The organism is Streptomyces sp. NPDC048295 (assembly GCF_040652135.1).
Classification (GTDB): domain Bacteria; phylum Actinomycetota; class Actinomycetes; order Streptomycetales; family Streptomycetaceae; genus Streptomyces.
The window spans coordinates 1-55,261 of the sequence record NZ_JBEZLL010000016.1 but is presented as its reverse complement, the minus strand read 5'-3'; the positions used below and the strand labels follow the sequence as shown (position 1 = coordinate 55,261).

General features: G+C 71.1%; 51 protein-coding genes, 4 pseudogenes and 1 riboswitch. Of the genes and pseudogenes, 30 read left to right on the top strand and 25 right to left on the bottom strand.

Annotated elements, in window-relative coordinates:
• Positions 1-16: 16 nt before the first annotated feature.
• Positions 17-97: riboswitch (adenosylcobalamin (AdoCbl) riboswitch) on the bottom strand.
• 100 nt (positions 98-197) lie between these two features.
• The 3 genes from cobG to AB0D53_RS23425 all read left to right on the top strand — a co-directional run bounded on the left by cobG (position 198) and on the right by AB0D53_RS23425 (position 3,714).
• Complete coding sequence (gene cobG / locus AB0D53_RS23435) at positions 198-1,517, top strand: precorrin-3B synthase (RefSeq protein WP_362449623.1); 1,320 nt, start codon at positions 198-200, stop codon at positions 1,515-1,517.
• Between the two features lie 62 nt (positions 1,518-1,579).
• Positions 1,580-2,206, top strand: a complete 627-nt coding sequence (locus AB0D53_RS23430) for a precorrin-8X methylmutase (RefSeq protein ID WP_329818902.1) — start codon at positions 1,580-1,582, stop codon at positions 2,204-2,206.
• A 2-nt stretch (positions 2,207-2,208) separates the two neighbouring features.
• A complete protein-coding gene (locus tag AB0D53_RS23425) occupies positions 2,209-3,714 on the top strand; it encodes a precorrin-2 C(20)-methyltransferase (RefSeq protein ID WP_362449620.1) in 1,506 nt (501 codons plus the stop codon).
• A 16-nt stretch (positions 3,715-3,730) separates the two neighbouring features.
• On the opposite strand, the gene AB0D53_RS23420 is transcribed toward AB0D53_RS23425, so the two are convergent.
• Positions 3,731-4,486, bottom strand: a complete 756-nt coding sequence (locus AB0D53_RS23420; protein ID WP_362449618.1) for a cobalt-precorrin-6A reductase — start codon at positions 4,484-4,486, stop codon at positions 3,731-3,733.
• Between the two features lie 11 nt (positions 4,487-4,497).
• Here AB0D53_RS23420 and AB0D53_RS23415 point away from each other — a divergent pair, with 11 nt between their 5' ends.
• Positions 4,498-5,613, top strand: a complete 1,116-nt coding sequence (locus AB0D53_RS23415) for a cobalt-precorrin-5B (C(1))-methyltransferase (protein ID WP_362449616.1) — start codon at positions 4,498-4,500, stop codon at positions 5,611-5,613.
• Between the two features lie 29 nt (positions 5,614-5,642).
• On the opposite strand, the gene cobM is transcribed toward AB0D53_RS23415, so the two are convergent.
• Together cobM and cbiE are read right to left on the bottom strand one after the other, a co-directional pair.
• Entirely contained in the window at positions 5,643-6,392 is a 750-nt protein-coding gene (cobM, locus tag AB0D53_RS23410; protein WP_329818906.1) for a precorrin-4 C(11)-methyltransferase, read from the bottom strand.
• Positions 6,389-7,690, bottom strand: coding sequence for a precorrin-6y C5,15-methyltransferase (decarboxylating) subunit CbiE (cbiE, locus tag AB0D53_RS23405; protein ID WP_362449613.1), 1,302 nt, complete (start codon positions 7,688-7,690; stop codon positions 6,389-6,391). Before cbiE ends, cobM begins: the two co-directional genes overlap by 4 nt.
• A gap of 145 nt (positions 7,691-7,835) precedes the next feature.
• Between cbiE and AB0D53_RS23400 the strand changes: the two are divergent.
• Positions 7,836-7,925: pseudogene (locus AB0D53_RS23400) on the top strand (hypothetical protein); the annotation flags it as partial.
• Between the two features lie 130 nt (positions 7,926-8,055).
• Here the strand turns inward: AB0D53_RS23400 and AB0D53_RS23395 are convergent.
• A complete protein-coding gene (locus tag AB0D53_RS23395) occupies positions 8,056-8,703 on the bottom strand; it encodes a GntR family transcriptional regulator (protein WP_362449611.1) in 648 nt (215 codons plus the stop codon).
• A 61-nt stretch (positions 8,704-8,764) separates the two neighbouring features.
• Positions 8,765-9,673, bottom strand: a complete 909-nt coding sequence (gene cynR, locus AB0D53_RS23390; RefSeq protein WP_362449609.1) for a transcriptional regulator CynR — start codon at positions 9,671-9,673, stop codon at positions 8,765-8,767.
• Positions 9,674-9,808: 135 nt separating this feature from the next.
• Between cynR and AB0D53_RS23385 the strand changes: the two genes are divergently transcribed.
• From AB0D53_RS23385 to AB0D53_RS23375, 3 genes are all read left to right on the top strand, one after another.
• Positions 9,809-10,408, top strand: a complete 600-nt coding sequence (locus AB0D53_RS23385; RefSeq protein ID WP_329818909.1) for a carbonic anhydrase — start codon at positions 9,809-9,811, stop codon at positions 10,406-10,408.
• A 70-nt stretch (positions 10,409-10,478) separates the two neighbouring features.
• Complete coding sequence (gene cynS, locus AB0D53_RS23380) at positions 10,479-10,949, top strand: cyanase (protein ID WP_362449607.1); 471 nt, start codon at positions 10,479-10,481, stop codon at positions 10,947-10,949.
• Between the two features lie 108 nt (positions 10,950-11,057).
• On the top strand, positions 11,058-11,558 hold the full coding sequence (locus tag AB0D53_RS23375; protein WP_362449605.1) for a nucleoside deaminase: 501 nt from the start codon (positions 11,058-11,060) through the stop codon (positions 11,556-11,558).
• Here the strand turns inward: AB0D53_RS23375 and AB0D53_RS23370 are convergent.
• On the bottom strand, positions 11,492-11,770 hold the full coding sequence (locus tag AB0D53_RS23370; RefSeq protein ID WP_362449603.1) for a hypothetical protein: 279 nt from the start codon (positions 11,768-11,770) through the stop codon (positions 11,492-11,494). The two genes, AB0D53_RS23375 and AB0D53_RS23370, sit on opposite strands and share 67 nt — an antisense overlap.
• A gap of 179 nt (positions 11,771-11,949) precedes the next feature.
• Here AB0D53_RS23370 and AB0D53_RS23365 point away from each other — a divergent pair, with 179 nt between their 5' ends.
• Entirely contained in the window at positions 11,950-12,927 is a 978-nt protein-coding gene (locus AB0D53_RS23365) for a CehA/McbA family metallohydrolase (protein ID WP_362449601.1), read from the top strand.
• 40 nt (positions 12,928-12,967) lie between these two features.
• Here AB0D53_RS23365 and AB0D53_RS23360 read toward each other — a convergent pair whose 3' ends face one another.
• Both AB0D53_RS23360 and AB0D53_RS23355 read right to left on the bottom strand, forming a co-directional pair.
• The gene (locus tag AB0D53_RS23360; protein WP_362449599.1) at positions 12,968-15,010 is read right to left on the bottom strand and encodes a prolyl oligopeptidase family serine peptidase; all 2,043 of its coding nucleotides are present in this window, start codon (positions 15,008-15,010) and stop codon (positions 12,968-12,970) included.
• A gap of 61 nt (positions 15,011-15,071) precedes the next feature.
• Positions 15,072-16,034, bottom strand: coding sequence for a helix-turn-helix domain-containing protein (locus AB0D53_RS23355; RefSeq protein WP_362449597.1), 963 nt, complete (start codon positions 16,032-16,034; stop codon positions 15,072-15,074).
• A gap of 91 nt (positions 16,035-16,125) precedes the next feature.
• Between AB0D53_RS23355 and AB0D53_RS23350 the strand changes: the two genes are divergently transcribed.
• On the top strand, positions 16,126-20,355 hold the full coding sequence (locus tag AB0D53_RS23350; RefSeq protein ID WP_362449595.1) for a S8 family serine peptidase: 4,230 nt from the start codon (positions 16,126-16,128) through the stop codon (positions 20,353-20,355).
• A gap of 138 nt (positions 20,356-20,493) precedes the next feature.
• Positions 20,494-21,246, top strand: coding sequence for a DUF4118 domain-containing protein (locus AB0D53_RS23345; protein ID WP_362449593.1), 753 nt, complete (start codon positions 20,494-20,496; stop codon positions 21,244-21,246).
• Between the two features lie 268 nt (positions 21,247-21,514).
• On the opposite strand, the gene lysA is transcribed toward AB0D53_RS23345, so the two are convergent.
• Together lysA and AB0D53_RS23335 are read right to left on the bottom strand one after the other, a co-directional pair.
• On the bottom strand, positions 21,515-22,894 hold the full coding sequence (lysA, locus tag AB0D53_RS23340; protein ID WP_362449592.1) for a diaminopimelate decarboxylase: 1,380 nt from the start codon (positions 22,892-22,894) through the stop codon (positions 21,515-21,517).
• 18 nt (positions 22,895-22,912) lie between these two features.
• The gene (locus AB0D53_RS23335; RefSeq protein ID WP_362449590.1) at positions 22,913-23,257 is read right to left on the bottom strand and encodes an SAV_915 family protein; all 345 of its coding nucleotides are present in this window, start codon (positions 23,255-23,257) and stop codon (positions 22,913-22,915) included.
• A 226-nt stretch (positions 23,258-23,483) separates the two neighbouring features.
• On the opposite strand from AB0D53_RS23335, the gene AB0D53_RS23330 reads away from it, so the two are divergent.
• From AB0D53_RS23330 to AB0D53_RS23320, 3 genes are all read left to right on the top strand, one after another.
• A complete protein-coding gene (locus AB0D53_RS23330) occupies positions 23,484-23,906 on the top strand; it encodes a hypothetical protein (protein WP_362449588.1) in 423 nt (140 codons plus the stop codon).
• A gap of 142 nt (positions 23,907-24,048) precedes the next feature.
• Complete coding sequence (locus AB0D53_RS23325; protein ID WP_362449586.1) at positions 24,049-25,152, top strand: PLP-dependent cysteine synthase family protein; 1,104 nt, start codon at positions 24,049-24,051, stop codon at positions 25,150-25,152.
• Positions 25,149-26,426 (top strand): MFS transporter, encoded by a 1,278-nt coding sequence (locus tag AB0D53_RS23320; RefSeq protein ID WP_362449584.1) that lies wholly within the window; start codon positions 25,149-25,151, stop codon positions 26,424-26,426. The genes AB0D53_RS23325 and AB0D53_RS23320 overlap by 4 nt, the downstream gene beginning before the upstream one ends.
• A 22-nt stretch (positions 26,427-26,448) precedes the next feature.
• Here the strand turns inward: AB0D53_RS23320 and AB0D53_RS23315 are convergent, their stop codons facing one another.
• From AB0D53_RS23315 to AB0D53_RS23295, 5 genes and pseudogenes are all read right to left on the bottom strand, one after another.
• Positions 26,449-26,961 carry an NUDIX domain-containing protein gene (locus tag AB0D53_RS23315; protein WP_362449582.1) on the bottom strand — a complete coding sequence of 171 codons (513 nt, stop codon included), beginning with the start codon at positions 26,959-26,961 and terminating at the stop codon, positions 26,449-26,451.
• 78 nt (positions 26,962-27,039) lie between these two features.
• Positions 27,040-29,181: a protein kinase gene (locus AB0D53_RS23310; protein ID WP_362449580.1), complete on the bottom strand. Its 2,142-nt coding sequence runs from the start codon at positions 29,179-29,181 to the stop codon at positions 27,040-27,042.
• A 376-nt stretch (positions 29,182-29,557) separates the two neighbouring features.
• A pseudogene (locus AB0D53_RS23305) lies at positions 29,558-29,750 on the bottom strand (ISAzo13 family transposase); the annotation flags it as partial.
• Between the two features lie 172 nt (positions 29,751-29,922).
• Positions 29,923-30,783, bottom strand: coding sequence for an alpha/beta hydrolase (locus tag AB0D53_RS23300; protein WP_362449578.1), 861 nt, complete (start codon positions 30,781-30,783; stop codon positions 29,923-29,925).
• A gap of 139 nt (positions 30,784-30,922) precedes the next feature.
• Positions 30,923-31,438 (bottom strand): cupin domain-containing protein, encoded by a 516-nt coding sequence (locus AB0D53_RS23295; protein WP_362449576.1) that lies wholly within the window; start codon positions 31,436-31,438, stop codon positions 30,923-30,925.
• A 196-nt stretch (positions 31,439-31,634) separates the two neighbouring features.
• Here AB0D53_RS23295 and AB0D53_RS23290 point away from each other — a divergent pair, with 196 nt between their 5' ends.
• From AB0D53_RS23290 to AB0D53_RS23265, 6 genes and pseudogenes are all read left to right on the top strand, one after another.
• Positions 31,635-32,195 (top strand): TetR/AcrR family transcriptional regulator, encoded by a 561-nt coding sequence (locus AB0D53_RS23290; RefSeq protein ID WP_362449574.1) that lies wholly within the window; start codon positions 31,635-31,637, stop codon positions 32,193-32,195.
• 345 nt (positions 32,196-32,540) lie between these two features.
• Positions 32,541-33,599: a zinc-dependent alcohol dehydrogenase family protein gene (locus tag AB0D53_RS23285; RefSeq protein ID WP_362449572.1), complete on the top strand. Its 1,059-nt coding sequence runs from the start codon at positions 32,541-32,543 to the stop codon at positions 33,597-33,599.
• Positions 33,600-34,219: 620 nt separating this feature from the next.
• Positions 34,220-34,342: pseudogene (locus tag AB0D53_RS23280) on the top strand (FAD-binding protein); the annotation flags it as partial.
• 102 nt (positions 34,343-34,444) lie between these two features.
• Positions 34,445-34,672, top strand: coding sequence for a ferredoxin (locus AB0D53_RS23275; protein ID WP_362449570.1), 228 nt, complete (start codon positions 34,445-34,447; stop codon positions 34,670-34,672).
• Entirely contained in the window at positions 34,662-36,056 is a 1,395-nt protein-coding gene (locus AB0D53_RS23270) for an FAD-dependent oxidoreductase (protein ID WP_362449568.1), read from the top strand. Before AB0D53_RS23275 ends, AB0D53_RS23270 begins: the two co-directional genes overlap by 11 nt.
• 40 nt (positions 36,057-36,096) lie before the next feature.
• Complete coding sequence (locus AB0D53_RS23265) at positions 36,097-37,305, top strand: cytochrome P450 (RefSeq protein WP_362449566.1); 1,209 nt, start codon at positions 36,097-36,099, stop codon at positions 37,303-37,305.
• A 313-nt stretch (positions 37,306-37,618) separates the two neighbouring features.
• Here the strand turns inward: AB0D53_RS23265 and AB0D53_RS23260 are convergent.
• Positions 37,619-37,717 (bottom strand): annotated as a pseudogene (locus AB0D53_RS23260) (transposase); the annotation flags it as partial.
• A gap of 635 nt (positions 37,718-38,352) precedes the next feature.
• Here AB0D53_RS23260 and AB0D53_RS23255 point away from each other — a divergent pair.
• From AB0D53_RS23255 to AB0D53_RS23235, 5 genes are all read left to right on the top strand, one after another.
• Positions 38,353-39,048: a type 1 glutamine amidotransferase domain-containing protein gene (locus AB0D53_RS23255; protein WP_362449564.1), complete on the top strand. Its 696-nt coding sequence runs from the start codon at positions 38,353-38,355 to the stop codon at positions 39,046-39,048.
• Positions 39,049-39,291: 243 nt separating this feature from the next.
• Positions 39,292-41,694: an FUSC family protein gene (locus AB0D53_RS23250; protein WP_362449562.1), complete on the top strand. Its 2,403-nt coding sequence runs from the start codon at positions 39,292-39,294 to the stop codon at positions 41,692-41,694.
• 269 nt (positions 41,695-41,963) lie between these two features.
• Positions 41,964-42,410 (top strand): SDR family oxidoreductase, encoded by a 447-nt coding sequence (locus AB0D53_RS23245; protein WP_362449560.1) that lies wholly within the window; start codon positions 41,964-41,966, stop codon positions 42,408-42,410.
• A 10-nt stretch (positions 42,411-42,420) separates the two neighbouring features.
• Positions 42,421-42,513: an SDR family oxidoreductase gene (locus AB0D53_RS23240; protein WP_362449558.1), complete on the top strand. Its 93-nt coding sequence runs from the start codon at positions 42,421-42,423 to the stop codon at positions 42,511-42,513.
• A 216-nt stretch (positions 42,514-42,729) separates the two neighbouring features.
• Positions 42,730-43,215 (top strand): DUF5707 domain-containing protein, encoded by a 486-nt coding sequence (locus tag AB0D53_RS23235; protein ID WP_362449556.1) that lies wholly within the window; start codon positions 42,730-42,732, stop codon positions 43,213-43,215.
• A gap of 51 nt (positions 43,216-43,266) precedes the next feature.
• On the opposite strand, the gene AB0D53_RS23230 is transcribed toward AB0D53_RS23235, so the two are convergent.
• From AB0D53_RS23230 to AB0D53_RS23210, 5 genes are all read right to left on the bottom strand, one after another.
• Positions 43,267-43,767 carry a MarR family transcriptional regulator gene (locus AB0D53_RS23230; RefSeq protein ID WP_362449554.1) on the bottom strand — a complete coding sequence of 167 codons (501 nt, stop codon included), beginning with the start codon at positions 43,765-43,767 and terminating at the stop codon, positions 43,267-43,269.
• Positions 43,768-43,870: 103 nt separating this feature from the next.
• Positions 43,871-44,062 carry a hypothetical protein gene (locus tag AB0D53_RS23225; RefSeq protein ID WP_362449552.1) on the bottom strand — a complete coding sequence of 64 codons (192 nt, stop codon included), beginning with the start codon at positions 44,060-44,062 and terminating at the stop codon, positions 43,871-43,873.
• Positions 44,063-44,198: 136 nt separating this feature from the next.
• Positions 44,199-44,672 (bottom strand): ester cyclase, encoded by a 474-nt coding sequence (locus AB0D53_RS23220; RefSeq protein ID WP_362449550.1) that lies wholly within the window; start codon positions 44,670-44,672, stop codon positions 44,199-44,201.
• 121 nt (positions 44,673-44,793) lie between these two features.
• On the bottom strand, positions 44,794-45,849 hold the full coding sequence (locus AB0D53_RS23215) for an LLM class flavin-dependent oxidoreductase (protein ID WP_362449548.1): 1,056 nt from the start codon (positions 45,847-45,849) through the stop codon (positions 44,794-44,796).
• A gap of 33 nt (positions 45,850-45,882) precedes the next feature.
• Positions 45,883-46,533: an NAD(P)-binding domain-containing protein gene (locus tag AB0D53_RS23210; protein ID WP_362449546.1), complete on the bottom strand. Its 651-nt coding sequence runs from the start codon at positions 46,531-46,533 to the stop codon at positions 45,883-45,885.
• 84 nt (positions 46,534-46,617) lie between these two features.
• On the opposite strand from AB0D53_RS23210, the gene AB0D53_RS23205 reads away from it, so the two are divergent.
• Positions 46,618-47,571, top strand: a complete 954-nt coding sequence (locus AB0D53_RS23205; protein WP_362449544.1) for an LLM class flavin-dependent oxidoreductase — start codon at positions 46,618-46,620, stop codon at positions 47,569-47,571.
• 171 nt (positions 47,572-47,742) lie between these two features.
• Here AB0D53_RS23205 and AB0D53_RS23200 read toward each other — a convergent pair whose 3' ends face one another.
• Positions 47,743-48,099: a UBP-type zinc finger domain-containing protein gene (locus AB0D53_RS23200; protein WP_362449542.1), complete on the bottom strand. Its 357-nt coding sequence runs from the start codon at positions 48,097-48,099 to the stop codon at positions 47,743-47,745.
• Positions 48,100-48,722: 623 nt separating this feature from the next.
• Between AB0D53_RS23200 and AB0D53_RS23195 the strand changes: the two genes are divergently transcribed.
• Complete coding sequence (locus tag AB0D53_RS23195; RefSeq protein ID WP_362449540.1) at positions 48,723-50,399, top strand: FAD-dependent oxidoreductase; 1,677 nt, start codon at positions 48,723-48,725, stop codon at positions 50,397-50,399.
• A gap of 555 nt (positions 50,400-50,954) precedes the next feature.
• Here AB0D53_RS23195 and AB0D53_RS23190 read toward each other — a convergent pair.
• Entirely contained in the window at positions 50,955-51,920 is a 966-nt protein-coding gene (locus AB0D53_RS23190) for a pirin family protein (protein ID WP_362449538.1), read from the bottom strand.
• Positions 51,921-52,098: 178 nt separating this feature from the next.
• Between AB0D53_RS23190 and AB0D53_RS23185 the strand changes: the two genes are divergently transcribed.
• A complete protein-coding gene (locus tag AB0D53_RS23185; protein ID WP_362449536.1) occupies positions 52,099-52,500 on the top strand; it encodes a tetratricopeptide repeat protein in 402 nt (133 codons plus the stop codon).
• 105 nt (positions 52,501-52,605) lie between these two features.
• Positions 52,606-53,112: a GNAT family N-acetyltransferase gene (locus AB0D53_RS23180; protein ID WP_362449534.1), complete on the top strand. Its 507-nt coding sequence runs from the start codon at positions 52,606-52,608 to the stop codon at positions 53,110-53,112.
• A gap of 78 nt (positions 53,113-53,190) precedes the next feature.
• Here AB0D53_RS23180 and AB0D53_RS23175 read toward each other — a convergent pair whose 3' ends face one another.
• Positions 53,191-53,964, bottom strand: a complete 774-nt coding sequence (locus tag AB0D53_RS23175) for a CbtA family protein (protein ID WP_362449532.1) — start codon at positions 53,962-53,964, stop codon at positions 53,191-53,193.
• A 27-nt stretch (positions 53,965-53,991) separates the two neighbouring features.
• The gene (locus tag AB0D53_RS23170) at positions 53,992-54,210 is read right to left on the bottom strand and encodes a CbtB-domain containing protein (protein WP_362449530.1); all 219 of its coding nucleotides are present in this window, start codon (positions 54,208-54,210) and stop codon (positions 53,992-53,994) included.
• A 259-nt stretch (positions 54,211-54,469) separates the two neighbouring features.
• Between AB0D53_RS23170 and AB0D53_RS23165 the strand changes: the two genes are divergently transcribed.
• Positions 54,470-55,072, top strand: a complete 603-nt coding sequence (locus AB0D53_RS23165; protein WP_362449528.1) for a histidine phosphatase family protein — start codon at positions 54,470-54,472, stop codon at positions 55,070-55,072.
• Positions 55,073-55,261: the final 189 nt, after the last annotated feature.

Sequence of the window (55,261 nt, the reverse complement as noted above, 5' to 3'; positions counted from 1 at the left end):
GTTCGAGTGTTCGGGGAAGGGAGTTCCTGACTTGCCAGGCCGTGGCCGGGCTCACAGTGGCGGGACCGTGCCGGAATCGCACCGGACTTCCTCCCCTGTCGCCGTCTGTGGCGACGACGTGCCGGATGGCTCGTCAGTAGGCATAGTAAGGGCCGGTCAACCGATGGAGGACATACGGATCCGGTCGGATGGTCGGTATGCTCGCCGCCATGCCCCGACCTGCCACTTCGCCTTCACCGCCGGGAGACGCGTCTGCCCGGGACCGCGGTGACGCCTGCCCCGGCACGCTTCGGCTGCACCGGGCGGACGACGGCTCGCTGGCCCGTGTCCGGGTTCCCGGCGGTCTGCTGACGGCGGTGCAGGCAAAGGCCCTGGGGGCGCTGTCGGAGAGTCTGGGCGATGGTGAGTTGCATCTCACTTCGCGCGGCAATGTCCAGTTGCGCGGGCTGGGTCCGGACTGCGGAGCCGAACTGGCCGACCGGCTGGGCGAGGCCGGGCTGTTGCCCTCCGCTCGCCACGAGCGGATACGCAACATCGTGGCGTCACCGCTCTCGGGGCTCGACGGCCTGGGCGCGCGGGACGTCGGCCCCTGGCTGTCCGAGCTGGACGTGCTGCTGTGCGCGGGCGGGAGGACGGCGGGGCTGTCGGGCAGGTTCTTGTTCGTGCTAGACGACGGCCGTGGCGATGTGGACGCGCTGGGCGGCGATGTGACGCTGCTGGCGCAGGACGACGGAACGGCGCTGCTGCGGATCGGCACGGCCCCGGCCACCGCACGGATACCCGGCGCACGGGCGCCGCGGGCCGCCCTCCTGGCGGCCGAGACCTTCCTGGAGCAGGCGTCGGGCACCGGCGCCTGGCGTGTACCGGATCTGCCCGGCGGCGCCCGGTCCCTCCTCGAAGAGGTCGTACGACGGTTGCGGGAGGCGGGGCCCGGCACCGTCTCCACCGAGGACCGTGCCTGTCCGCCGGACTCGGACGGCCCCGCCCCCGGAGTCGTGACGGGCCCGCAGGACTCGGCCGCGCTGTCGGTCGGCATCCCCCTGGGGCGCATCGCCCCGGCGCAGTGGCGGTCGCTGACGGAGACGGCCCACCACCGGGGCGTCGGTGAGTTGCGGCTGACGCCGTGGCGCGGGGTCGTCGTACCCGGGGTGGAGCGGCGGCAGGCCGCCCGGTCGCTGGACGAGCTGGGGGCCACCGGTCTCGTCGTCGGCCCCGGCTCCCCCTGGACCGGGGTGGGTGCCTGTATCGGCCGGCCCGGCTGTGCGAAGTCGCTGGCCGATGTGCGGGCCCAGGCGACGGCCTCGGTGGGGGGCGCGGGGCTGCTGCCGGTGTACTGGTCCGGCTGCGAACGCCGCTGCGGGCATCCCCGCGGCGAGTGGGTCGACGTCGTGGCCACCCCGGACGGACACCGGATCTCCCTCGTGCGGGGCGAGGAGCGGGGCGCGCCCGTGAGCGTCCCCGACAGCCCCGGCACTCTCGCCGCGGCGGTGGCCGCTGCCCGCCGCGCGCGCGGCTGACCCCCGTACTCCCACTCCCCTGTACCCGACGTCGCACGCCCGAGGAAGAGAGCGAAAGCACTGTGCACCAGTACGAGAAGGACGGACCGGCGATCTATCGCCAGTCCTTCGCCACGATCCGCGCGGAGGCGGATCTCGCAGGCCTGCCCGCCGATGTGAGCCAGGTCGCGGTCCGCATGATCCACGCCTGCGGGATGGTCGACCTCGTCCGTGATCTCGCTTTCACCCCGGACGCGGTCGCCCGCGCCCGCGCCGCGCTGCGGGCCGGCGCACCCATCCTGTGCGATGTGGCCATGGTCGCCAGCGGTGTCACCCGCAAGCGGCTGCCCGCGGACAACGAGGTGGTGTGCACCCTGTCCGACCCGGCGGTGCCCGGGCTCGCGAAGGAGTTGGGCACCACTCGCAGCGCAGCCGCCCTGGAGCTGTGGCGCGACCGGTTGGAAGGCGCGGTCGTCGCCGTCGGGAACGCACCGACCGCGCTGTTCCGGCTGCTGGAGATGATCGAGGAGGGCGCGCCGCGCCCCGCCGCGGTCATCGGTGTGCCGGTCGGCTTCATCGGTGCAGCCGAGTCCAAGGACGCCCTGGCCGCGCACCCCTCCGGGCTGGAGCATCTGATCGTCCGAGGCCGTCGCGGCGGCAGCGCCATCGCGGCCGCCGCCCTCAACGCGATCGCCAGCGAGGAAGAGTAGACGTGAGCGAGCAGAAGACGGGCCGGCTGTACGGGGTCGGGCTCGGCCCCGGCGATCCGGCTCTGATGACCGTACGCGCGGTGGAGATCATCGCCGAGGCCGATGTCGTGGCGTACCACAGCGCCCGGCACGGACGGTCCATCGCCCGGTCCATCGCGGCGAAGCACATCCGTGCCGACCATGTCGAGGAGCAGCTGGTCTACCCCGTCACGACGGAGACCACGGACCACCCCGGCGGGTACCGGGGGGCGATGGAGGAGTTCTACGCCGAGGCGGCGGCCCGTCTGGCGGTACATCTGGACGCCGGTCGCACGGTCGCGGTGTTGGCCGAGGGCGACCCGCTCTTCTACGGCTCGTACATGCACATGCACAAGCGGCTCGCCGACCGCTATCCGACCGAAGTGATCCCGGGCGTCACCTCGGTGAGCGCGGCGGCCGCGCGGCTCGGGACCCCGCTCGTCGAGGGCGAGGAGGTGCTGACCATCCTGCCCGGCACCCTGCCCGAGGAGGAGCTGACCGCCCGTCTCGCCGCCACCGACGCCGCCGTGGTCATGAAGCTGGGACGTACGTTTCCCGCCGTGCGCCGCGCCTTCGAGGCGTCCGGGCTGCTGCCCGAGGCGCGTTACGTGGAGCGCGCCACGATGGCCGGGGAGCGCGTGGGCGAGCTGACCGGGGTGGACGCCGATTCGGTGCCGTACTTCGCGGTCGCGGTCCTGCCCAGCAGGGTGGGGGCGGCGCGTCCCGAACGCGCCCCGGAGGGCGGCGAGGTGGCCGTGGTCGGCACCGGACCGGCCGGGCCGCTGTGGCTGACCCCCGAGACGCGTGGGGCGCTGGCCGCCGCCGACGACCTGGTCGGCTACACCACCTATCTGGACCGGGTGCCGGTCCGGCCGGGGCAGGTGCGCCACGGCTCGGACAACAAGGTGGAGTCGGAGCGTGCCGAGTTCGCCCTCGACCTGGCCCGGCGCGGGCGGCGGGTGGCCGTGGTGTCCGGCGGCGACCCCGGGGTCTTCGCCATGGCGACGGCCGTCCTGGAGGTGGCCTCGCAGGACGAGTACGCGCAGGTGCCGGTGCGGGTGCTGCCGGGGGTGACGGCGGCCAACGCCGCCGCGGCCCGGGCGGGTGCGCCGCTGGGCCACGACTACGCGACGATATCGCTCTCGGACCGGCTCAAGCCGTGGGAGGTGATCGCGGAGCGGCTGCGCGCGGCGGCGACGGCGGATCTGGTGCTCGCGCTGTACAACCCCGGGTCGCGCAGCCGGACCTGGCAGGTCGGCAAGGCCCGTGACCTGCTGCTCGAACACCGCTCGCCGGACACACCCGTGGTCCTCGGCCGGGATGTCGGCGGGCCCGCCGAGAGCGTGCGGACCGTGCGGCTGGGCGATCTCGACCCCGCCGAGGTCGACATGCGCACGATCCTGCTCGTCGGGTCCTCGCAGACCCGCTGGGTCGAGCGCGGCGACGGGCGGCAGATCGTGTGGACGCCGCGCCGCTATCCGGAGGCCTGAGCCAGGGCGGCCGGCGCTACCCGTGGTGGAGGATGTGCGCGCGGAGCCACTCCACGACGGGTTCCGGGCCTTCGACGACCTCGACGCCCTCGGGCACGGGCGGCCGCCGCACCACCACCACCGGAATCCGCGCCTCGCGCGCGGCGGTGAGCTTGGGTGCTGTGGCGGCGCCTCCGCTGTCCTTCGTGACGACGACGTCGATGCGATGACGGCGGATCAGCTCGCGCTCTCCGTCCAGGGTGAACGGGCCCCGGTCGAGCAGGACTTCCATCCTGGCGGGGCACGGCGGTTCGGGGGCGTCCACCGAACGCATCAGGAACCACAGCTCGTCCAGGCCGGCGAAGGCGGCCAGCCCCATGCGCCCCGTCGTGAGGAACACACGCCGCCCCAGCGCGGGCAGGGCCGCCGCGGCCTCGGCGAGGGAACCGGCCGCATGCCAGTCGTCGCCCCTGCCGGGCACCCACCCGGGCCGGCGCACGGCGAGCAGGGGAACATGGGCGGCAGCGGCGGCCGCGGCCGCGTTGAAACTGATCGTCCCGGCGAAAGGATGGGTGGCGTCGATGAGCGCGTCCACCTGGTGCGTGCGCAGCCATGCGGCGAGCCCGTCGGCTCCCCCGAAGCCACCGATGCGGACCTCGCCCGGCGGGAGCCTCGGGCCGGAGACACGTCCGGCGAGCGAACTCGTCAGCCCGGCTCCGGCCGGGAGCACTTCCACCAGCAACTCGGCGAGGCGACGGGCCTCCGTCGTGCCGCCGAGTACGAGTACATGCATCGGATCCATCCATGGGTGAGACTGAGGGCGGGCGCAGCGCCCAGCTGAAGCACACCGGACTGCGGTCCGGCTGGACCACCGGCGCGTGTGCGACCGCGGCGGCGACCGCCGCGTACACGGCCCTGCTGACGGGCGACTTCCCCGACCCGGTGACGATCACCCTACCCAAGGGGCAGACGCCCGCTTTCGCGCTGGCGGTGGAGGAGCTGGCCGAGGGGCGGGCGACGGCCGGGGTGGTCAAGGACGCGGGCGACGACCCCGATGTGACGCACGGCGCCCTGGTCCGGGTGACCGTACGGCCGCTGCCGCCGGGCTCGGGCGTGGTGTTCCGGGCCGGGCCCGGCGTCGGCACCGTCACCCTTCCCGGGCTGCCGCTCGACGTCGGGGAACCCGCGATCAATCCCGTGCCGCGGCAGATGCTCCGCGACCACATCGCGCGGGTCGCCGCGGAGCACCGGGGTGCGGGGGACGTCGAGGTGACCGTGTCGGTGGACGACGGCGAGGAGATCGCCCGCTCCACCTGGAACCCGCGCCTCGGCATCCTGGGCGGTCTGTCGATCCTCGGCACGACCGGCGTCGTGGTGCCGTACTCCTGCTCGGCGTGGATCGACTCGATCCGGCGGGGTGTGGACGTGGCCCGTGCCGCCGGGCACACCCACGTGGCGGGGTGCACGGGTTCCACCTCGGAGAGGACCGTGGTGGCCGAGTACGGGCTGCCGGAGCTCGCGCTGCTCGACATGGGGGACTTCGCGGGCGCGGTGCTGAAGTACGTACGCCGTCACCCGGTGGACCGGCTGACGGTCTGCGGCGGGTTCGCGAAACTGTCGAAGCTCGCGGTCGGACACCTCGATCTGCACTCCGCGCGGTCCCAGGTCGACAAGCCCTTCCTGGCCGAACTGGCCCGGCGGGGCGGTGCGGACGAGGCCCTGGCGGCCGAGGTCGCGGTCGCGAACACGGGTCTCGCGGCGCTCCGGCTGTGTCTCGCGCGGGGTGTTCCGCTCGGGGACCTGGTGGCCGTGGCGGCGCGGGACCAGGCGCTGTCGGTGCTGCGGGGTGCGCCGGTCGCCGTCGACGTCGTCTGCATCGACCGGGCGGGCGTGGTCGTCGGGCGCAGCGGCGTGCGCTGACCGGCCGCCCGGCCGTTGCGGTGGCTCCGTCAGCAGACGTGGCGTTCGCGTCCGGGCGAGTAGAGGTGGCTGTCGCGGAACTGCTCGGCTCCCAGGGTGCGGCCGACCATGATGACGGCGGTACGGATCACACCCGCCGCCTCCACCTGCCCGGCGATGGTGCCGAGGGTTCCGCGCAGGACGATTTCGTCCGGGCGTGAGGCCATCGCCACGACGGCGGCCGGGCAGTCGGCCCCGTAGTGCGGCACGAGTTCCTCGACGACGCGGTCCGCGTACCGGGCGGCGAGGTGCAGCACGATCAGGGCGCCGCTACGGCCCAGTGTGGCCAGGTCCTCGCCCTTCGGCATCGCGGTCGCGCGGTGGGCGATCCGGGTCAGGATGACGGTCTGGCCGACGGTCGGCACGGTCAGCTCCCGCTTGAGCGCCGCCGCGGCGGCCGCGAACGCGGGCACGCCGGGGACCACTTCGTAGGGCACCTGGGCCTCGTCGAGCCGGCGCATCTGCTCGTTGACCGCGCTGAACACCGAGGGGTCGCCCGAGTGCAGCCGGGCCACGTCGTGGCCGGCCCGGTGCGCCGCCGTCAGCTCGGCGGTGATCTGGTCGATGTCGAGCTGCGCGGTGTCCACCAGACGGGCGTTCGGGGGGCATTCGGCGAGCAGTTCCCGGGGCACCAGGCTGCCCGCGTACAGGCACACCTGGCAGGAGGCGAGCGTGCGGGCGCCGCGCACGGTGATCAGGTCGGCGGCCCCCGGGCCCGCGCCGATGAAGTACACGGTCATCTGTTGTCTCCTGGGTGTTGCGCGGGCTCTTCTGCTGAGCTTTCCGCATCGGTGCTGATCGAGGGTTTGCGTACGGACCACTGGGTGACCGGCATGGCCTGCCGCCAGCCGGTGAAGCCGCCGACCGGTACGGCGTGCGCCACGGCGAGCCGGACCAGTTCGCCGCCGTACCCGCGGTGTGCTCCGGCGAGCAGCGCCTCGGACTCCAGCGTGACCGTGTTGGCGACCAGCCGTCCGCCGGGCGGCAGGGCGTCCCAGCAGGTGTCGAGGAGTCCGGGCGCGGTCAGTCCGCCGCCGATGAACACGGCGTCGGGCGCGGGCAGTCCGGCCAGGCCGCCGGGGGCCCGGCCGGTGACCACACGCAGTGCCGGTACGCCGAGGCGGCCCGCGTTGCGCTCGATGCGTCCGGCCCGCTCCGGGTCGCGTTCCACGGTGATCGCGCGGCAGGACGGGTGGCTGCGCATCCATTCGATCGCGATGGATCCCGAGCCTCCGCCGATGTCCCAGAGGAGTTCGCCGGGGGCGGGGGCGAGCACCCCGAGGGTCGCGGCACGGATGTGCCGCTTGGTGAGCTGGCCGTCGTGTTCGTACGCCTCGTCGGGGAGGCCCGGGACGGCGCCGAGGCGCAGTGCTCCGGGCGTGCGCCGGCAGTCGATCGCGATGACGTTCAGCGGGTCGCCGGGTGGGTGCGGCCAGTGGTCCGCGGTGCCCTCCGCGCATGCCTCGTCCGCTCCGCCGAGCTGTTCGAGCACGCGCAGCCGGCTCGGGCCGAAGCCCTGTTCGCGCAGCAGTCCGGCCACCGCGGCCGGGGTGCCGGCGTCGGCGCTGAGGACCAGTACCCGCCGGCCGTCGTGCAGCGCGGCGGCCAGCCGGGCGGCGGGGCGGCCGACCAGGGTGACGACCTCGGTGTCCTCCAGGGGCCAGCCGATCCGGGCACAGGCGTAGGACACGGACGACGGGTGGGGCAGGATCCTCGGCACACCGGCGCCCAGTACCTCGGTGAGGGCCCGGCCGATGCCGTAGAACATCGGGTCGCCGCTGGCGAGTACGGCGATCCTGCTGCCGGCGTGTGCGGCGAGCAGGCCGGGGACGGCGGGCCGCAACGGCGAGGGCCATGGCACCCGTTGGCCCCGGCAGGACGGCGGGAGCAGGGCCAGCTGCCGCGCACCGCCGATGAGGACCTGCGCTCCGACGAGCTCCGCGCGCGCCGCGTCGGTCAGTCCCGCCCATCCGTCGGCGCCGATTCCCACGACGGTCACCGCAGGTGGGACGGGTTGTTCGGGTGGAGCGAGAGTCACGGCCGGTACCTCGGTGTTCGGGGGATGACGCAGCCGAACTCTACTGTCCGGCCACGATCGGGCATCGGCCAGGTGACCACCCGCGCACTCCGTCCCCGGTCGTGTCCCGGGCCCTGGCCGGGGCGGGGGCGGGGCAAGACGGCGCCTGCGGGACATCGACGCGGTCGCCGTCACCACGGGCCCCGGTCTGCCGGGGGCGCTCCAGGCCGGCCCGGCCGGCGCGAAGGGGCTCGCTGCCGCGTGCGGCACACAGCCCGACGGCGAACCCGCCGCCCGGATGTCCCGGACGGGATCGTCTGGCCCGAGTGCCGGCGGGGGCGGCCCGCCCCCGCCGGTGCGTGTGGGGCCGGCGGGGGCAGGACCGTTCAGCCCTGGTGCCTGCGTCGCGCCGCCGCCGCGTTGCGGCCTGTCACCAGGTGTTCGCCGGCCAGCTTCTCGACCCGCGCGACATCACGCTCCGCGATCGCCCTGTACAGGCCCTCGTGCTCCTGCGCGACGCCCGACAGGTCGTCGTGCTGCCCCAGCAGCCAGCGCATCCTGCTGCGGAGGGCGGCCTGGAGTTCGTTCAGGAGTTCGTTGTCGGCCAGCGCGGTGACCGTCTCGTGGAAGTCGGCTGCGGCCCGGTGGGCCCGTACGGCATCGCCCTTCTCCGCCGCCTTCAGCTCGGCGTCGAGATCCGCGCGGAGCTTCTCCAGGCCCGCGCGGGTGCGCCGTTGGGCGGCGAGCCGGAAGGTCAGCGCCTCCAGGGCCGCGCGGACCTCGTCGAGGTCCTCGACGTCCGCCGGTGTGAACTCCCGTACGACGGCCCAGGTCCGCGGCCTCGGTGTGACCAGCCCCTCGGCGACCAGCGCCTTCAGAGCCTCCCGGACGGGCAGCCTGCTCACACCGAGCTCCGCGGCGAGCTCGCGCTCGACGAGCTTGCTGCCCGGCTCACGCACACCGTCGATGATGTCGTCACGCAGCCGGCGCGTGACCCGTTCCGACTCGGGCTCGAAGTCCCCAGACCCTGTCATGTCCTCAATTCTCTCATCACTCGGCGTCCGTACTCGGTGTGCCGTCGGCGGCACGGGGTTCTCAGGCCGGTGCGTAGCCGCGCGCGCGGACCAGGTCGTGGGCGAGCCTGGAGAAGGCGCGCGCGGCCGCGCTCTCGTAGGCGCTCTCCCGGTGCAGCAGGCTCGCGACGCGGGCGGGCAGCGGAGGGTCGAGGGGAACGGGCGCGAGATGGACATGATCGTCCGCGATCGCGTCGGGCAGCACGGTGGCCAGCAGGCCGGTGCGCCGGACGATTTCGGTGAGGGCCTGGATGGTGTTGGCCTCCACGGCGATCGGCGGGCTGACACGGTGCCGGGCGAAATAGTCGTCGATGTGGTTCCGCGTGGCGAAGTCCGCACTGAGCAGCGCGAGTTGCTGGCCGGCCAGATCACCCACCGGCAGCGGCCGGTCACCCCGGCTCTCGGCACGGTCCGTGGTGACGACGAGGCTGAGGGTCTCGGTGAACAGTGCGGTGGCGTCGATCCCGGGCAGATGGGATCCCGCGAAGGCGATCCCGAGGTCGAGTTCGTCGGCCAGCAGACCGGCCTCGATGCGGTCCTGGGTCATCTCCCGCAGGTCCAACGTGATGCCGGGATGGTGGGTGTGCAGCGCCTCCACGAGCGGGCCGACGAGGTACGCGGTGAAGGTCGGCGTCACCGCCAGCCGCAGGTGCCCCCGGGAGAGGTCCGCGACATCGAGGACGGCCCGGTCGGCGGCCGCCAGTTCCCGCAGCGCGCGCTGCGCGTAGTGCACATAGGCCTCGCCCGCGTCGGTGGGACGGACACCGCGACCGCTTCGGTCCAGCAACTGGACACCGACGGCCCGCTCCAGTTGCCTGATCTGCTGCGACAGTGTCGGCTGCGAGATGCGCAGCTCCTCGGCGGCGCGCGTGAAATTGCCGTGCTCGGCCACCGCGATCAGATAGCGGAGGTGACGTAGTTCCGGACCCATACACGCAGCATAACCCAGACTATTGATGTGATCTATAAGGATCATGGATAGCAAGTCTTGGACTCTATACATGGAGGTCATGCATGGTGGATTCCGTCAGCCCCTCGGGGCGGCATTCACCGAAAGGAGTGAGCGATGCATGACCTCACGGACGGCCTCGCACGTTTTCGCCGCGACGTCTTCCCAGCCAAGGCGGGGCTCTTCGCCGGCCTGGCCACGACCCACCGGCCGAAGACGCTGTTCATCGGCTGCTCGGACGCCCGCGTGGTCCCCGAACTGATCACGCAGAGCGACCCGGGCGAGCTGTTCGTCATCCGTACGGCGGGCAACCTCGTCCCGGCGTACGCGTCCGGCCCGGACGGCATCGCGGCAAGCATCGAGTACGCCCTCGCCGTGCTGCATGTGACCGATGTCGTCATCTGCGGCCACTCCTCCTGCGGCGCGATGACCGCCCTGGCGGAGGAGCACGACCTCAGCGCCGCACCGGTCGTCGCCGGCTGGCTGCGGCACGCGGACGCCGCGCGGGCCCGGGCCGCCGCGGCGCCGGCCGCCTCCGGACCGGCCAAGGTGGCCACGCTGGTGCGCGCGAACGTGGCCGCACAGTTGCAGAACCTGGCCACCCACCCCTCCGTGGCCCGCGCCCTGGCCGACCGGACACTCACGCTGCACGGCTGGGTGTTCGACATCCCCACCGGGACCGTCGAGCCGGTCGACACCGCCCCGGCCGCGGCCTGACCACCTCCCCCGCCCCCCAATGACCACCGGCCGTACCTCAGGGCCGGTCCCCCGAAAGGAAGACCCCGTCATGGCACATGCCCAGTTCGACCCCACCGCCCGCGAGACCCTCGCCCGCGCCGCCGTCGAGGCCAAGACCCGCAAGGACCTCACCTGGGAGGAGATCGCCGACGCCGCCGGACTGTCGGTCGCCTTCGTCACCGCCGCCGTGCTCGGCCAGCACGCCCTGCCGGAGAACTCCGCCAACGCCGTCGCCGAGCTCCTCGGCCTCGACGAGGACGCCGCGATGCTGCTCCAGACCATCCCGACCCGCGGCTCGATCCCCGGCGGCATTCCCACCGACCCGACCATCTACCGCTTCTACGAGATGCTCCAGGTCTACGGCACCACCCTCAAGGCCCTGGTCCACGAGCAGTTCGGCGACGGCATCATCTCCGCGATCAACTTCAAGCTCGACGTGAAGAAGGTCGCCGACCCCGAGGGCGGCGAGCGCGCCGTCATCACCCTGGACGGCAAGTACCTCCCCACCAAGCCGTTCTGACCCGCACGGAACGCAACACGGCGGACCGGGGCGAGGCCTTACGGCCGAGTCCGGCCCGCCCCGGGCCCCCGCCCGTCCAGCACCGACCGACTCGCCCCGGAGGACCTCATGGACTTCGCCCAGCACACCATCGACATCGCCCGCAAGAACGTCGAGGAGGGGGGACGCCCCTTCGCCACCGTCATCGTCAGGGACGGCGAGATCCTCGCCGAGAGTCCCAACCGGGTGGCCCAGACCAACGACCCCACCGCCCACGCCGAGATCCTCGCCATCCGGGACGCCTGCCGGAAGCTCGGCACGGAGCACCTGGTCGGCGCGACCATCTACGTACTCGCCCATCCCTGCCCGATGTGTCTGGGTTCGCTGTACTACTGCTCCCCCGACGAGGTCGTCTTCCTCACCACCCGCGACGCCTACGAACCGCACTACGTGGACGACCGCAAGTACTTCGAACTCGAAACTTTCTACGGCGAGTTCGCCAAGGACTACACCGAGCGGCGCCTGCCCATGCGCCACGAGCCGCGCGACGCCGCCGTCGACGTCTACCGGCTGTGGCAGGAACACAACGGCGGCAGCCGCCGTGTCCCCGGCGCACCGACCGCCGCGTAGCCGCACCGAGCGTCAAGGGCATCCCCGGCCGCGACGGTGTCGAAGGCGGCGGATCCGATGGAACCACCGTCCCGCTGGGCGGAGTTGACGGAGGCCGAGGCGATTCCGGCGTCCTGCGCGGGTACGTCGGAGGTCGCCCCGGTCATCACGGCCAGGACGGTCTGCAGGCAGTAGGTGAGGAGCAGGGAGACGGAGAGCCGCCCCGTCGTCACGGCCCCCACACATCCCCGCGCCACTCCCCCGCCATGAACGGTCAAACCCTCCGCGCCATCAGATATGAGATACCAACAGCCCTGGTGGCCCGCCTGCTGCCGGAACCGGGCGGCGTGGCAGGCTGGAAGAGGCGGGCGAGTACGCGTCGAACCCACAGGGGGAACGGATGTCAGGGTCGGTGTTTCCGCCTGCGCGCGTGGCGGGCCGGGGGCGCGGTTGGTACCGGGGCGACTGCCATGTGCACTCGGTGCACTCGGACGGCAGGCTGACACCGGAGCAGCTCGCGGCCGGTGCCCGTGCGGCGGGGCTGGACTTCCTGGCCACCACCGAACACAACACCTCCCGGGCGCACGGCGTCTGGAACCCGCACGCCGGCGACGATCTGCTGGTGATCCTCGGCGAAGAGGTCACCACCCGAACCGGGCACTGGCTGGCGTTGGGCATCCGTCCCGGACAGGTGGTCGACTGGCGCTACGGCCTGCGGGACGATCGGGTCGGCCGGTGCCTGGAAGAGGTCCATCGGGCCGGCGGGCTGTGCGTGGCGGCACATCCGCACGCGCCGTACCCCTCGGGCACGTTCATGTACCCGTACCGGGGGTTCGACGCGGTCGAGGTGTGGAACGGGCTGTGGAGTTCGGACGCGCCGTGGAATGCCGACAACGAGGCGGCTCTGGCCGAATGGGGGCGCGGCCTGGCGGCCGGCGTCCACCGGGGTCGGTGGCGGCCGGCCATGGGCAACAGCGACACCCATCTGGAGGGCCAGATCGGCATCCCGCACACCGTCGTGCTGGCCGAGGAGCTGAGCGTCGGTGCGATCCTCGACGGAATCCGGGCCGGCCGGAGCTGGATCGCCGAATCGGCGGCCGTCGAGCTGTCGTTCACGGTCTCGGCCGGTGGCCGGAGCGCCGGGATCGGTGAGCGGCTGGGAGCGGGGGACGCACCGGTCGAGGTGAGGGCGGACGTACGCGGTGTGCCCTCGGGGACGGTCGGCTTCCACACCGAGCGGGGGAGGGCGCACCACGCGTCGCTGCCCGCATCGGGTTCCGGCACCGTGGAGTGGTGCACCGACGCGGCGGAGTCCGCGTTCGTCCGGGTCGAGGTACGCCGTCCCGACGGGCGCATGGCTGCGCTCGGCAATCCGGTCGTCCTGATCTGAACGAGTCGCACGGTCGGGCCGGCCGGGCGGACGTGCCCGGTCAGTCCACGGCCGGTCGCTCTGCCCGGGTGAGGTGTCGCCACAGGAAGGTGTGCACCAGGGCCTCGTTGTGGGCGGACTCCTCGTTGTTGCTGGCGCCCGCGTGGCCGCCGCCGGTGTTCTCGTGGAACAGGACCGGGTGACCGAGCTCGCGCAGCCGTGCGGCCGCCTTGCGGGCATGGCCGGGGTGGACCCGGTCGTCACGGGTGGAGGTCGTCAGCAGAACGGGCGGGTAGTCCCGGTCCGCGGCGAGCCGGTGGTACGGGGAGATCTCGCGGAGATGGGGACGGTCTGCCTCGGTGTCCGGGTTGCCGAATTCGGCGGTCCAGGACGCGCCCGCGAGGAGCTTGTGGAAGCGGAGCATGTCCAGCAGCGGCACCTGCACGACGATCGCGCCGAACAGGTGCGGGTAGCGGGTGAGCATCGCGCCCATGAGCAGCCCGCCGTTGCTCGCTCCCGTGGCGCCCAGCATCGCGGGGGTGGTGATGCCGCGCGTGACGAGGTCCGTGGCGACGGCCGCGAAGTCCTCGTAGGCCCGCGGCCGGTCGGCACCCAGCGCGGCCTGGTGCCAGTCCGGTCCGTACTCGCCGCCGCCCCGGATGTTGGCGACCACGTACGTGCCGCCGCGCTCCAGCCACGCCCGGCCGGTCACCGCGTCGTAGGAGGGGGTGAGGGAGACCTCGAAGCCACCGTATCCGTAGAGCAGGACGGGGCCGGGGCCGTCGGGGGACGGAGCGGGGCCGATCACGAAGTACGGCACACGCGTGCCGTCCGGGGAGGTCGCGAAGAACTGCTCGACCGTCAGACCGGCCGTGGCGAAGCGGGCCGGAGTCTGCTTGAGGATCTCAGAGTCGGCGCCGATCCGCCCGTGGTGGAGGGTGGGCGGCTGGAGGAACCCCGACACGTCCAGGAAGTACTCGTCGGAGACGTCCGGGTCCGTGTTCACGACCGTGACCGCCGACAGCGCCGGGACGTCCGCGAGCGGGCTGCGTGCCCACCCGCCTCCGGGACCGGGGGTGAGGACCTCGATGCGGGTGCTGACGTCTCGCATCGTCTCCAGGACCAGGTGGTGCCGGGTCCAGGAGTACCGGGACAGAGCCGTCCGCCCGTCCGGGGTGAACAGCACCTCCGCGGTGCGGTCGCCCGCCAGGAAGGCGTCGAAGTCGAGCGCCAGCAGAGAGCCCGCGGGCTGTCCGAGCCAGTCGGACTTCGGATTGACGATCAGGTGCCGACGATGGGCGTGGGCATCGGCGTCGTCGGGGACGTCGATCCTGACGAGCCCCGCGTCCGGGGTCAGCAGGAACATCTCACTGCGGAAGAAGTCCAGCCACCGGGCGACGAAAGTCCGCTCGAAACCGGGTGTGGTGTCGTGCCGGCTCCAGACCGCCACGTCTCCCGGCCCGGCCTCGAAGACCTGGGCGGCCTCTTCCAGCGGTGTGCCGCGTCGCCACCTGCGGATCGTACGCGGATAGCCCGCGTCGGTCAGTGAGCCGGGCCCGAAGTCCGTGCCGATGAACACGGTGTCGGCGTCGGCCCACTCGATCTGCGTCTTCGCCTCCCGCACCTGGAATCCGCCTTCGACGAAGGCCCGGGCGGCGAGGTCGTACTCACGGACCACGACGGCGTCACCGCCGTCGCGGGACAGCGACACCAGCGCCCGCCCGTAATCCGAACGTCGCAGAGCAGCGCCCGCCCACACCCACTTCTCGCCCTCCGCGGCGGCGAGCGCGTCGACGTCGAGAAGGATCTCCCACTCGGGGGCGTCCTTGCGGTACTGCTCCGGCGTCGTACGCCGCCACACCCCGCGTACGTGCTCGGCGTCCTTCCAGAAGTTGTAGAGGAACGCTCCGCGCCGGACGGCGTAGGGGATGCGGTCCGAGGCGTCCAGCACCTCCCGCAGGCGCTCCTTCAGCGGTACGAAGCCGGCGTCGGCGGCCAGTGCCGCCTCCGTCTCGGCGTTCCGCTCGGCCACCCATGCGAGAGCGGCCTCGCCCTCGACGTCTTCCAGCCACAGATACGGATCTTCATCGCTCACAGACCGCATTGTGCAGGCACACGGCGCGCGCCGGAACCACATCCCCTCGCGCCGCGCCCGACGTAAGGACTCACAGCCAGCCGCGCCGGGCCGCGATCACCCCGGCCTGGAACCGGTTGGCGGCGCCGAGGAGTTCGTGCAGACGGCTGATACGGCGGCGCATGGTGCGGACGGACCAGCCGAGCTGGCGGGCTATCGCCTCGTCCTTGAGGCCGCTGACCAGGAGGGTGAGTACGAGCCGGTCCTCCTCGCCCAGGGGGTCCTCGGCGGGGGCGTCGAGGGGCAGGGCCTGCTTCCAGCACAGCTCCCAGTAGTCGGTGAGGGCGTCGAGCAGGGTGGACGGCCGGATCACCGCGGCGCGGACGTCGTCGAGGTCGAGGGAGAGCGGCATCAGGGCCAGCCTGCGGTCGGCGATGGCCAGTTTGATGCCGAGTCCGGGCAGGACGCGGGCCTGTTCGCCGTGCCGGACCAGTTCACGGATGTCGCCGAGGACACCCGGCCACTCAAGGGCCTCGGGGGCGTAGACCGCGCGGTAGCGCACGCCGCGGCCGAGCGCCGTCGCCTCCACCGGATTGGAGGTGGTCAGGGCGTACGGCGGCCGGTCCAGGGTCATCACGTCGTCGTGGGCCTCCTGCTGGAGGCGGACGAACCAGCGGCCGAGCGCCTCGCTGCCGGTGGTGATCTCCACCTCGTCCTCGTCGGTCGCGCCGGTGCGCGCGGCGGCGAACAGCCGGGACAGTTCACCGGCCGCCGAACGCACCCGGTCCAGTTCGTTGCTCCTGGCCCGCACCAGGGCCTCGACGGCGGCCCCCGGCTCGATCGCGGCGTACCGGCGGCGGGTGCCTGCGAGCCGGCCGACCAGCCCGTGGTCGCGGAGTCGGTCCAGCGCGCGGGCGATGCGCTCGGCCGAACAGCCGAGGTCCGCGGTGAGTTCGGCGGGAGCCGCCGTGTGCCGGGTCAGGACGGCGCGGTAGACGCTCTCGTCGAACGGGTCGATGCCTGCTGCCGTGAGTTCCGGCGTTTCGGGAGTCATGGACGGATGGTGGCCCAGTTGTGCCAGCGGCAGCAATGGGCCACGAAGATCAGTTGTGCGGCAAGTGCCTTCACCACTAGGACCTTTACGCATGGCAATGAAGTCACGAAGACCGCGTCATGCCGCTCTCGCCGCCGTCGTGCTCGCCGGCACGCTGGCGGCGACACCGGGTGCCGCCGACGCGTCCACCCACGACCCGTCGCAACGAGTGCTCGTCGAACTGTCCCGGAACCCCGCGGTCACCGTCGCGCCCGGTGGTTCGCTGCTGTCCGCCGAAGCAGCCCGCGTCGTCGGTGCCGCCCGCCGGGCGGTCGACGCACGGCAGGAGACCTTCCTCGGCTCGGCGAGACGCGCCGGGCTGCACCCGTCGGCGACCCGCAGGCTGGGCCTGCTCGTCGACGCCGTGGCGATGACGGTGCCCGCGTCCGAGGTGGGGCGGCTGTCCGCACTGCCGGGCGTCACCGCCGTCCGCCCCGACACCCGGGTGCTGACGAAGACGGACGCGAGCGTGCCGCTCATCGGCGCGCCCGGCGTCTGGCAGCGCAAGGACCCCGCCGGAAACCGTGTCGACGGCAGGGGCACCACCGTCGCGATCCTGGACAGCGGAGTGGACTACACCCACCCCGACCTGGGTGGCGGACTCGGCAAGGGTCACAAGGTCGTGGGCGGGCACGACTTCGTCAACGGCGACGAGGACCCGATGGACGACAACGGCCACGGCACCCACGTGGCCGGCATCGTCGCGGGCAGGGCCGCGGAGAAGGGCGGCGTCACCGGTGTGGCGCCCGGCGCGAACCTGCTGGCGTACAAGGTGATGGACGCCGACGGCTCCGGCTACACCTCGGACATCATCGCGGGGATGGAGGCGGCCGCCGACCCGGCCAACCCGCACCGCGCCGATGTCATCAACATGAGCCTCGGTGGTCCCGGGGACGGCACCGACCCGCTGGGCCGGGCCGCGACGGCGGCCGTACGGGCCGGTGTCGTCGTGGTCGCCGCGGCCGGGAACGACGGGCCGGGCGCGGGTACGGTCAGCAGCCCCGGCACGGCCGAGGGTGTGCTCTCGGTCGGCGCGTCGACGAGCAATCTGCGGCTGCCCAGCGCCTATCTGGCGGGCCGGAAACCCGAGTTGATCCAGAGCTACCGCGGCGTCCTGTCCGCGAACCCGCCGAAGGCCCCGGTCACGACACCGCTCGTCGATGTCGGCGAGGGCACCCCGGAGGACTGGAAGCGGGCCGGCGACGTACGCGGGAAGATCGTACGGGCGCGGCTGCTCGTCGCCTCCGACGCGCGGTACCTGACGGCGAGCGCCGTGGAGTGGGCGCAGGAGGCGGAGAGGCGCGGTGCGATCGCCGTGCTGGGCGGACTGCCCTCCAACGACGGCCCGGTCCTCGCCGCCGGTGCGCCGGGCGGGGTCCGGCCGCTGGAGGTGAACCCCGAGCCGGGAGTGACCGAGGTGCCGTCGTCGCCCGCGCGGATCGACGCCTCCGGTGACTCGCTGCGTATGGACCGCCTGGTGGTCATGGGAATCGACTCGACCCAGTACCAGGAGCTGAGCAGCCGGCTCGCCGCCGGGAAGGTCTCGGTGACACTGCGGGGCACCGACACGACCGATCAGATCGCCTCGTTCTCCTCACGCGGCCCCACACAGGGCTTCGGCCTGAAGCCCGATCTGGTCGCGCCGGGGGTGGAGATCCGCTCCACCGTACCCAAGTCCCTTTACGGGCCCGGTCAGTACCGCATGTCGGGTACGTCGATGGCGGCCCCGCACGTCGCCGGTGCCGCGGCCCTGCTGCGCCAGCTGCACCCCGGCCGGACGCCCGCCGACATCAAGGCGGAGCTGATCGGTACCGCGAAACCGCTGAGCGGCACCGGACCCACGACGCGGGGCGCGGGGCGGCTCGATGTGGCCGCCGCCGCCTCGGCCACGCTCAGCGCCTCACCGGCCTCGGTGTCGTTCGGCCTCGCCGACCTGTCCGGGCGTCAGGTCGGCGGCACCGCGAAGGTGACGCTGCACAACCCCGGCAAGCGGCCGGTCACCACCTCGCTGCGGACCGACGGTCCGGCCAAGGTCTGGCCGAGGCGGGTCACCGTACCGGCCGGGAGGACCGCGACCGTCACGGTCTCGCTGCGTGTCGCGCGGCCCGCCGCCGACACCGAGACCGGCGGCCGTCTCACGGCGACCCCCGACCGGGGTCCGGCGATCGGAGTGCCCTATCTGCTCGCCGTCCGGCATCTGGCCGTCCAGGCCGCACCCGACCCGAGCGACGGCCACTCGACCGTGCACATCGCCCCGCCGACCCGGCTGGCGGCACCGCCGGTCGTCACCGTCACCCCGCCGCGCGGCAGCGCCGTCGAGTTCGCCTCCACCCTCGATCCCGCCACCGGCTACTACCGGGCCCGGGTGACCGGCAGCGTGGCCGGGGCCTACCGGGTCTCGGTACGCGGCACCGCCGCCACCGGGCAACTGCTCACCGGTGCCAGTGCCTTCGAGGTCACCCCGCTCGACAGCCGCGGGGACCGCTGGGAGCCGGTCGGCCCCAACAGCGAGTCCGGTGCCGTCGCCCTCTCGCCGGGCCGGCCGCAGCAGGCCGTCCTCACCCAGTTCCAGAAGGCGGCCCCCTGGCTGACCACCGACAACGGCGTCTCCTGGCGCCAGCTGGGCCGACTGCCCGTCGCGGACGGCACGGGTCCGCTCGTGGTGGACGCGGAGAATCCCGACCGCTGGTGGTACGCCGTGAACAGCGTCCACGACGGCAGCCGCCGGGGCGCCGTCCTGCGCACCGACGACAACGGGCGCACCTGGCGCACGCTCGACGTCCCGGACACCCGCATCGCGGCGCTCGTCGCCGATGAGCGGACCCGCACCCTGGTCGCGGTCACCTCGGACGCGCTGCTGGTCAGCACGGACGCGGGCGACCACTGGGCGACGTATCCGACCGGTGTCACGGGCGCCGTCACCGCCGCCGCGGTCACCGGTGACACCCTCTATCTGACGACGTACCACGGTGTGTGGGCCCGTTCCGGTATCGGCTCCGGCGACCCCGGCGAGGCACGTCCGCTCTTCGAGCCGGCCGACGGGATCGTCGACTCGTTGGCCGCCGACGCCTCGGTCGTGGCGGTGCAGGTCCCGGGCCGGGGAGTGGTCGGCTCCCATGACGGCGGGAAGACCTGGACCACCCTGCTGCCCATGGCCGAGGGCGGCCTCCGCCTGGCCGTCTCGGGCGACGACCTGTACCTGAGCACGCTCTCCGGCAACGGCCGCCTCAGCCGCGACCACGGGAGGACCTGGAGCGAGGTGCCCGCGCCGTCCCGGGCGGCTCTGCCGGTGGACTACGACCGCTGGGCCGACGGTTCCGTGACCGTCTCCAGTGAGCAGGACGGCCTCTACCGGGGTGCCGCGGACGGCACCGGGTACCGGCGGATCGGCGTCCAGGGGCTGACCGTCAACGACCTCGCGGTCAGCGACGGCCGGCTGCTCGCCGCCACCGACAGTGCCGTCTACCGCACCGCTCTGCCCGTCGCCGGCCCGGAGTGGGGCCAGTCGGGCGGCGAGGGCGGGCGGGGCGTCGGCGTCCCCCAGCTCGCCGTGTCTGCGAAGGATCCCAAGGTGGTCTGGAAGGTCCGGCGCACCGGGTTCGGCGCGTTCACCGTCGAGCGCAGCGGCGACGGCGGAAAGACCTGGGAGAAGCGGGGCAGTTCGGCGGAGGTGCCGACGGCTCTGCTGGTCCATCCCGCGGACCCGGACCGGGTGATGGTCGGCTTCCGGAGCCTGCTCGGCGAGGGGCTGTTCGCCACCGGTGACGGCGGCGCGACATGGAAGAACCTCTACCACGACCGCTACTTCTCCGCCATCGTGGGCGACCCCGCCGATCCGCGGCGCCTGTGGCTCGGCAACACCGCCGGTCTCTACCGGTCGGACGACGGCGGGGTGACCGTCACCAAGGTCGCCGACGGCCCGGTGACCGCGATCGACCTCGACGGCCGGCGTCTCGTCGTCGGCGGCGAGAACATCCGCGTCAGCACCGACGGCGGCCGGACCTTCCGCACCTCGGACACCGGCGCTCCGGCGATCCATGTCTCCGATCTGCTCCGGGTCGGGGACACGTACTACGCGGCCACCACGAGCTCCGGGGCCAGCGGCCTCCTCCAGGGCGGCCGCGGCGTACTGCGCAGCACCGACCGGGGCCGGAGCTGGCAGAACATCTCCACCGGCCTCCAGAACACCGACACCACCCGACTGGCCGCCGACCCCGACGGCGGCACGCTCTACGTCGGAACCGTCGACGGCGGTGTGCACCGTCTCGATCTGCGCCACTGATCACCACGGGCGGGGCGCCCGGACAGCCATTCCGTCCGGACGCCCCGCCCGTGCCTGACCCGGGCCACCGGGCCGGGTCCCGGCTACCGCTCGCGGCGGCGGAGGAGCATCGTGGAAGACGGACCCCAGGAGGCTCCCATGTCCGGTTTCCCCCTGCGGGACAGAGTGGCTGTGGCCGCTGCACTGGTCTGCCCGCCCGCCGTCGCGGCGCTCCTCGTGCCCTTCCGTACTGACCTCACGAGCACGAACGCGGCGCTGATCCTCGTCGTGGTCGTCGTGGCGGTCGCCGCGATCGGTAGCCGGGTGGCCGGCGCGCTCGCCGCGCTCTCGGCCGCCGTCTGGTTCGACTTCTTCCTCACCGTGCCGTACCAGCGGTTCGCCATCGACAAGCGCGAAGACATCCAGACGGCCGTGCTGCTCCTGGTGGTCAGCGTGGTCGTCTCGCAGCTGGCGGCGCGGGCACGACGGCTCCAGGTGGTCGCCATCACCGACGCGGGCCACCTGGCCGCCATCCACGACACCGCGCAGCTGGCGCGGTCGACGACCTCCCCCGACGCGGTGGTCGACCATGTCCGGGGCGAACTGACCCGGCTGCTCGGGCTGAAGGGCTGCCGGTTCGAGTACGGAACCCTGCTGGGGCACCCGCCGCGGCTGGAGCAGGACGGCGACGTGGTGGTCGGGCGGCGCACGTGGGACGTGGAGCGCAGGGGCTGGCCGCCGGGGGAGATCGAGCTGCGCGCCACCGGAAACGGCCACTACTACGGCCGGTTCATGCTGGCGCCGGCGCCCGGCGCGGAACCCGCCTCGTTGCAGGCACGGCTGGTGGCGGCGACCCTGGCCGACCAGGCGGGGGCGGCCATGGCGACGGTCGGCACGCGGGAGCACGGCTGAAGGAACCCGGGCCTTTCGTTCGGATCAGGCCGGGTCGAGGAGCGGGGCCCGGTGCGTGCGATCGCGAGGCGGAGGAGGGAGCCGATGGGGTCCGCCCTTCTCGACCGAGCGGCGCCGAGAGCCCGGGGGAAGGCCGTGACGGCCGACCACAGCGCGGCGGGCGTGCGTGCCGGGCCCCGCGAGCCGGCATGGTCCGAACGGGAGGCCCCAGGCGCAGGACGGCGCGAGCCGGTACGGGAGGGGCGTCCCGGGCACGGGTGCGGCCGGCTCAGAGACCGATGTCCCGGCTGTTGATGTCGGAGAGGGACTCCCGGCGGACCAGCAGCCGTGCGCGGCCGTCGAGGACGGCGACCACCGGCGGGCGGCCGACGGCGTTGTAGCTGGATGCCATGGAGAGGTGATAGGCGCCCGCGACCGGGACGGCGATCAGGTCTCCGGGGCGGATGTCGCCGGGCATGGCCGCATCGGCGGCGAGCACGTCGCCCGCCTCGCAGTGCCGGCCGACGACGGTCGCCGTGCGGGGCTCGGCCGTAGAGCGCCGGCCGACGAGCCGGGGTGCGTAGCGCACGCCGTACAGCGCGGGCCGCGGGTTGTCGCTCATTCCGCCGTCCACCGCCACGAAGGCCCGGTCGCCGGTCCGCTTCACCGCGAGCACCCGGTAGAGCGCCACGCCCGCGGGCCCGACCAGCGCACGGCCGGGCTCGACGGTGAGCCGGGGCACGGGGATGCCGGCCGCGGCGCAGTTCTCGGCCAGTTCCCTGCGGATACGGGCGCCCAGGGACGGAATGTCGAGCGCGGTCTCGCCGGGCCGGTGGGCGACCGCGTGCCCGCCGCCGAGGTCCAGTTCCGGCAGGACGATTCCGTGCTGGTCGCGGATCTGGGCGAGCAGCCCGACGACCCGCCGCAGCGCGGTCAGATAGGGCTTGGCCGTGGTGATCTGGGAACCGATGTGGCAGTGGAGTCCGGCGAGCTCCAGCCGTGGCTGGCCCAGGATCCGGGCGACGGCGTGCCGAGCGCTCCCGTCGGCGATCGACAGCCCGAACTTCTGGTCGTCGGTGCCGGTGCGGACCGCGGCGTGGCCGCCCGCGCTCACCCCCGGCACGACACGTACCAGCACCTTCTGGCGGGCGCCGTGCGGGACGAGCGCGGAGAGCCGGGCGATCTCCCACGCGCTGTCGATGACGATCCGTCCGACGCCCAGGCGCAGCGCGGCTTCCAGGTCGTCCGGGCTCTTGGCGTTGCCGTGCAGCACGATGCGCTCGGGCGGGAAACCGTTGGTCACGGCGGATTCCAGCTCCCCCGCGGAGCAGACGTCCAGGCCGAGGCCCTCCTCCCGCACCCAGTGCAGAAGGGCGCGGCAGAGGAATGCCTTGGCCGCGTAGACGACATCGGTGTCCGGGAAGGACCGCAGGTAGGTGCGGCAGCGTTCGCGTACCTCGCGCTCGTCGAGGAGGTAGAGCGGTGTGCCGAACCGCTCGGCCGCCTCGACGAGGGAGACGCCGCCCACCGCGACGTCGCCGCGGGGGGCGAGCCGTGCGGAGGCGGGCCAGACGGACAGGTCCGCGGCGTTGCCCGACAGCGCGGGAGCCGTGCGGGGCACGTTCTGTTCCGGTGTCGGGGCGGACGGTTCCGGCAGTGTGGTGGTCATGGTGTTCCCCTCGGCCGATCAAGCGGTTCGTGCAAGGGACAGGGGTTGTGTGCCGGTTGCGCGGGGTTCGCCGGCCAGTGGAAGGACGGCGAGCCGCGGGTCGACGACGAGGCCGGTCACTCCCAGGGGCGCGACGAGGGCGCGTATCGCCGGCTCGGAGAGCCGGATCCAGTGCTGCCGCCGCCCGAGGGTGCGGACCAGTCGCCGCTCGTGGGTGAAGGCGACGGCGGTACGTGCGCCGAGGGGCGTACGGAAGAGGCGGGCGCAGCAGCCCGCGGGCCCCGGCCGGACCGGAACGAACAGGGCTCCGGCCCGGTCCGGTTGAAGGGGGTCGGGGTCCTCGGCACGCTGGTTGTCGTTCATGGCACTCCTTGTGGAGACGGGTACACCGCCCCGGACTCGCCGGCATTCCGCGGCATGCCACGACGCTATGCCCGCCCCTGCCCGGGCCGGTGTCCCTGTTAGCGGCCCCTTGACCCCGGACCCGTGATCCTTGACGGACGGTTGACGACGGTGTCCTCATCCGGCCCGTTCCGCCCCACCGACGGACGAGTGTGACTTTGGGTGTCCGTTTCGGTACGTTGAGTCAATGCTCGGTGCGGCGTCGTTCTCCCCGGCAGACCGCCGCACTCGGGACAGCGGCGTGCTGCTCGTACTGCTCTGGGTGGCCTTCCACCTCCTGGTCTGCGCGCACAGCCATGGCCCGGCCTTCGGCGCCCACCACGACCCGATGACGGCGATCGCCGCGTCCGCCGCCCCTGCGGTGGCACCCGGTCCCGCCTCGGCGTCGTCCCCCGATCCGTCCCCGTGCTGTCCCGAGTCGGACCACGCGGCGGACTGGATCCGCGTGGACAACCCGCCGTCCCCCGCCCCGGGCGGAGCACTCCCTGCGGAGGTCGCCCCCTGGGCGCTGTCCGCCGCCCTCCCGGGCGGCGGAACGGCGCGGGCACCTCGCTGCGGCCCGCTCGGCGGGCGGTGCATTCTCACGGCTCTGTGCGTGGCCCGGACCTGACCGGGCCCGCACAGCCGCCCACCGGCCCCGTGCCGTCCCCGGCACGCGCCGGACCCGGTCCCGGCCGCTGTGTGTCCACGCCCTGATCCCCCGATGCCCCGAAGGCCGCTGCCGGCCCGGGGCGAGGAGCCGTGACACCTTCATGAACATTCCCTCGTACGCCCCTGCCCCGATGTCCGCCCGTGGGCCCTCCGAGCTGGTGGGCCACACGCCGGTGCTGTGGATCGGTGAGCCCTTCGCCGGGGCCGGGCGCGGTTTCTGGGCCAAGCTCGAAGGCGCCAATCCGGGCGGCATCAAGGACCGCCCCGGCCTGCACATGGTGGCCCGCGCCCGGGAGCGCGGCGATCTGGCCGACGGTGCCCCGATCGTCGAGTCCTCCAGCGGCACCCTGGGACTGGGCCTGTCCCTCGCCGGGATCGCCTTCGGGCACCCGGTCACCGTGGTCACCGACCCCGGGCTCGAACCCGGGATCCGCCGGGCACTGACCGCCTACGGCTCCCGCGTCGAGACCGTCACCACCGCGCATCCGACCGGCGGCTGGCAGCAGGCCCGGCGGGAGAGGGTGGCCGAACTGCTCGCCGGAACCCCCGGGGCGTGGTGCCCCGACCAGTACAACAACCCCGACAACGTGGCGGCCTACGCCCCGCTGGCCGCCGAACTCGTCGCCCAGCTGGGCCGCATCGACGTCCTGGTCGCCTCCGTCGGAACCGGCGGTCACTCCGCGGGAATCTCCACCGCGCTGCGCCGGACCTTCCCCGACCTGGCGCTGATCGGCGTGGACTCGACCGGTTCGACGATCTTCGGACAACCCGCCGGACCACGTCTGATGCGCGGGCTGGGCTCCAGCATCCATCCGGGCAATGTCGCCTACCCGGCCTTCGCCGAGGTCCACTGGGTGGCCCCCGCCGAAGCGGTCCGCGCCTGCCGGTCGCTGGCCCGTCACCACTACGCCTCGGGCGGCTGGAGCGTCGGGGCGGTCGCGCTGGTCGCCGGGTGGGCGGCCCGCACCCGTCCCGCCGGGACGAGGATCGCCGCGATCTTCCCGGACGGGCCCCATCGCTATCTCGACACCATCTACAACGACGGCTGGTGCCACGGACACAAGCTCCTGGACACTCCGGCCACGCCGCCGGACGAGCCCGACGGGATCACCGATCCGGGCGAGCGCACCGTGACGTCCTGGACGCGGTGCCGTTCGGTCAGCGGCCCCGCCGCCGTCCCTGCCGTGCTGGCGGGTGCCCGGTGAGGCGGCTGCGCGCCCAGGTGCGCTCCTTCGAGCCCGGCGTCCAGTTGCTGATGGTCAATCAGTTCGGTATCAACCTCGGCTTCTACATGCTCATGCCCTACCTCGCGGACCATCTCGCCCACGGACTGGGCCTGGCGGCGTGGGCGGTCGGCCTCGTCCTCGGCGTACGCAACCTCTCCCAGCAGGGCATGTTCTGGCTCGGCGGGACCCTGGCAGACCGGATCGGCCACAAGCCCGTGATCCTGGCCGGCTGCGCCCTGCGGACCGGTGCGTTCGCGCTGCTGGCCTTCGCCGACGACCTGCCCGCCCTGATCGCCGCCTCCGCCGCGACCGGATTCGCCGGGGCCCTTTTCAACCCCGCTGTCCGCGCCTGCCTCGCGCAGGGCGCCGGAGAGCGCCGGGTGGAGGCGTTCGCCGCCTTCAACGTCTTCTACCAGGCGGGCATCCTGCTCGGCCCGCTCGCCGGGCTCGCCCTGCTCACCCTGGACTTCCGGGTGGTGTGCGGCGCCTCCGCGGCGGTGTTCGGGGTGCTGGCCGTCGTCCAGGCCCGTGCTCTGCCGGCGCGGAATCCGGCGGCGGACCCGGAGCGTACGAGTGGCTGGCGGGGCATCGCCACGGACTGGCGGACGATTCTCCGCAACCGGCCCTTCGTCCTGTTCTCCGCCGCGATGGCCGGCTCCTACCTGCTGGCCTTCCAGACCTACCTCGCCCTGCCCCTCCAGGCCCGCATCCTGCTCGGCGACGGCAACGGCGCCGCGATGGGTGTGGTGTTCGCCGTCTCCGCGCTGGTCGCGGTCGCCGGCCAGCTCCGGCTGACCGACTGGGCCAGGAAACGTCTGGACCCGACGAAGGCGATCGCGCTCGGCCTGGCCGTGATGGGCGCCGCGTTCCTGCCGCTGCTGCCCGGCCCGCACCACCGCGTCCACGGACTGACCGCCGTGCTCGGCCTCGGGGCCCTGGTGGTGTGCGCGGCACTGCTGGCCGCCGGCTCCGCGCTGCTGTACCCGTTCGAGATGGACACACTGGTCCGCCTCTCGGGACAGCGGCTGATGGCCACGTACTACGGCGCCTACAGCACCGTGGCCGGCCTGGCCGTCGCGGTCGGGAACCTCGCCGTGGGCGCCCTGTTCGACCTGGCGGCCCGCGCCGGTGTCCCCTGGCTGCCGTGGACCGCGCTGGCCGTGCTCGGCCTCGCCTGCACGGCCGCCCTGACCGGTCTGCGCCGCACCGGGCATCTGCGCCTCGCCCCCACCACGGCACCGGCCACGGCGTGAGGCCGCGCAGCCGGCCGGCGTCTCACATCCCGCCCGCCCGGTCCGGGCCGTCCCGCACGGCCCGTGCGATCAGGTCGTGGATCAGGAACTCTCCCGGCGCGCGGTTCTCCTTCAGACGCTCCAGGCCACCGGGGCCGAACCAGCCGAAGGCGGAGTGCTTGGACCACTCCAGGCCGGGGTCGCGCAGGTCGCCGTCGACCTCGACGAGATAGTCCGCCTCGTGGCGGAGACCGGCGCCGTCGTCCCCGGTCCAGGTGCTGGTGCCGAGGAACCGCCTCACACGGCGCAGGCGCCAGCCGGTCTCCTCCTCGATCTCGCGGGCGAGCGCGTCCAAGAGGGTTTCCCCGGGCTCGACATGGCCGCCCACGATGTCCCACGTATCGGGAAAGAGACGGCGGTGCGGGCTTCGCTTCTGGGCGAAGGCCGCACCGTCCTCGTCGAGCACGACCGCTCCGACGGTCCAGACCGTCCCGGGCGCGGGAACGGGCACCTCGACGTCATCGTCCACGGTGAACGAGCGGTTGTCCGTCGGCATGTCCGAGAGCGATCGAAGTGGCCGGACTCGCTACTCGCGACCCCGGCCACCGCCCCTCGATCGAGCCGCTCGATCCGGTCAGGGACGCGGGGCTTTCCACAGTCGTACGGCGCCGTCGAAGGTGGCTGTTGCGACGCGTCGGCCGTCGGGGCTGAATGCCACGTTCGACACGTTCGATGTGTTTCCGACCAACTGGGCCCGCAGGTCGTGCTCGGTCGCATCCCACAGCTGCACCACCTCACCGCCGAAAACAGCGAGTGTCGTACCACGGGGGCTGTAGGTGACTCCGACCTTCCCGGTCGTCGTCTCGTCGAGGGAGGTTTCGGAACGGCCACTGGGCGCTTGCCACAGTTCCACCGGCGCGGTGTCGTCGTCGCATGCGGTGGCGAGGTTCTTGCCGGACGGGCTGAACGCCACGGCCAAACCGTCCTCGCAACGGTCGAAGGGCTCGCGTGCCGTGCGCTTGGCCACATCCCACAGCTGTGCCTCGTGCTCGTCGTTGCGGTAGCCCGCAGTGGCCAGCGTTTTGCCGTCAGGGCTGAACGCCACCTGCTGGGCGTTCATTTCTTCGTCGAGTACGGCGATCTGTCTGCCCCGGCCCTTGCCGCTGTCCGCTTTCCACAGCCGTACGCCGTTGCCGCCCCCGGTGGCGAGGAGGCGGCTGTCGGGGCTGAACGCCACGCTGTCGAATGACTCGTACCGATACTCGCCGGTGATGGTGGCGACCAGCCGGCGCTTGGCCACATCCCACAGCCCGAGCATGTCGTTGAGGGTGCTGGTGGCCAGCAGTTTCCCGTCGGGGCTGAACGCGACGGCGATGACCCGGGACCCGCTGGTGCTGGACTTGGCGCGCTGGGTGAGGACGGTGCGGGTCCGGCGGCCGTCCACATCCCACAGCCGCACCTTGCCGTCGTTGCCGCCCATGGCGAGGGTCTTGCCGTCGGGGCTGAACGCCACCGTCGCGGGCGCCTCGGGAAAAACGGTGAGCATGGCCGCCGGTGCGATCGTGGACGGCGTGGCACGGTCCGCCGACTGGCCGGGAAGCAGGACGGCGATGAGCACGGAGACCAGGACGAGTACCCCGATTCCGCTCAGCGCCACGGCACCGGGCAGGTGCGGCGTGACGGCGACCGGAGGGAGCGGGCTGTCGGGCTCGGGCCGCCCGTCCGGAGCCGGTGGACGCACCGAGGCGCCGGGCCCGGCTCCCGCATCCTGTCCCGGAGGGGTCGCGGGCGGGGCGGAGGAGGTAACGGCGTTGTGGAAGTCCGGTGCGGGGTCGACGACGGTCCGAGCCCTTGGCAGGGACGGTAGGGGCTGCCCTGCGCCGCCCGCACATCCCGGCGCCGAGGCCGAGCGGCAGTGGCGTATGACCTCATCGAGGGTGGGCCGGCGCTGCGGATCCTTCTCCAGGCACCGTGCGGCGATGGCCCGGACGGGTTCGGGGCAGCCGTCGAGGTCGGGGTCCTGTTCCAGGATGCGGTACAGCACACTGTGGCCCGTGCCGCCGAAGGCAGGCCGAGCGGTGGCGGCGAACGTGGCGATGGCTCCGAGGGCGAAGACGTCACCGGCTTCGGTGACGGTCTGTCCCCTGATGTATTCGGGTGCCATGTATCCGGGCGTCCCGGCGAGCATTCCGGTACTGGTCACGGATGTGACGTCCGTGGCCCGGGCTATGCCGAAGTCGATGACCTTGGGGCCGTCGGACGTGAGGATGATGTTGGAGGGCTTGAGGTCACGGTGGATCACTCCGGCGGCGTGGATGGACTGCAGGGCCTCGGCCACCTGAGCCGTCAGCGCCAGTACCGCGGTGGCCGACAGCGGCCCGTGTTCGGCCACCGCATCATGCAAGGCGGGACCAGGCACGTAAGCCGTGGCCAGCCACGGTTCGTCGGCCTGCAGATCTGCGTCGACCACCGGCACCGTGTACAGACCCTGGACCCGCCGGGCCGCGGCCACTTCCTGCTCGAACCGTTTGCGGAAGCCACGGTCGCTCGCGTATTCACGGTGCACGAGCTTGACTGCCACGGCACTGCCGGCCGGAGTACGCGCCAGGTATACCCGGCCCATTCCACCGGCGCCCAGGACTGCCTCGATCCGGTACGGGCCTGTCTCGGCGGGATCGCCGGGCCCCAGTGGCCGGGGCGGTGGCGGAGTGGTCGGCCATTCCGCTTCCCCGACGGCGTCTGACGCCGTATGTGACCAGTGGTCCGGTTGGGACATGCCGACTGTCACCCCTCGCTGATCGCGCCCACGCCGCGTCGTCTGTCCGTACCGGTCGGATCCCCATCGACCCCCACTGCGAGGCCTGTTGCGGTTCGAGCGGGCAACAGGGTAATCGAGCCACGGCCCGCATGTCTGTTCCTGTGAACTTCCCACGGACCACGGAGTGCATCCCGGCAACTGCTCCGGCCTGCTTCACGACCGCCCAGTCCCCGGAGCCACCGGTGAGGATCAACGGCGGCTCATCGCCGTTCCCGCACCCGGTACTCGGGCCAGTGAGCACGACCACTCGATCGGCGTCGAGTCGTCCAGACACCAAGGAGAGAAAGACGACCGGCCGTCAGCGGCTCCGACGGCGTGTGCTCATAGGTGTTGTCCGGAGGCCGGAGCCCTCCTCCCGCAGCAGGGCCGCCACGCTGCCCGCCGAGATGCGGTGGCCCGGCCAGGTCGGCTCGGCAGCCGGATGACGCGTCGACTTCCTCGTACACCGCAGCGGCGACATCGGGCCCATGCACGTCCGGCTCGGCCAAGGCCAGCAGAGCCGGCCGTAGCTCCGGGTCCAGCTCCACCGCGCTTGACTCCCCCGCCCGGACGAGGACCGATGCCCGGTCACCCATCCCCGACGGCCGGCCCCTTCACTCGACTTGATGCCATGGCGAGCCATGCACACCCCGGCGCCCATGCGCCCCTGTGTCGCTTTGGGCCGACGGAGGACGGTGAACTGGTGGGCGCCGCGCCCGCTCAGCTCTGGAAGAAACCGATCAGTTCGCGGCTCAGCAGCTCCGGCTGCTCCTCCGAGAGATAGTGACCGGCGTCGGGGATCTCGACGAACCGGATGTCGGTCGCCAGGTGTTCGTTCGAGGCACGGGAGAGTGAGAGGTAGCGGCCTCCGGGCACCAGGACCGGCATGGTCAGCTTGGGGAAGTCGGCCGCGACTCGAAGGTCTTCGCGCAGTGTCCGGTACCAGCCCGCCACCGCACGGATCGCGTCGACGGAGTCGTAGGCGCGGGCGTAGATCTCCCGGCTCTGCTCGTCGATGACCTCGGGGGCGAAGGCGAGCTGGTCGGCGGACCAGTCGATGAGGGTCCGGTAGCGGCCCGCGAGCAGTCGCTCGGGGAGATCGTCGAGCTGGTTGAAACCCAGATGCCACAGGTTCGGCCCATTCGGTACGGGCAGGGCAGGAACGTCCGCCAGTTCGCTGGTGGGTGCGCCCGGCTCCCACATCGCCAGCCTGATGGTGTTCTCGGGGAACTGGGCGGCGAAGAAGTAGGCGATCCAGGATCCGACATCCTCGCCGGCGACGTTGACCCGTTCATAGCCCAGGTGCCGGACAAGTTCGTGGACATCGCGTGCCATGGTCGCCTTGTCGTAACCCGATTCGGGCTTCTGGGACTCGCCCATTCCCCGGTACTCGCAGACGATCACCCGAAAGTGCCGCGCGAGCAGGGGGATCATCGCGCGGTGCTGCCACCAGGTACGGGGCCAGCCCGGAAGCAGCACGAGCGGATCGCCCGAACCGCTGCTCACGTAGTGCAGACGGACTCCGTTGACGTGGGCGAAGTCATGCTCGAAGGGTTCGGATGATTCGGGCTGGTTGGGCATGTGCACGCTCCCGCGGAAAAGTACCGGCTAAATCGGTCATGCAATGGGGGAGGTGTCCGCCTGGGCGGCTCCGACGGGCCCGGACTCCCAGGCCGTTCGGGACCGCGCCGCGCAGGCGGCTCCGCCTCCGCGGAAAGCTCTAGCTGGGGTCGGGGAGGACCTCCGTGGCGTATCGCTCCATCAGCTCCGTCGGGGGCGCCCCGATACTCAGCTCCCGGATGGGCGGCGCCACCCCCGGCTCGGCCGGCGTTGCGTCGGAGAGGAGAAGTTCTTCGATGCCCCCCGGGGTGAAGAAGAAGACCATCTTGGCCGCGTGATAACCGCGGTTGCGGAAGCGGTGTCGAGTGCCTCGCGGGACGAAGAAGAATCCGCCGGCTCCGGCGGTCACGGTCTCGTCGCCGTTGAGGAACTCCAACTCCCCGGAGATCACGTAGAACGCCTCGTCGTGATCGTTGTGGACGTGCGGTGCCGGTCCCCCTTCGGGTGGCACTGTCGCCTCCAGGAACGTCAACGCCCCATTGGTCTCCTGTCCACCGACCTTGAGGGTGTAGGTGTCGGCGAACACCCAGGCGGTCTCCCCCTGCCCGGAAGGCACGTAGACCGCGCTTCTCTTGGTGTACCGGGGGTCCGTCGCGTAGGGATCGATCAGGCTCATGGCTCTCCTCGCCTCCGAGCAGCAGTATCCTAACGATCGTTAATAAACTATTCCGTGCCCATGACGACGTGTCAACAACCGTCTCGGTAGGCTGGAGAAGGACCCGCGTCACAACGGGTGGTGGAGGCGCCCGCGGGCGGGGGAAGGCTAAGGAGAACTCATGCCGGGTGGTCGACCTCGCAGCTACGATCCCGAGGTGGCCTTGAATGCGGCCATGTCGATCTTCTGGACCCAGGGCTACGAGGGCACCGCCATGTCCCACCTCACGACGGCCATGGGGATGAGTGCCCCCAGCATCTACGCGGCGTTCGGGGACAAGGAGACCCTCTTCCAAAGGGTCGTCGAACGCTATATGGCCGGTCCCGGTGCCTACATGCGGGCCGCCCTCGATCAGCCGACGGCCGAGGCGCTGACACGCACGTTCCTGCACTCAGCCGTGGACGCCGTGGCCGGCGACCACACCCCGCACGGCTGCCTGGTCGTGCAGAGCGCGCTCGCCGTGAACCCTCGCTCGACCTCGGTGCAGGGCTACCTGACCAGGCTTCGCGAAGACGGGGTGAAGGCCCTGGCCGACCGGCTCCAGTCCTTCACCGGCACCGGCGGCCTGCCTCCCGGCTCCGACCCCTCGGCCCTCGCGCGGCTCCTGGTCACGGTCGTTCAGGGACTCGCCGTCCAGGCAGCTTCGGGCGTGCCACGCGAAGCGCTCCACACCGTCGCCGACCAGATGATGAAGTCCTGGCCACATCAAGCGGATTGAACTTGAAGACGGCGAGGTGCGCGGGGGCGGAGTTACCGACATATCGGACCGGTCCAACTGCAGACTGTGGTCCAGCCTGGCAGCGGCGGGTGCCCGCGCGGCCCCGATCGACGATCCCCAGGCATGCCCCCCGACGGCCTCCTGAGCCATGAACCGGCGCGGCGGGCATTCGCGCCACGATTCATCGTCCGCCGCCGGGAATCTTGCCGGGGCCGGGCGTAGCGTGAAGGAAGGGTCCGGAACCTGGGCGCCGGCGAAGATGCCGCTTTCAGCATCATTCTTGTGCAGAATGCCTGCCGAGTGCGTCGGACGCTGAGAGACGAAGGGTCACTCATGCCTCGATCCATGCGCGCGCTCGTAGCCGGAAAGGCCGGCGAGCCCACCGACGTCCTACAGCTGGAATCCCGTCCTGTTCCCACGCCCGAAGCCGGTCAGGCATTGATCCGCGTGAAGGCGACTCCGATTCACGCCAGTGATCTGCACGTGCTGCGCGGCCGCTACGGTTTCTCCCCAGAATTTCCCACCGTCGGGGGTCACATGGAATGCGTGGGACGTATAGAGGCCCTGGGCCCGGATACCGAGGGCCTGAAGATCGGCGAGCGCGTGGTGGCCGTTGCAGTTCCGGCGGTACCCGGGCCTCATGTGGCCGGTACTTGGCAGGAATACCTTGTTGCCGATACACGAAGGCTCCTGCCGGTCCCCGGTCATCTGAGCGACTCCAGCGCGGGTCAACTCGCCGTCAACCCGTTGACCGCGCTGCTCCTCGTGACGCGCGAACTCGACGTACAGCCGGGTGAATGGCTGTTGCAGACGGCCGCGGGCTCCACCGTCGGCCGGCTCGTCATTCAGCTGTCCAGGCATCTGGGCATGCGCACGATCAATGTGGTGCGGCGGCGCGATGCCGTTGAGGAGATCAAAGCACTCGGTGGTGACGAGGTCATTTGCACTGAGGACGAGGACCTGTTGCAGCGTGTGGCCGAAGTGGCGGGACCGGTCGGCGTGCGCAAGGCAATCGACTGTGTCGCGGGCCCCGTGGGTGCCCAGGTGTCCCAGGCGTTGGCTCCGGGAGGAGAGGTCGTTGTCTTCGGCGCGCTCTCCACCCATCGGCAGACGGACCCGGCAGCGCTGACGATCCCGCTGCAGGCTCGCTCGGTCATCTACGAGACCAAAGCAGTCCGTGGCTTCTGGCTGAACCGCTGGTTCGGCACTGTCTCACCCGAGGAGGCACTGCGCGCGCTGTCCCAGGTGCGAAGTCTCGTCGCTGATGAAGTGCTGAGCATCCCCCGAGGCCGGCCGTTCCCGCTCGAACGCTTCACTGAAGCCATCTCGCTCGCCGAAACACCCGCACACGGCACCAAACCACTCTTCGTCTTCGAAGACGGCCAGGACGAAGACGACGGGTAGGAATCGGCCGTGCAGGTGCTGGCGGCGGTACGTGGCGGGGCAAGGCTGCCAACCCGCGGCGCCGCCCAGCTCGGGCAGGCCCACCGCTCGGTCGGCCGGACAGGGCCACCGAACCAGGGCTTCGGCGTAGTCGCGTGACGTCCGTTTCGTGATCATGTGAGTCCGAGGAGGGTGAGCGGCCGGCGGGCGTTGTGCCGGTGGCCGGCGGCGATACTTCTCTTCCCGGCGAGGCGAAGGGAGCTGATGGCGGGGTTGCGCCAGGTCGCCAAGGCGCCGATGCGGAGCCGGGCGCAGCTGGGAAGCTTCCTCGTCGATCCTCACGTCTCGGACGTGGTCCGGTTCTTCGATCTTCAGTGGCGGCGGATCAGCCGAGCGAGCTCGGCGGGTGTGGCTTGTTCGCGATCCTCGCACGCGAGCGGCTCGCTCGGGGCAGTCGGTTCGGACGTGGAGGAGCAGCCCGAAGCCGAGGCACTGTTGCGGCAACTCCGGTGCCCGTCGCGGACCTCCCCCTCGTGCTCGTCCCGGGGCGGCCGATGCTGCGCAACACGCAACCGGCCAACATCGACGAAGAGTTCGGGGAGCCGTCGGCCGAGGCCGACTCCGACGACCGGGACGTCTGCGACCTGCTGGTCGTCGGAGGCGGCCCGGGCGGCCTGGCAGCGGCGGTGTACGACGCGTCGGAGGGGCTGCAGACGGCACTGCTCGACACGGCGGCCCCCGCATCCGGTTTGCGGGCTGCTACGCAGGGGCCGATCCTGGACGTAAGGCATGCCGACCGATCGTATGGACCGAGCGCAAGGGTTGCGAAGCCTAGGACCGTGGCCTGATCAGGGAGCGGGTTCCAGATGAGGCTTGTCGTCGATCTCAACCGGTGCCAGGGATTCGCTCAGTGCGTCTTTCTCGCCCCGGACGTCTTCGCTCTGCATGGCGACGAAGCGCTGCTGTTCTCCCCTCGCTTCGACGAGGCGCAACGTGACCGGGTGGAAAAGGCCGCTGCGGCCTGCCCGGTCCAGGCCATCCTCGTCGACTACTCCGACGAGCCGACGAAGGGCGTGGAGCCCCATGTCCGCTGAGAGGGACGTCGAGGTGTTGCGGCGCCAGGGCCGCATTGTCGTCGTCGGTGCCTCGCTGGCCGGGCTGCGCGCGGCGGAGACCTTGCGCGACAAGGGTTTCACCGGATCGCTGACCATGATCGGCGACGAGCCGTACGAACCCTACGACCGACCGCCGCTGTCGAAGCAGGCGCTGCTCGGGCGGGCGCGGGCCGAGGACACTGCATTGCCGCGGCGGCGCGACATCGACGCCGAGTGGCGTCTGGGCGTCGCCGCGGAGGGCCTGGACCGGGACGCGAAGCGGGTGCGCCTGGCGAACGGCGACACCGTTCCCTACGACCGCCTGCTGATCACCACCGGGACCAGAGCGCGGTCCTGGTTCCACCCGGAAGAGGCCGCGCTGGACGGGGTGTTCGTGCTGCGTACCCGCGACGACTCCGCACGCCTGCACCGGAAACTGACCGGGGGCGCGTCCAGGGTACTGGTGATCGGCGCCGGTTTCACGGGCTCCGAGGTCGCCTCTGCCTGCCGGGAGTTGGGCCTTGAGGTCACGGTCGCCGAACGCGGCCCGGCACCGCTGGTGGGCGCGCTCGGCGGGGTGATCGGCGCGGTCGCGGAACGGCTGCAGCGCAAGTTCGGAGTCGACCTGCGCTGCGGGGTCAGCGTCACTGCCCTTGAGGGCGACTTTGCGGGACGACTCAGGCGCGCTCATCTGTCCGACGGTTCGGCGATCGACGTGGAGGTGGCGGTCGTCTCGCTCGGTGCTGTCCGGAACACGGAATGGCTCGCCGGCTCGGGGGTGGCCGCGGGCCCCCGGGGTGTCGCGTGCGACGCCGGGTGCCGGGTGTTCGACGTCAATGGCATCGTCACCGACGACATCTACGCCGCCGGTGATGTCGCACGCAGCCCCCACCCGCTGTTCGATTACCAGTTCCTGGCGCTGGAGCACTGGGGCAACGCGGTCGAACAGGCCGAGATCGCCGCCCACAACATGATCTGTGCAGGTCCGGAGCGCCGTCCGCATCTGTGGCTGCCGATGTTCTGGTCCTCCCAGTTCGGTGTCAACATCAAGTCGGTGGGTGTTCCCTCGCTGGGCGACCAGTTGGTCGTCGCCCAGGGGACGCTCGCCGAGGAGCGGTTCGTAGCGGTGTACGGGTACCGCGGCCGCGTCATCGCCGCAGCGTCTTTCGACGGAGCCAAGTGGCTGGGGTTCTACGAGCAGCAGATCGCGGCCGGCGCGCCGTTCCCGCCCGAGTACCGCCTGGTCGACCGTCGCACCGAAACGCTGCAGCCGGTCGACCCGGCCTTCCCCGACCCCCATCTGCCCACCCATGGGGCCACGGTCACGCTGACGGGTCACTCACCGAGCGAGCGACGTGTCGAGTTCGTTCCGTCGCATGCCTGATCACCGGCCTTGTGCCGCCCGGAGCCCCTCAGGAGACACCATGACGCCAGGCACCATCACTGCGCAGATCACCGACTACGCCAATCGGGCCGATCCGTACCCGCTCTACGCAGAACTACGCAAGACACCGGTCAGGCGGGAGGACGACGGCACCTACCTGGTCAGCACCTACTACGAGGTGCGGAGCCTGGCCAACGACCCACGGCTGAGCAACGACACGAGCAACCGTCCGCCGGGCTACGCCCGCGTCGGGCACCCGGCGGCGGAGACCGGCCTGCCTCCCAGCTTCATCTTCACCGACCCGCCCGTGCACGACCGGCTGCGCGACACCATCAACCGGCCGTTCGGTCCCCCGCACAGCCCCGGATTCCTCGACGGCCTGCGCGGAGAGCTGGCCCAGGTCGTCACCGAGCTGCTGGACGCCTTCGACGACAAGGACCAGGTCGACATCGTCGAGGACTTCTCCTATCCCCTTCCCGTCACCGCCATCTGCAAGGTCCTGGGTGTGCCTCGCGAGGACGAACCGCTCTTCCACGGCTGGGCCGACGCCCTCGCGTCCGGAATCGATCCCCAAGCCTCCGGCGGGAGCGGCCAGGAGAAGGCACAGCAGGCGCGCCAGGACATCGGCGCCTACCTGTCCGACCTGATCGAGACCAAACGCCGCCACCCCGGCCCCGGAATCCTCAGCGCCCTCGCCCCCGACATGACACCGGCAGACCTGGAGGCCACCGCGGTGCTGCTCCTGGTCGCCGGCCACGAGACCACCGTCAACGCGATCACCAACACGACCCTCACTCTGCTGCGCCACCCCGACGTACTTGACCGGTTCCAGAAGGAGCCGGAACTGGCCGTCCCCCTCATCGAGGAAGTGCTGCGATACGAGCCCCCGGTCCAGTTCGTCCCGTGGACCACCGCCCTGGCGGACATCGACGTCGCCGGTACCACCATCCCCAAGGGCTCACCGGTCTGGCTCATGCTGGCCGCGGCCAACCGCGACCCGAAACGCTTCAAGGACCCCGACCGGTTCGATCCCGACCGCAAGGACAACGAGCACCTGGGTTTCTACACCGGCATCCACTACTGCTTCGGTGCCCCGCTCGCCCGTATAGAACTACATGTGGCTGTGCCCGAACTGTTCCGCCGGGTCAAGTTCTCCCGGCTGATCGAGGACCCGCCGCCGTACCGTGCCAACGCGGTGCTGCGCGGCCCCCGCCACCTTCCCGTGGCGATCCAAGGCCTCACCGCCTGATCGTCGCGGAAGCCTTCGGAAGGGAGGGGGGCGATGCCGTGTTCGACGGGATTCTGGCTGAGGAGCGGACGCCATGGGCAGATTCGTGATGCGCCATCAGCCTGGGTGGTGTCGGCGACGGATCCGGCACGGACCTCGCCGCAGAACGGTGGTCGTCCGCGCTCACCGGTGACGACGAAGGCTTCATGGCGTTGATGCGGCTCCTGCCGGAGACGAACCTGCTGCGTCCGCCAGGGTGTACGCCCGGGCGACGGACCCTGATCTCGGTGACGTCCATCAGCGCGGTCCGCCCGGTCTCGCCGAGATGAGTGATCACATCGGCAGGCGTGCGAAGTCGCAAACCGCCCTCGATGCGACAGCCGCGCTCGGCGAGCAGAGGACGGATCTCGCCGACCGCACGGGTGATCGTCGATGTGACCGGTCGATCAGCTCGGCATCTCTGCGGGCCTGCCAGACCGGCCTCAACTCCGCCACCGGATCAGCAATCACTACCGCTGAAAGGCCCGTGACCCGACGCTCCGACATGATCAACCCACGTGCCTGCATCCCCACCACGAACAGCCCAACGATCCTACAGAGCCATCGTCACCGCCAACCATGCACGAGCTCGCCAATAAGTGCACGGACCGGAAAGCGAAATGCACCCGCATCGCAAATTCCGGATTCTACAATCTGGGGAATACATGACGGCGGCGAGCATCGTACGATCAGGGCGCACCTGAATCCCTGCACGACCGACGCAATTTCCGATTTATGCGGTCTTTTGTTTGAGCAGGCCACGGCGACCCGACGTCTGCGGAAACGGTGCCCTGCAGCCATGGTTGAGAGCAGGCACCCACCCGGGCTGTCGTCTCCGCCGGAATTTCCATGCCACACGCTTTTTAGTTCAGCATCGAGAGGCTCGGGGCGCAACGGTTGTACAGGGGCTCGGTTGCCGTCTCCTTCGCCTGCGAGTAGCTTGGGCGAAGGAGACTGGGTGGGATTATTGACCGTACTTTCAATCCGGATTTTTCGCCCTGTATTCAATGACAGAAGGAGGCTCTTTTCATGGCCAAGATTCTGTTTGTACTCACTGGCGCGAGCTACTGGACGCTGAATGATGGCCACCGGCATCCGACGGGTTACTGGGCCGAGGAATTCGTGGCGCCCTACAGCGCGTTCACGGAGGCCGGTCACGAGATCACCGTGGCGACACCGGGCGGGGTCGTCCCCGTCGTCGACGTGATGAGCCTGCGGCCCCGCATGGCAAGCGGCGAGGAGAACGCCCTCAGGGAAGAGGCCGTCATCGAGGCCGCCGAGGAACTGCGTCACCCCGTGCCCCTGAAGGACGTGCGCCTGGAGGACTACGACGCGTTCTACTATCCCGGCGGGCACGGCCCCATGGAGGACCTCGCCGTCGACGCCGACTCGGGGATGCTTCTGCGCAGGGCACTCGCTTCCGGCAGGCCCCTCGGCATCGTCTGCCACGCGCCTGCCGCGCTCCTCGCGACGCGTGACGAGTACGGAAAGACTCCCTTCGCCAACTACCGCATGACCGGCTTCTGCAACGAGGAGGAGGAAGGCGTCGGATTCGCCGGCAAGGCCAAGTGGCTGCTCGAGGACGAGTTGAAGAAGCTCCCCGTCGACTACTCGCGCGGACCGGCCTGGGAGTCGTACACAGTCTCCGACCGCAACCTCCACACGGGCCAGAACCCTGGTTCTTCCGCCGCCCTCGCCCAGGAGATCCTCAAGGTCATCTCCTGAGCCGGTGCCGGCGGCAGAGCACGGTCGGCCGAGCCGCTCCTGCCGATGAAGCACGGGTCTGAGGCCGGGCACAGGCACGTACTCCCCGTGCCCACCACGTTCCGGACCGGTCACCCGGCTCTGCGTACACCGGGGCGTCGAGTCCGGCTTACTCGCCCACTCATTTGACGGTCCATCAGCAGACCTGGTGAGCCGCCAGGGGTTTCCGGAATCCCGCCAGGCCAAGACGGAGAGGTGTCCGGCATGAACGCGTCCGGGGCCGGCGCAGAAAGCACCAGCGGGCAGGAACACGAGAACCACCCCGCCGACCCGTTGCCCGACCGGCTGTCGCGGTGGGCGCGGGCGTACGATCCTGGACTGTCCGCGCTGCGGCGCGCGTTGCGCGCCGCCGTCATCACACCCTCGCTGTTCGCGCTGTCGTATCTCGTGATCGGCAACCCGACCATGGCCATCTTCTCGGCGTTCGCGCCATTCGTTCTCATGATGTTCGTGGATTTCGGTGGCCCGATGCGCGAACGAGTGGCCGAGCAGACGACCCTGGTGCTGACCTCCACGGCACTGGTGTGCCTGGGGAGTCTCGCCGCCCGGACAGTGTGGCTCGCCGGCGTCGCCACCTTCGTGATCGTCTTTGTCATTCTGTTCTCCGGGATTCTCAGCTCCGCTCTGGCCGATGCCACCACCTCCCTCCTGATCAGCTTCGTCCTCCCCGCAACCCTGATCGGACCGGTGAGTTCGATCCCCGACCGGATCGCGGGCTGGGCTCTGGGCGGAGCCTCCACGATCGCGGCGGTCGCCTTCCTGTGGCCACGACCACCCGAAGAACCTCTGCGCACCTCCACCGCTCACGTCTGCGCACTGATGGCACGGCAGTTGCGGGCAGACGCCGACGGCAGCGGGGCGTCGTCCTCAGACCCGCCCCAGCCCGCCCCGGACGAGGTCGTCCGGGAAACAGCGGACGCCGTCGTCACAGTGCGGCAGGTCTTCTTCGCCACGCCGCACCGGCCCACCGGTCTGTCCACGACTGCCCGGGCCCTGGTGCGCCTGGTCGACCGGGTCGTCTGGCTCGGCGAGCTGCTGAAGCAGAGAGCGTCGACCAGCCGGAACGCGCCCGCCGGGGCAGCAGTACGCGAGGTTCAACTGGCCACTGCGGTGCTCCTGGAGCATGGGGCCTCGGCACTCCTTGAATCAGAGACCGTACGGTCCTCTCGCTCCGGTCCGGGACCTCCCCGCCGTGATCCGCCGCCGCCCGGCGGGACGGCCGCAGACCTCGCACGCCTGGAGACGGCGCGGGCCGGGCTGGAGGCGGCAATGACCGACTCCCTGCCCGTGGGAGCCACCGCCTCCTCGACCGAACCGCTCACCGCGGTGGTCGGCTCCCTGCTTCCGGGCTTCCGCACCCAGCGGATGAGCTTCCTGGCCGCCGCCATCGCCGCAGACATCGACCTGGCCGTCAGCGCCCGTCGCCGCACATGGTGGCAGCGGCTGCTCGGACACCGCCCGGCCGGGACACAGTCCGACCTCTCCTCGGCGCGCCAGCGCCTGGCCGAGCACTTGAACCGCCACTCCGTGTGGCTGCACAACAGCGTGCGCGGGGCCGCCGCACTGGCCATAGCCGTGGTACTCGCGCAGGTCAGCGGCCTGGAACACTCGTTCTGGGTCGTCTTCGGCACGCTGGCGGTACTGCGGACCAATGCCGTGAACACCGGACAGACGGTCGGCCGCGCCCTCCTGGGCACCGTTATCGGCTTCCTCATCGGCGTGGCGCTCATCGTCGCGGTGGGCTCGCACCCCGTCGTGCTGTGGCTGCTGTTGCCCGCGGCAATCGTACTGATCGGACTCGAACCGTCGGTCACCTCGTTCACGGCCGGACAGGCCGGATTCACCGTCGTGCTGCTCATCCTGTTCACCATCATCCAGCCCGTCGGATGGCGTGTCGGCCTGGTCCGCATCCAGGACATGGTGCTCGGCTGCGCGGTGAGCCTGGTCGTGGGACTCCTGTTCTGGCCACGAGGGGCAGGCTCCGCCCTGGGGCAGGCGCTGTGCAAGGCGATCAACGACGGCACACGGTACGTACGCGCCGCCGTCGGATACGGACTCACCCGGTGCGACCATCCAGTACCTCCCGCTCCGGAACCGGTCGAGGACCGGCGGCAGGCAGCCGCGTCGGCACGCAGGCTGGACGACGCCTTCCGCGGATACCTGGCCGAGCGCGGAACCAAACGACTGCCCCTGTCCGACGTGGCCACGCTGGTCAATACTGTCGCTGCCCTTCGCCTGACCGGCGACGCCGTCGTCGACCTGTGGTCACACGCGGGCTACGTCCCCCACGGGGCCCGGAACATGGCGCGCCCCCTGATTCTGGACGACTGCGACTCCGTCGTCGCCTGGTTCGAGACATCGGGACGTGCGCTGGCGGGACTCACCGCCGCGCCGGCTCACACGGGCGACGGACGGGTGGCGGACGTGGAACTGTGGGATGCCCTGCGCCGCGACCTGTCCGGCGACGCCGGGCAGGGGGCCGCCTCGGCGGCTGTACGGGTGATATGGACGGCAGACCATCTCGACACACTGCGCCGCCTGCAAACCCGGATCCTGCACCCCGTACGGGCTGCCGCCGAGGTGACGACCGCAGGCCGGCAGCCTTGACGGACGCGGTCCCGGACACCCTCGCGGATGACCACGGATGGCCACTCGACGAGCGCTATGACCTGCGTCAGCAGCAGCGTGATGCCGAAATGTGGGCGCAGTTCGAGCCCTGTCCGCATCAGTGCCCGTTGCTCCTCGCACACGCCGAGGTGTCGTTGTCCCGCCTTGAACCCGCCGTCTCGTCGGCCAGGCGTGGGCCCCAGCACCTGCGCGTACTGCGCGATGCGGTGATTGACCTGGGGCATCACCGACGAGGAGTACGAGCTTGAATGCCCCGACCCGCTCTGCTGAGCGGAGGTATGGGTGAGCACAAGAGGCCGGGGCTTCGTCAGCACGCCGGAGGACTACGCACCCTCAGCCGCTTCTCCGTCGTCCGGCAGGTCATTGCTCGCTCAGCCCGAGGATGTTCTCTTCACCGTCCCGCCGGCGATCGCGCTTCTGCCCCCGGCGGCACCTTCGTCGTCATCGGCTCGACCGTGTCCGTCCAACCCCCGGCCGGCATGGGCCTGTACGGCGGCATCAAGGCTGCGGTGCGCGCCTTCAGCCGGTCCTGGATCCAGGACATCAAGGGCACCGGCATCCGCATCAACGTCCTCGGCCCCGGCGCCGTCGACACCGAGTCCCTGTGCGGCGCGCTCGGCATGGCACGGGCACGGACGCCTTCTCCGACGCGGTCCGGAAGATGGGCGAGGGAACCCCACCGCGCGGATCGCTGACCCCCGGGAAATGGGCAAGGCCGCGGCCTTCCTCTCCAGCGATGCCTCCAGCTTCATCACCGGCGTCGAACTCTTCGCCGACGGCGGCATGGCGCAGGTCTGAGAAGACCCGCATCTCTACCGGGCCGGCTACTCGATCCGGCAAACGAGTAACCCATCAAGGCGAGTTGAGTACCCGTGCTCAGGCCCGGCCATCTCCGAGCCCCGGAGAATCGACAAAGCCGGCGCGGAAGGACCACGTCGGTTCCGCCCTGCAGTGGACTCAGCAGGCGAGTGGCCGACAATCGTGCGGCCGTCCGATCCAGTCACGGAGAACCCCATGTACCGTAGTCGCATCGCGCTGTCCGTCGCCGCCGGCGTCGTCGTCCTCGCTGGCGCCGGAACTTTCGCCATCGCCCAGGCGAGCGAGCAGTCCCCGACGCTCGCACACGGTTCCGCTCATTACGTCGCGCCCGCCGGCGGACGCGACGGTACTCTCCTCTTCACCGCGGACGTCACTGCGTCCTCAGGAGTCAAGAGCCTCAAGGTGCTGGCCTGGCCCGCCGCATCCGCGCTCGGCGACAACGAACCGACCGCCAAGGAGATGACCCAGGTGGAGTCCGCGACCTGCAAGCCGATCGACGCCGGCAACACGGTCCGCTGCACCTACACCACCGCGGTCACCGGCAGCGACGCCGCCACGTCCCCGCACGGCACCTGGCACATCGCAGTCCTCGCCACCGCTGAGTCAGGTACGACGACCCTGGAAACCAAGGCTGCGGACTTCGAGGTCGCTCAGAAACGGTCCGCCGCCGCCGGCGGATGAGTGTCACTGATCCTGGCCGGTGCCTCGCACCGGCCAGGATCCACGTGCTACTCACTCCCCGTCGTCGCTCGCGCGATGCCGAGCAGCATCGAAGTGCGTACGAACGCGGCCCAGCAGCGTGAAGAGCTGCTCGAGCTCGTCCCGGCTCAGGGCGTCGGCGAAGTAGTGCTTCACTGCTGCCAGGTGGGGACCCGAAGCGTTCCGGAGCGCGTCACGGCCGACCGGGGTGAGGACGATGAGCGTGCCGCGGCCGTCGGCACACGCTTCGCGCCGGATCAGGCCCAGCTTCTCCATCCTGCGCCCGAGATGGTGCGACAGGCGGCTGCGTTCCCAGTCGATGGCGTCGGCGAGCTCCGAGGAACGCATCGCACCGTCTTCGGCCTCACTGAGTGCCAGCAGTACGGCGTAGTCGCCCGGCGACACACCGACCTCCTGCAGTTCGGCGCCGAGCACTCTGCGCAGGTCCGCGGTCAGGTCGATCAGCGTCCGCCACGCCTTCATCTCGTGCGGCGCCAGCCACTTGGTGTCGGCATCGCGCCGATCGGCCTTCATGTGCGTTCCTCCTGCGGGTTGACGTGTCAAAGATATCGTCGCGGACTTCATCCGTTCGCCGCAGGCTCACTCCGACGCGGCCCACCCGGCTCCCGGCGGGTCGTCAAAGGCGCGCAATCCCGCCGTCGACCACCAGCGCCTGGCCCGTCATGAAGCTCGCCGCCTCCGTGGTCGTGAAGGAGACCACGCCCATCAGGCCCTCGGGGGCCGACCCGCTTGATCGCCGGGGTCGCCAGCACTGCGCCGTAGAGACCATCTCCTGCTGCAGGCCGGTCAGCGTGCCGAGAATGCGCACCGCGCCGGGGCGACCACCTTCGCCGTGACGTCGGCCGCGCCGACGGGCGCCAGGGCGGAACCGGGGAGGCCGATCGGCACTGGTCCGCCCCTCCTCCAGCTCACCCCTGGCGCTCCCCCGGACGCGGCGCTCGCCCTCATTCGTGCTGAACGGGCGCAGCACGACCGCCGGCCGGGGTCTCTCCGCTGATCTCCTGGAGGAACCGGCCGAAGTTGCCGTCCGACCAGTGCTCCACCGACTGTCCGTCCACCACACGGTCGATGGAGATCCCGGTGAGGCGGACTTCTCGCCCGGACGCCGGGATGCCCAGGATCGTTCCGGTGTGAATGCCGCTGAAGCCCCACCGGGTGACGACCTTGTCGCCCTCCGCGAACTGGTCGTAGACCTCCATCCTGTAGTTCGACAGGGACTTGGTGAGCTCGACGTCGCCGTCGATCCACACGTCACGCTGGTTCGGACCGTCGAAGCCGTGAAGCACGAGATCCTTCGCGATGTACCGCTCGAAGCCCACGGCCAGGTCACCGTTGTACGTGGCGTAGAACGCGGCGGCGACCTCCTTCGGCGACATGTGGTCCCGGACGTCCTCGCTCGACTGGCTGGTTGTGGCCATCTGTCTCACTCCTCTGATGTGACAGGCACCCCAGGGCACCTGCTTGACTCGTCAATTACCCCTCTGGAAGCCTGCCCGCTCAGACATCGCATGGACCGAGCGCCGGGGCCTGCGGGGGCGTTCAGCCGGCGAGCAACTTGCGTGCCTTCGGCACCACCTCGGCCCCGTACAGCTCGATGTTCGTACGCAGCCGATCCTCGGAGAGCCGGCCCATCGCGTACTTGAGGTCGAACCGGCCGGCATTCAGGTTCCGCATGGTGTTCGCCATCTTCTGGGCGACGGTGTCCGGCGAACCGACGTACAGCGAGCCGTGCGGGCCGACCTCGTGCAGGAAGTTCTCCTTGGTCGGGATCGCGAAGCCTCGGACTCTGCTCATGCGGGTCATCATGTCCAGGTAGTGCGGCCAGAACTCGTCGATCGCCCGCTCGTCGGTCGGTGCGATATGGCCGGGCGAGTGGATGCCGACAGGGCGGGATCCGTAGCCGAATCCGGTGATCGCCTGTGTGTAGAGCCGAGTCAGGGGCACGAACCGGTCCGGCGGGCCGCCGATGACGGCCAGTCGCAGGTTGAAGCCGTAACGCGCGGCGCGCACCACGGAGTTCGGGTTGCCGCCGACGCCGACCCAGACCGGCAGCGGCCGGTCCAGTTCGGGGACGACCTCCTGGTCGTGCAGCGGTGGCCGCACGGTGCCCTCCCAGGTGATCGGGCCACCCTTGAGGACCTCGGCGAAGAGGCTCAGCTTCTCATCGAAGAGCACGTCGTAGTCGGCGAGGTCGTGACCGAAGAGGGGGAAGGACTCGGTACTGGAGCCGCGCCCCAGGGTCACTTCCGCGCGGCCGCCGGAGATTGCGTTGAGCGTCGAGTACCGCTGGAAGACGCGGACGGGGTCGTCGGAGCTGAGGACCGTCACGGCGGAGCCAAGGCCGATCCGCGAGGTCCGGGTGGCGATGGCGCCGAGGACGAGGTCGCCTGCCGGCATCGGGAAGTCGGTGGTGTGGTGCTCACCGATGTTGAAGTGGTCGACGCCGAGTTCGTCGGCGAGTGCGCCCTGTTCGACGACCGCCCGGATGGCGTCCGCGTGCGAGAAGGGGCTGCCGTCGGCGGCGCTGGAGATGTCGCCGAAGGTGTCCAGACCGAATGTGTAGTCACGAGCCTGAGTCTGAGTCTGATCGGTCATGATGCGCTCCTCACGGGATTCGGTGCGGGGACGTCAGGCGGCGGCCGGTTGAGCGACGAGCGCGGTGAACTCGGCACGGCCCAGCGGAGTTCCGAAGACGGGCTCGCCCGGCTGGAAGGAGCGGCCTTCGCGCAGCGAGCCGAGCACGACGGGGTCGAAGCCGATCCGGTCCACGAAGGTGGTGACGAGGTCGAGCGCCTCGGCGTCGTCGCCCGCGATGCCCAGCGCACGCCGGTCCGGGGCACCGGCCGGCCGCCGGTCCTCCTCGATCTGGTGGTAGCCGAGGTGATTGAAGGTCTTCACCACGGCCGCGGAAACCAGGTGCTGCTGCACGATCTCGCTGCTGCTCAGGCCGTCCCGTTCGAAGAACTCCTGGCGGCCGTCGATCGGCTCCCAGTAGTTCATGGCGTCCACGACGATCTTGCCGGCGAACCACGTGGGGTCGAGCGTGGCGAAGCGGTGAAGCGGCAGCGCCAGGACGACGATGTCGGCGGCCGCGACCGCATCGGCGGCCCACATCGGCTCGGCCCCGGGCATCACGATGCTCGTGATCAGTTCGAGATCTGCGGGGCCGCCGGAAGCAGCTGCGTTGACCTGGTAGCCGGCCTCGACGGCGGCGCGGGCGAGCACCGAGCCGACCCTGCCGACGCCGAGTACGGAGATCACGGGGGCGATGTCGTTCATGACGGTTCCCTTCACGCAATCCATTGGTTGACATGTCAACCATAGGGCTACATGATTGACACGTCAACTACTCAGGAGGTAGCCGTGAGCTCCTACACGTTCGGGATCGACAGCTTCGGCGACATCACGGTCGACGAGACCGGCCGGCCCCTGCACGACGCCGAGGCGACCCGCGCACTGGTGGAGGAGGGCGTACTGGCCGAACAGTCCGGCCTGGACTTCTTCGGCCTCGGCGAGCACCACACCGCAGAGATGCCTCTATCGGCACCGGACCTCGTCCTGGCCTCGGTGGCGGCACGCACCTCGACGATCCACCTCGGCTCGGCCGTCACCGTGCTGAGTTCCGACGACCCGGTCCGTGTGTTCCAGCGGTACGCCACGCTGGACGCGCTCTCCTCCGGGCGCGCGGAGGTCATCCTGGGACGGGGCTCCAGCAAGGAGTCGTTCCCGCTCTTCGGATACGACCTCGCCGACTACGACGTGCTCTTCGAGGAGAAGTTGGACCTGTTCGCAGCCCTCCGCCGCGAAGAGCCCGTGAAGTGGCACGGAACCGTACGCGCCGCCTTCGACGGACTGCCCGTGGTGCCCCGCACCGAATCCGGGTCACTGCCGACCTGGGTCGGCGTCGGCGGCAACCCCGCCTCGGTCGTGCGGACCGCGAAGTACGGTCTGAACCTGATGCTCGCGCTCATCGGCGGCAATCCGGCCCGGTTCGCCAGACTCTCCGAGCTGTACCTGGCGAAGAACGGCTTCGCGGAGCACCCCATCGGCGTGCACTCGCCGGGCCACATCGCGGCCACCGACGAGGAAGCGGTCGAGCAGTACTGGGCGTACTACCGGACCTACCTCCTCGAAGCCCGCTACGAGCGCGGCTTCCCGCCGATCACCCGCGAGTTCTACGAGCACGAGATCGAGTACGGCTCCCTGTATGTCGGCTCACCGGCCACGGTCGCCGCGAAGATCACACGGACCATGAAGAACCTGCACGCATCACGCTTCGACCTGAAGTACGGGATGGGGCCGATGCCGCACAGCTAGCTGATGGAATCCATCCGGCTGTACGGCACCGAGGTCGTACCGCGCGTCAAGGAACTGCTGGCCCAGCCAGATGCCTGAGGAGTTTCTCCCGCGGTTCACGGCCCGCCGGGGATGACGCGCGCAGTCACTCATCGACCGGGTGTGGGCGGCAGGCAAGTCGGCGGTCTTCCGTCAGTGCCGGTCCAGCTGCTCCGCCCAGTCGGCGGGCACTCTCCCAGTGGGGCCCGGGACCGGCTGGTCGAGAGGGTGACTGTGGGGTGGCGCCAGTTCGGGTCCGGTCTCGGAATACTCCGAGGTGTCGAAGTTCCAGAACCAGCCTTCGCCCGGTTCGAAACTGCGGATCACGGGGTGTCCGGTCGCCGTCCAATGGGCGGTGGCGTGTTTGGCGGGCGAGTCGTCGCAGCACCCGACGTGGCCACACAGCGCGCAGCGCCGCAGGTGTACCCACCATCCGTCGGCGGCGTCGCACTCGACGCAGCCCGAACCGCTCGGCGGGACGGAGGTGTCGACGCCATTCTCCGATGTCATGAGCTCTCCTCCTGGACCATCCGCCGGACGAGGAAGCCGGCCTTCATGCCGGACTCAGTCAAGTATGTCCGGAAGGCGCCGCCGACGCGCCACGGCGCGGCCTTCCGGTCCGCCGCACCACGGATTCAGATGTTGAACGTCGATCGGTCGGCGCACATACTCCCGCTGCCGCCACCACGTAGGCCAACATCCGACTACGGGATCCCAGCCTCGAACGGACCGCCATCGTCCGGGGCGCTGAACGTCTCCGTCGAGCCTCGGACCGGCCGGGGCGGCTTACCTGCTCACGTGGTGTCGGAGCAGGCGCTCGGCAAGAATGCCTTGCCCGAGCTGCGGGGGTCGACCTCACTGGACCGGCTCGTCACGGACTCGTCCCCACCATTCGTCCTCTGACACGCCGCCGAGGACGCCTGCGTCCCACCCGAGCACACGTACCAGCTCGCCACGGCCCTGGCGGCGCACAAGGTCCCGCACAGCGGTTCGGGGCCTCATGGAGCGCCGCCGAGCAGGAATGTGCCGTGGGCCTCACAATGCGCGCCGCCGTTTCCTCACCCGCACGGGTGACAGACCGGGTGGACCGGCGGCACGCAGGATGAGACCGGGACCGGATCGAGAGGGTGACGATGGACGACCATGGACTGAGCGGGAATCCGGCGTGGACCCCGGTCGCGCGCCTCGCGCGCGAGCAGCTCGCTCGGCTCGGGGCGGTCGGTTCGGAGCATGCCACGGCCGCCGGGGAGGTCCTCTTCGCCGCCGGCGACGCGTCCTACGACTTCTTCGTCGTCCTCGACGGGGTGGCGGACGTCGTGGAACGGCTCGGTGAGGCGACCGAGCGGGTAGTGGCCTCGTACGGTCCGGGCGAATTCCTGGGCGAGATCGGCATGCTCACCGGCGAGCGCGCAAGCCTCGCCGGGGTCGTGCGGAGCGCGGGCCGGGTGCTGCGCGTCCCGCTGCGTCGGATCCAGGTGCTGATGACGCAGGACACCGACCTCAGCGACTTCGTTCTGCGAATCTTCCTCGAACGTCGGGCGAACCTGTTGCGCAAGGGCGCCGGTCTCACCCTGGTCGGGTCCCGGTACGACCCACGCTGCCGGGCACTGCTGCAGTCGTTCTCGCGCAGTCGGACCGCTGTGAACTGGCTGGATCTGGAGGAGCAGCCCGAGGCCGAGGCACTGTTGCGGGAACTCCGGGTGCCTGTCGCGGACCTCCCCATCGTGCTCGTCCCGGGGCGGCCGATGCTGCGCAACCCGCAGCCGGCCGACATCGCCGCAGAGTTCGGTGAGCTGCCCGCCGAGGCCGACGACGACCGGGACGTCTGCGACCTGCTGGTCGTCGGAGGCGGCCCGGGCGGACTGGCAGCGGCGGTGTACGGCGCGTCGGAGGGGCTGCAGACGGCCCTGCTCGACGCGGCGGCCTTCGGGGGCCAGGCCGGCACCTCCTCGCGGATCGAGAACTACCTCGGGTTCCCGGCCGGTCTCTCCGGCGCCGAGCTCGCCGCCCGCGGGACCGTGCAGGCGGCCAAGTTCGGCGTCCGGTTGCACCGCAACGCGCGAGCGGCGGCCTTCGCCGGCCGCGCCGGCAGGCACTGCGTCACCTGCGACGACGGGCGCGTGTTCAGGGCCCAGGACGTCATCATCGCGACCGGCGCCGAGTACCGGCGCCTGACCGTGCCCGGAGCCGAGGCCTGGGAGGGGAACAGCGTTCACTACGCCGCCACCGTCGTCGAGGCGCAGTCCTGTCGTGGCAGGCCGGTTGCTGTCATCGGCGGGGGAAACTCGGCGGGACAGGCCGCAATGTTCCTGTCGCGGACGTCCGATCCAGTACATCTGCTGGTCCGGGGCGAGGATCTGGACCATTCGATGTCGCGCTACCTTGTCGAGGCGATCGCGGCCGATCCGAGGATCCGGGTGTGGGTTCGGACGGAGGCGGTCGCCCTCGTGGCTGACTCTGCCGTCACCGGAATCGACGTCGTCGACCGAGGGGCCGGCCGGCGTTCGCACGTGAAAGCCGACGCCGTGTTCGTCTTCATCGGCGCGACGCCCTGCACCGGCTGGCTCGGCGGCCGGCTGGCGACGGATCGCGACGGCTTCCTGCTCACCGGACAAGATCTCGACGGCGCGTGGGAAGCCGATCGGGCACCGCTGCCCTTCGAGACGAGCGAGCCGGGCGTGTTCTGCGTCGGCGACGCGCGCAGCGGCAGCGTGAAGCGGGTCGCCACCGCCGTCGGCGAGGGGTCCGCCGCCGTCCGGCTCGTGTTCGAGCGCCGACGGCTGGACGGCGCTCGTCACCTGCTCGTGTGAGGGCCGGACACGGACGGAATCGGCACCATGGAGCCCGACGGGTGTCCACGGAACGCGGGATTCACGCCTGCTTCCACGACCGAGGAGCCCGGAACGTCGACGAACGTCCGCGAGGAACGGCCACCGACGTGTCCAGCACAGCACCGCGGTGGTGCGACGGAGCCGGGCGGAGACGACCCTCCACCAGATCGTGGAAGTCTCACACCCGTGCATGCTCCTTCGTGCGGCAGGGCGAAGGAGCCGTAGGTTACCGGGCGCCAGTCACCGCGCGGCCGGGAACCGCCATGGAGGGCTGGGAGCCCCAGGCCGCGAAGCGGTCACGGTGACAGCCCGGCGGGAGCAATGACCCTGCCACCACAAGCTGGCCACTCGTCAGAAGAGGTGGCATCGGGTCGGCATCGATCCGAGCAGACCCTGCCACGGATGACCGACCCGCGACCCTCTCGGATGCCTGCGGACCACCGGCGGCCGGCCCATTCGATGCCACTCGGCAAGGTGCCTCGACCAGCGTCGGTTCGGAGATCCGGGAGCCGCCGCAGACCACAAAAGGCCACGTCAACGTACCCGGCCACGGGCCTTGAGGGGCCCGGGCGGGAGTTCGGGTGCGGGCAGTCGGGCGCCGTCGTAGCCGTGGACCTCGCCGAACCGGGCGCCTTCCGTCCAGTCGTTTCGGGCCTGCACGATCTCGGCGTTGTCCCGGCCGATGAAGTTCCACCACATGACGAGCTCCTCCTCGAACGGCTCGCCGCCCAGGAGCATGAGGCCCGCGTCGGTGTCCGCGCGCAGTGGCAGCTCGGTGCGTCCGCACCCGAGGTAGAGCATGGAACCGGGGAGCACGGGCACTTCGTCGACCTCGGCCTGGCCGGACATGGAGAGCACCGCGTATTCGAAGTCCGGGTCGAGCGGCAGTCGGGCCCGGGCGCCGGCGGTCAGGGCGATGTCGGCGCCGACGATCGGGGTGTACGTGGTGCCGGGCGAGGTGGTGCCGTCGAGTTCGCCGAGGATCAGGGTGGCGGTGAGGCCCGGCGCCGTGACGGCCGGCAGGTCGGCGTGGTGCTGGAAGTGGGGCTCGACGTGGCGGTGGGCGTCGGGCAGTGCGACCCAGAGTTGGGCGCCGTGCAGAGACCTCGCGTGGGACTTCGGGCTCTCCTCGGAGTGGCTGATGGCCCGGCCGGAGGTCATCAGTCCCAGTTCGCGCGGACGGATCGTACGGAGGCTGCCGAGGCTGTCCCGGTGCAGGACCTCGCCGTCGTGCAGCCAGCTGACCGTCTGCAGGCCCATGTGCGGGTGGGGCGGCACCCGCATCCCCGGTTCGCCCGCGATGTCGTCGGGGCCGTAATGATCGACGAAGGCCCAGGCGCCGACCATCCGGCGGCCCAGATTGGGCAGCAGCCTGCGGACCTCGGTGGACTCGCCCAGCCGGACACGGCGAGGGGTGAGAAGTTCGCGTACGGGCTCGGCGACGACGAAGCCCCGTCCCCCGCAGACGGAGAGTTCGGCCTGGCGATCGAGATTGCTCATGGCGCTCAACCTATTCCCGTGCGGGCCCGGGGGTGCCGGTACCCACGCCGACAACTTAGTGGAATATTCAACCACTGGGCCGTGTTCCGGCCATTGCACGACGACCGAGCGGCAGCTGGGTCGATGACTGGACGGAGTCGGACGCGGTCCGGGGACGGTCCATGACGGAGGAGGTCAAGTGAGCGACACCTACTACGAGTTCGGCACGGCTGCCGACCGCTGGGACCGTGCGCAGATGTTCTTCGAGGCGAAGGAGTACATGTCGGCGGCCCGGATCCTGGAGGGGCTGGTCGAGGAGGTTCCGGAGCAGGTGTCGCCGCGTCTGCTGCTGGCCCGGACCTACTACCACTCGGCCCGGCTCGCGAAGGCCGAGGCGGAGCTGCGGGCGGTTCTGGAGCGCGACCCGGTGGAGCACTACGCGCGGCTGATGCTCGGGCGCACCCTGGAGCGCCAGGGACGGAGCGCGGAGGCGGCCGGCCATCTGCGGATGGCGGCGGCGTTCTCCGGGGACTTCGACTCCGGGCCGGCCTCCGGCCAGGGCTCCGGCCGGGCCGTCTCCCGGGAGCCTTCGGCCGGGTGAGCCCCGGGCTGACCGGCAGCGCGTTCGGCCGGGTCCTCCGCGGACCCGGCCGGGCCGTTCAATTCGGATGCCGGCCACCCGTCCCCCGTGATACTTCACTCGCTCATGACCGACCTCACGACTCCTCGCCTCCTGCTCCGCCTGATGAATGCCACCGATGCCCTGCGGGTGATGGCCGGCACACCGGAAGACGGGGCGCACTGGGCGCCCGGCTACCCGTCCCCCGGCGAGCGGGCCGCGGCCGAGCGCTTCCTCGACACCTGTGCGAGGAGCGGTGACCCCAGCCCCTTCGGCTCGTTCGAGATACGGCGCCGTGAGGACGGGCAGGTGATCGGCGGGATGGGATTCCACGGTGCGCCGGACGAGAACGGGCACGTCACGATCGGCTACGGCCTCGCCCCCTCGGCCCAGGGACTGGGCTACGCATCCGAGGCGCTGCGCGCCCTGCTGCGGTTCGCCCGCGGTCAGGGGGTGAGCTGTGTGCACGGTGACACCGATCTGGACAACATCGCGTCCCAGCGCGTCATGGAGGCCGTCGGCATGCGTCTGGTGGGAGAGGACGAGAAGTTGAAGTACTACCGGATCGACTGGGGCCCGCAGGCCGAGGAGTGAACCGGCAGTACGACTGAACCCCGCCGGGTGCTCCCGGCGGGGTTCGGGTCGTCGGGCGGCCCGCATGCGGCGCGCCGGTCAGCCGGCCGCCGTGGCCGCCCGTCCCGTGCCGCTGTTCCCGGCCGCGACGGTGCCGGTTCCCGGTGCGAGAAGGCGTTCCGTCAGATGGCCGAAGACCAGGCCGAAGGTCACCCAGAGAGTGGCCTGCACGGCGAGGGTGCTGAGCCGGAACTCCCACAGCAGGGTGGCCGGGAAGTCCTTGCCGACCTCGTTGAACGAGGGCAGGAACGCGTAGGCGAGGCCGATCACCACGACGTAACCGGCGGATGCCGCGATCGTCGCGTTCCAGTTGCCCAGACGGGGAGCCAGCCGTCTGCCGAGCATGACCGCGGCCACGGCCAGCAGCACGCTCAGGGCCACCATCAGGAAGAACAGAGCGGTACGGCGGCCGATGGTGTCGGGGTTGCCGACGGCCGGCGGGTTGGCCGGGTACTTCAGGAACGGCACGACGTACACCGTGAGCAGCGCCGCGCCCGCTATCAGGGCGGCTGTGGCCCGTGGGCCGAACCTGCCGATCCGGCCCAGCGCGTAGCAGAAGACGAGGGCGGCGATGCCGCCGATCGCCACACCGAAGACGAGCACACCGGTGGCGAGGCCGGCGGTGGACTGCATGGTGCGGCTGACCAGCTCCTCGCCGCCGTCGTGGTGATGACTGTGCGACTCCTCCAGGGCGATGGCCGCGTCCACACGCGACTCACCGAGGAAGTAGGCGACGAGCAGGGCGAGCACACCCGCGACGAGGCCGGCCAGCATGCCGCGTACGAGCAGGGCTCTGACAGATATGGAGTTCATGGAGCTTCCCCTGGATCGGACGGTACGTCAGTGGCAGGGGAAACCGAGGAGGTGGCGGCCGTCGTGGACCCACTCGTGGACACCTTCGCCGGAGATGACCGCGGTGGCGCCCTGCTCGGCGCCGACGAAGTACAGCAGTACGAGCATGAGGATGCCGAAGAAGACCGCCCAGGGGGCAATGGCCTTCAGGGAGATGGGGGTGAGCGCCGGTACGGCGGTGGTGGCGGGGGCAGCGGTCTGTGCCATGGCAGAACCTCCTGTGGGAACACGCGTCCCGATCGTGGTGCCTGAGACGTGGGTGCTGGGTCTGACTTCCCGCACAGGTACGGGTTCACAGTGGCGCGACCGTGCCGGATTCTCACCGGACTTCCGTCACACCTACGTCATGTTCGCCGTGACCATACCGCTTGGGGACAGGTGCCGCCATGGTGCCGGTGACCGGGCCGGACCCCACTGATGCCAGGGTGGGCACGGAGGGGCCGGAGTTCAGGGAGTTGACTGGGTCATGGCAGTACAGGTGATGTTGATCTCACCGGCGCTCAACGCCGCGCTGCGCGAGGCGCGCTTCGACGGCGACGCGACGCTCGACGCGGCCGGGGTCCGCCGGGCCCGGGCCGCCGCGGCGGCGGTGCCCCCGGCCGACCGGCTGCTGCGCGGACCGTCCGGTCGGTGCGCCGCGACCGCCGAGGCGCTGGGACTGTGCACCGAGCCCGAACCGGCGGTCCGTGGCTGGGACATGGGCCGGTGGAGCGGTCGGCGGCTGGCCGAGGTGAGCGCGGCCGAGCCGGAGGGCGTGTCGGCCTGGCTGACCGATCCCTCGGCGGCTCCCCACGGCGGCGAGTCGCTGCTGGAGCTGTGCGCCCGGGCCGGACGCTGGCTGGAGACGCTGGCGTCCACCGGAGAAGTGGCGGGCGCGGAGGGCCACCGCGTGCTGGGCGTCGTGGAGCCGGCGGTGGTGCGGGCCGCGATCGTGGGGGCGCTCGGCCTGCCTCCGGAGGCGTTCTGGCGGCTGGACGTCGCCCCACTGACGGTGACCGGGCTCAGCGGGCGCTCCGGCCGGTGGAACCTGCGGTGCGGACAACCGCTGTCTCCGACGCCGGCCGAATGATCCCGTCCGGACCCGTCCGATCGCGTAAGGACCCGACGCTGGATGCAAGAACTGTGGTCCGTACCAAGGCCTTGACACGGTGTTGCTTCACTTCTCAGCCTCCAGGTGGCACGGCTCCTTCGCCTGGTGTGAGGGCCTGGTCGTGCTGCGTGCCTGGGAGTGGGGATGGTGCCTATGCCCCCCGCCACT

Coding starts and splice junctions, on each gene's coding strand:
- AB0D53_RS23175 (WP_362449532.1), bottom strand. CDS start 53,964: ATGAACTCCATATCTGTCAGAGCCCTGCTCGTACGCGGCATGCTGGCC.
- AB0D53_RS23215 (WP_362449548.1), bottom strand. CDS start 45,849: ATGACCGATCAGACTCAGACTCAGGCTCGTGACTACACATTCGGTCTG.
- AB0D53_RS23165 (WP_362449528.1), top strand. CDS start 54,470: ATGGCAGTACAGGTGATGTTGATCTCACCGGCGCTCAACGCCGCGCTG.
- AB0D53_RS23315 (WP_362449582.1), bottom strand. CDS start 26,961: ATGCCGACGGACAACCGCTCGTTCACCGTGGACGATGACGTCGAGGTG.
- AB0D53_RS23235 (WP_362449556.1), top strand. CDS start 42,730: ATGTACCGTAGTCGCATCGCGCTGTCCGTCGCCGCCGGCGTCGTCGTC.
- AB0D53_RS23350 (WP_362449595.1), top strand. CDS start 16,126: ATGGCAATGAAGTCACGAAGACCGCGTCATGCCGCTCTCGCCGCCGTC.
- lysA (WP_362449592.1), bottom strand. CDS start 22,894: ATGACCACCACACTGCCGGAACCGTCCGCCCCGACACCGGAACAGAAC.
- AB0D53_RS23220 (WP_362449550.1), bottom strand. CDS start 44,672: ATGGCCACAACCAGCCAGTCGAGCGAGGACGTCCGGGACCACATGTCG.
- AB0D53_RS23190 (WP_362449538.1), bottom strand. CDS start 51,920: ATGAGCAATCTCGATCGCCAGGCCGAACTCTCCGTCTGCGGGGGACGG.
- AB0D53_RS23170 (WP_362449530.1), bottom strand. CDS start 54,210: ATGGCACAGACCGCTGCCCCCGCCACCACCGCCGTACCGGCGCTCACC.
- AB0D53_RS23330 (WP_362449588.1), top strand. CDS start 23,484: ATGCTCGGTGCGGCGTCGTTCTCCCCGGCAGACCGCCGCACTCGGGAC.
- AB0D53_RS23240 (WP_362449558.1), top strand. CDS start 42,421: ATGGGCAAGGCCGCGGCCTTCCTCTCCAGCGATGCCTCCAGCTTCATC.
- AB0D53_RS23255 (WP_362449564.1), top strand. CDS start 38,353: ATGGCCAAGATTCTGTTTGTACTCACTGGCGCGAGCTACTGGACGCTG.
- AB0D53_RS23285 (WP_362449572.1), top strand. CDS start 32,541: ATGCGCGCGCTCGTAGCCGGAAAGGCCGGCGAGCCCACCGACGTCCTA.
- cynR (WP_362449609.1), bottom strand. CDS start 9,673: ATGGGTCCGGAACTACGTCACCTCCGCTATCTGATCGCGGTGGCCGAG.
- AB0D53_RS23375 (WP_362449605.1), top strand. CDS start 11,058: ATGGACTTCGCCCAGCACACCATCGACATCGCCCGCAAGAACGTCGAG.
- AB0D53_RS23335 (WP_362449590.1), bottom strand. CDS start 23,257: ATGAACGACAACCAGCGTGCCGAGGACCCCGACCCCCTTCAACCGGAC.
- AB0D53_RS23245 (WP_362449560.1), top strand. CDS start 41,964: ATGCCCCGACCCGCTCTGCTGAGCGGAGGTATGGGTGAGCACAAGAGG.
- AB0D53_RS23250 (WP_362449562.1), top strand. CDS start 39,292: ATGAACGCGTCCGGGGCCGGCGCAGAAAGCACCAGCGGGCAGGAACAC.
- cynS (WP_362449607.1), top strand. CDS start 10,479: ATGGCACATGCCCAGTTCGACCCCACCGCCCGCGAGACCCTCGCCCGC.
- AB0D53_RS23360 (WP_362449599.1), bottom strand. CDS start 15,010: ATGCGGTCTGTGAGCGATGAAGATCCGTATCTGTGGCTGGAAGACGTC.
- AB0D53_RS23310 (WP_362449580.1), bottom strand. CDS start 29,181: ATGTCCCAACCGGACCACTGGTCACATACGGCGTCAGACGCCGTCGGG.
- AB0D53_RS23295 (WP_362449576.1), bottom strand. CDS start 31,438: ATGAGCCTGATCGATCCCTACGCGACGGACCCCCGGTACACCAAGAGA.
- AB0D53_RS23385 (WP_329818909.1), top strand. CDS start 9,809: ATGCATGACCTCACGGACGGCCTCGCACGTTTTCGCCGCGACGTCTTC.
- AB0D53_RS23270 (WP_362449568.1), top strand. CDS start 34,662: ATGTCCGCTGAGAGGGACGTCGAGGTGTTGCGGCGCCAGGGCCGCATT.
- cobM (WP_329818906.1), bottom strand. CDS start 6,392: ATGACCGTGTACTTCATCGGCGCGGGCCCGGGGGCCGCCGACCTGATC.
- AB0D53_RS23420 (WP_362449618.1), bottom strand. CDS start 4,486: ATGCATGTACTCGTACTCGGCGGCACGACGGAGGCCCGTCGCCTCGCC.
- AB0D53_RS23300 (WP_362449578.1), bottom strand. CDS start 30,783: ATGCCCAACCAGCCCGAATCATCCGAACCCTTCGAGCATGACTTCGCC.
- AB0D53_RS23195 (WP_362449540.1), top strand. CDS start 48,723: ATGGACGACCATGGACTGAGCGGGAATCCGGCGTGGACCCCGGTCGCG.
- AB0D53_RS23415 (WP_362449616.1), top strand. CDS start 4,498: ATGGGTGAGACTGAGGGCGGGCGCAGCGCCCAGCTGAAGCACACCGGA.
- AB0D53_RS23325 (WP_362449586.1), top strand. CDS start 24,049: ATGAACATTCCCTCGTACGCCCCTGCCCCGATGTCCGCCCGTGGGCCC.
- AB0D53_RS23265 (WP_362449566.1), top strand. CDS start 36,097: ATGACGCCAGGCACCATCACTGCGCAGATCACCGACTACGCCAATCGG.
- AB0D53_RS23395 (WP_362449611.1), bottom strand. CDS start 8,703: ATGACAGGGTCTGGGGACTTCGAGCCCGAGTCGGAACGGGTCACGCGC.
- AB0D53_RS23180 (WP_362449534.1), top strand. CDS start 52,606: ATGACCGACCTCACGACTCCTCGCCTCCTGCTCCGCCTGATGAATGCC.
- AB0D53_RS23200 (WP_362449542.1), bottom strand. CDS start 48,099: ATGACATCGGAGAATGGCGTCGACACCTCCGTCCCGCCGAGCGGTTCG.
- AB0D53_RS23210 (WP_362449546.1), bottom strand. CDS start 46,533: ATGAACGACATCGCCCCCGTGATCTCCGTACTCGGCGTCGGCAGGGTC.
- cobG (WP_362449623.1), top strand. CDS start 198: ATGCTCGCCGCCATGCCCCGACCTGCCACTTCGCCTTCACCGCCGGGA.
- AB0D53_RS23275 (WP_362449570.1), top strand. CDS start 34,445: ATGAGGCTTGTCGTCGATCTCAACCGGTGCCAGGGATTCGCTCAGTGC.
- AB0D53_RS23230 (WP_362449554.1), bottom strand. CDS start 43,767: ATGAAGGCCGATCGGCGCGATGCCGACACCAAGTGGCTGGCGCCGCAC.
- AB0D53_RS23345 (WP_362449593.1), top strand. CDS start 20,494: ATGTCCGGTTTCCCCCTGCGGGACAGAGTGGCTGTGGCCGCTGCACTG.
- AB0D53_RS23355 (WP_362449597.1), bottom strand. CDS start 16,034: ATGACTCCCGAAACGCCGGAACTCACGGCAGCAGGCATCGACCCGTTC.